The 57,671-nt window shown below is 60.7% G+C and carries 50 protein-coding genes (2 of these 50 only partly in view); 21 read left to right on the top strand and 29 right to left on the bottom strand.

The genetic code is table 11. From position 1 onward, the window contains the following. Both OS035_RS13540 and OS035_RS13535 read right to left on the bottom strand, forming a co-directional pair. Positions 1-1,378, bottom strand: the 5' portion of a protein-coding gene (locus OS035_RS13540) for a Y-family DNA polymerase (RefSeq protein WP_331813836.1). It extends 68 nt beyond the left edge of the window; 1,378 of the gene's 1,446 nt are visible here — the first part of the coding sequence; its start codon is at positions 1,376-1,378; its stop codon lies beyond the left edge, outside the window. Between the two features lie 10 nt (positions 1,379-1,388). Next, entirely contained in the window at positions 1,389-2,333 is a 945-nt protein-coding gene (locus tag OS035_RS13535) for an ImuA family protein (protein WP_245426770.1), read from the bottom strand. A gap of 161 nt (positions 2,334-2,494) precedes the next feature. On the opposite strand from OS035_RS13535, the gene OS035_RS13530 reads away from it, so the two are divergent. Next, positions 2,495-2,932, top strand: a complete 438-nt coding sequence (locus OS035_RS13530) for a metallopeptidase family protein (RefSeq protein ID WP_003589582.1) — start codon at positions 2,495-2,497, stop codon at positions 2,930-2,932. A 186-nt stretch (positions 2,933-3,118) separates the two neighbouring features. On the opposite strand, the gene OS035_RS13525 is transcribed toward OS035_RS13530, so the two are convergent. Together OS035_RS13525 and OS035_RS13520 are read right to left on the bottom strand one after the other, a co-directional pair. Continuing rightward, on the bottom strand, positions 3,119-3,325 hold the full coding sequence (locus OS035_RS13525) for a DUF1737 domain-containing protein (RefSeq protein WP_003589581.1): 207 nt from the start codon (positions 3,323-3,325) through the stop codon (positions 3,119-3,121). Continuing rightward, on the bottom strand, positions 3,325-4,230 hold the full coding sequence (locus OS035_RS13520; RefSeq protein WP_183778499.1) for an HpcH/HpaI aldolase/citrate lyase family protein: 906 nt from the start codon (positions 4,228-4,230) through the stop codon (positions 3,325-3,327). The genes OS035_RS13525 and OS035_RS13520 overlap by 1 nt, the downstream gene beginning before the upstream one ends. Positions 4,231-4,343: 113 nt before the next feature. Between OS035_RS13520 and OS035_RS13515 the strand changes: the two genes are divergently transcribed. The 3 genes from OS035_RS13515 (at position 4,344) to leuD (ending at position 5,849) form a co-directional block, all read left to right on the top strand. Then, positions 4,344-4,577 (top strand): hypothetical protein, encoded by a 234-nt coding sequence (locus tag OS035_RS13515; protein WP_003589579.1) that lies wholly within the window; start codon positions 4,344-4,346, stop codon positions 4,575-4,577. A gap of 110 nt (positions 4,578-4,687) precedes the next feature. Further along, entirely contained in the window at positions 4,688-5,107 is a 420-nt protein-coding gene (locus tag OS035_RS13510) for a VOC family protein (protein WP_003589578.1), read from the top strand. A 133-nt stretch (positions 5,108-5,240) separates the two neighbouring features. Continuing rightward, positions 5,241-5,849, top strand: coding sequence for a 3-isopropylmalate dehydratase small subunit (leuD, locus tag OS035_RS13505; protein ID WP_064841181.1), 609 nt, complete (start codon positions 5,241-5,243; stop codon positions 5,847-5,849). A gap of 60 nt (positions 5,850-5,909) precedes the next feature. Here leuD and OS035_RS13500 read toward each other — a convergent pair whose 3' ends face one another. Then, positions 5,910-6,842 (bottom strand): pyridoxal-phosphate dependent enzyme, encoded by a 933-nt coding sequence (locus OS035_RS13500; protein ID WP_097625062.1) that lies wholly within the window; start codon positions 6,840-6,842, stop codon positions 5,910-5,912. Positions 6,843-7,010: 168 nt separating this feature from the next. Here OS035_RS13500 and leuB point away from each other — a divergent pair, with 168 nt between their 5' ends. Both leuB and lpxE read left to right on the top strand, forming a co-directional pair. Continuing rightward, complete coding sequence (leuB, locus tag OS035_RS13495) at positions 7,011-8,123, top strand: 3-isopropylmalate dehydrogenase (protein WP_012559363.1); 1,113 nt, start codon at positions 7,011-7,013, stop codon at positions 8,121-8,123. A gap of 229 nt (positions 8,124-8,352) precedes the next feature. Further along, positions 8,353-9,105: a lipid A 1-phosphatase LpxE gene (lpxE, locus tag OS035_RS13490; RefSeq protein WP_183778501.1), complete on the top strand. Its 753-nt coding sequence runs from the start codon at positions 8,353-8,355 to the stop codon at positions 9,103-9,105. 36 nt (positions 9,106-9,141) lie between these two features. Here lpxE and OS035_RS13485 read toward each other — a convergent pair whose 3' ends face one another. The 5 genes from OS035_RS13485 to OS035_RS13465 all read right to left on the bottom strand — a co-directional run bounded on the left by OS035_RS13485 (position 9,142) and on the right by OS035_RS13465 (position 15,491). Further along, on the bottom strand, positions 9,142-11,028 hold the full coding sequence (locus tag OS035_RS13485) for an MFS transporter (protein ID WP_097625063.1): 1,887 nt from the start codon (positions 11,026-11,028) through the stop codon (positions 9,142-9,144). Between the two features lie 185 nt (positions 11,029-11,213). After that, positions 11,214-12,476: an ABC transporter permease gene (locus OS035_RS13480; RefSeq protein ID WP_331813801.1), complete on the bottom strand. Its 1,263-nt coding sequence runs from the start codon at positions 12,474-12,476 to the stop codon at positions 11,214-11,216. After that, the gene (locus tag OS035_RS13475) at positions 12,473-13,165 is read right to left on the bottom strand and encodes an ABC transporter ATP-binding protein (RefSeq protein ID WP_183778503.1); all 693 of its coding nucleotides are present in this window, start codon (positions 13,163-13,165) and stop codon (positions 12,473-12,475) included. Before OS035_RS13475 ends, OS035_RS13480 begins: the two co-directional genes overlap by 4 nt. Positions 13,166-13,171: 6 nt before the next feature. After that, positions 13,172-13,639 carry a hypothetical protein gene (locus OS035_RS13470; RefSeq protein WP_183778505.1) on the bottom strand — a complete coding sequence of 156 codons (468 nt, stop codon included), beginning with the start codon at positions 13,637-13,639 and terminating at the stop codon, positions 13,172-13,174. A 97-nt stretch (positions 13,640-13,736) separates the two neighbouring features. Continuing rightward, positions 13,737-15,491 carry an alkaline phosphatase gene (locus tag OS035_RS13465; RefSeq protein WP_331813799.1) on the bottom strand — a complete coding sequence of 585 codons (1,755 nt, stop codon included), beginning with the start codon at positions 15,489-15,491 and terminating at the stop codon, positions 13,737-13,739. Positions 15,492-15,585: 94 nt separating this feature from the next. On the opposite strand from OS035_RS13465, the gene OS035_RS13460 reads away from it, so the two are divergent. The 3 genes from OS035_RS13460 to OS035_RS13450 all read left to right on the top strand — a co-directional run bounded on the left by OS035_RS13460 (position 15,586) and on the right by OS035_RS13450 (position 17,928). Further along, the gene (locus OS035_RS13460; protein WP_097625068.1) at positions 15,586-15,792 is read left to right on the top strand and encodes a hypothetical protein; all 207 of its coding nucleotides are present in this window, start codon (positions 15,586-15,588) and stop codon (positions 15,790-15,792) included. A 111-nt stretch (positions 15,793-15,903) separates the two neighbouring features. Next, on the top strand, positions 15,904-16,938 hold the full coding sequence (locus tag OS035_RS13455; protein WP_003589565.1) for an aspartate-semialdehyde dehydrogenase: 1,035 nt from the start codon (positions 15,904-15,906) through the stop codon (positions 16,936-16,938). A gap of 168 nt (positions 16,939-17,106) precedes the next feature. Next, positions 17,107-17,928 carry a lytic murein transglycosylase gene (locus tag OS035_RS13450; protein WP_183778509.1) on the top strand — a complete coding sequence of 274 codons (822 nt, stop codon included), beginning with the start codon at positions 17,107-17,109 and terminating at the stop codon, positions 17,926-17,928. A gap of 51 nt (positions 17,929-17,979) precedes the next feature. On the opposite strand, the gene OS035_RS13445 is transcribed toward OS035_RS13450, so the two are convergent. The 3 genes from OS035_RS13445 to pdxY all read right to left on the bottom strand — a co-directional run bounded on the left by OS035_RS13445 (position 17,980) and on the right by pdxY (position 21,278). Continuing rightward, positions 17,980-19,593, bottom strand: coding sequence for a GGDEF domain-containing protein (locus tag OS035_RS13445; RefSeq protein WP_097625070.1), 1,614 nt, complete (start codon positions 19,591-19,593; stop codon positions 17,980-17,982). A gap of 96 nt (positions 19,594-19,689) precedes the next feature. After that, positions 19,690-20,331, bottom strand: a complete 642-nt coding sequence (locus OS035_RS13440; protein ID WP_097625071.1) for a carbonic anhydrase — start codon at positions 20,329-20,331, stop codon at positions 19,690-19,692. Positions 20,332-20,402: 71 nt separating this feature from the next. After that, entirely contained in the window at positions 20,403-21,278 is an 876-nt protein-coding gene (gene pdxY / locus OS035_RS13435) for a pyridoxal kinase PdxY (protein ID WP_131710932.1), read from the bottom strand. Between the two features lie 275 nt (positions 21,279-21,553). On the opposite strand from pdxY, the gene OS035_RS13430 reads away from it, so the two are divergent. Continuing rightward, the gene (locus tag OS035_RS13430; protein WP_131710933.1) at positions 21,554-26,329 is read left to right on the top strand and encodes an NAD-glutamate dehydrogenase; all 4,776 of its coding nucleotides are present in this window, start codon (positions 21,554-21,556) and stop codon (positions 26,327-26,329) included. A gap of 23 nt (positions 26,330-26,352) precedes the next feature. Further along, positions 26,353-27,741 (top strand): MFS transporter, encoded by a 1,389-nt coding sequence (locus OS035_RS13425; RefSeq protein ID WP_097625074.1) that lies wholly within the window; start codon positions 26,353-26,355, stop codon positions 27,739-27,741. An 8-nt stretch (positions 27,742-27,749) separates the two neighbouring features. Here OS035_RS13425 and purH read toward each other — a convergent pair whose 3' ends face one another. The 4 genes from purH to htpX all read right to left on the bottom strand — a co-directional run bounded on the left by purH (position 27,750) and on the right by htpX (position 33,716). Next, positions 27,750-29,366, bottom strand: coding sequence for a bifunctional phosphoribosylaminoimidazolecarboxamide formyltransferase/IMP cyclohydrolase (gene purH, locus OS035_RS13420; protein ID WP_097625075.1), 1,617 nt, complete (start codon positions 29,364-29,366; stop codon positions 27,750-27,752). 151 nt (positions 29,367-29,517) lie between these two features. Continuing rightward, positions 29,518-31,191 (bottom strand): heparinase II/III family protein, encoded by a 1,674-nt coding sequence (locus OS035_RS13415; protein ID WP_097625076.1) that lies wholly within the window; start codon positions 31,189-31,191, stop codon positions 29,518-29,520. A 183-nt stretch (positions 31,192-31,374) separates the two neighbouring features. Beyond that, entirely contained in the window at positions 31,375-32,763 is a 1,389-nt protein-coding gene (locus OS035_RS13410) for an RsmB/NOP family class I SAM-dependent RNA methyltransferase (RefSeq protein WP_183778513.1), read from the bottom strand. Further along, positions 32,754-33,716: a zinc metalloprotease HtpX gene (gene htpX / locus OS035_RS13405; RefSeq protein WP_097625078.1), complete on the bottom strand. Its 963-nt coding sequence runs from the start codon at positions 33,714-33,716 to the stop codon at positions 32,754-32,756. Before htpX ends, OS035_RS13410 begins: the two co-directional genes overlap by 10 nt. Positions 33,717-33,826: 110 nt before the next feature. On the opposite strand from htpX, the gene OS035_RS13400 reads away from it, so the two are divergent. Beyond that, complete coding sequence (locus OS035_RS13400; protein ID WP_097625079.1) at positions 33,827-34,048, top strand: DUF1674 domain-containing protein; 222 nt, start codon at positions 33,827-33,829, stop codon at positions 34,046-34,048. Positions 34,049-34,238: 190 nt separating this feature from the next. Here OS035_RS13400 and acs read toward each other — a convergent pair whose 3' ends face one another. Further along, positions 34,239-36,194: an acetate--CoA ligase gene (acs, locus tag OS035_RS13395; RefSeq protein ID WP_097625080.1), complete on the bottom strand. Its 1,956-nt coding sequence runs from the start codon at positions 36,192-36,194 to the stop codon at positions 34,239-34,241. 229 nt (positions 36,195-36,423) lie between these two features. Between acs and OS035_RS13390 the strand changes: the two genes are divergently transcribed. Beyond that, positions 36,424-37,131: a DUF1013 domain-containing protein gene (locus OS035_RS13390; RefSeq protein WP_003589549.1), complete on the top strand. Its 708-nt coding sequence runs from the start codon at positions 36,424-36,426 to the stop codon at positions 37,129-37,131. A 65-nt stretch (positions 37,132-37,196) separates the two neighbouring features. Here OS035_RS13390 and OS035_RS13385 read toward each other — a convergent pair whose 3' ends face one another. The 3 genes from OS035_RS13385 to OS035_RS13375 form a co-directional block, all read right to left on the bottom strand. Beyond that, complete coding sequence (locus OS035_RS13385) at positions 37,197-38,132, bottom strand: flagellin N-terminal helical domain-containing protein (RefSeq protein WP_097625081.1); 936 nt, start codon at positions 38,130-38,132, stop codon at positions 37,197-37,199. Between the two features lie 256 nt (positions 38,133-38,388). Then, entirely contained in the window at positions 38,389-40,299 is a 1,911-nt protein-coding gene (locus OS035_RS13380) for a propionyl-CoA synthetase (RefSeq protein ID WP_131710934.1), read from the bottom strand. Between the two features lie 82 nt (positions 40,300-40,381). Continuing rightward, positions 40,382-41,041, bottom strand: a complete 660-nt coding sequence (locus tag OS035_RS13375; RefSeq protein ID WP_097625083.1) for a YggS family pyridoxal phosphate-dependent enzyme — start codon at positions 41,039-41,041, stop codon at positions 40,382-40,384. Positions 41,042-41,241: 200 nt separating this feature from the next. Between OS035_RS13375 and leuS the strand changes: the two genes are divergently transcribed. From leuS to holA, 3 genes are read left to right on the top strand one after another with little or no spacing between them, the layout of a single operon-like run. Continuing rightward, positions 41,242-43,872, top strand: coding sequence for a leucine--tRNA ligase (gene leuS, locus OS035_RS13370; protein ID WP_097625084.1), 2,631 nt, complete (start codon positions 41,242-41,244; stop codon positions 43,870-43,872). After that, positions 43,862-44,383 carry an LPS assembly lipoprotein LptE gene (gene lptE / locus OS035_RS13365; protein ID WP_097625085.1) on the top strand — a complete coding sequence of 174 codons (522 nt, stop codon included), beginning with the start codon at positions 43,862-43,864 and terminating at the stop codon, positions 44,381-44,383. The genes leuS and lptE overlap by 11 nt, the downstream gene beginning before the upstream one ends. A gap of 10 nt (positions 44,384-44,393) precedes the next feature. Continuing rightward, positions 44,394-45,434: a DNA polymerase III subunit delta gene (gene holA, locus OS035_RS13360; RefSeq protein ID WP_097625086.1), complete on the top strand. Its 1,041-nt coding sequence runs from the start codon at positions 44,394-44,396 to the stop codon at positions 45,432-45,434. A 60-nt stretch (positions 45,435-45,494) separates the two neighbouring features. Here the strand turns inward: holA and OS035_RS13355 are convergent, their stop codons facing one another. The 8 genes from OS035_RS13355 to hemE form a co-directional block, all read right to left on the bottom strand. After that, positions 45,495-46,376 carry a ParB/RepB/Spo0J family partition protein gene (locus tag OS035_RS13355; protein WP_003589542.1) on the bottom strand — a complete coding sequence of 294 codons (882 nt, stop codon included), beginning with the start codon at positions 46,374-46,376 and terminating at the stop codon, positions 45,495-45,497. Between the two features lie 27 nt (positions 46,377-46,403). Further along, complete coding sequence (locus OS035_RS13350) at positions 46,404-47,198, bottom strand: ParA family protein (protein ID WP_097625088.1); 795 nt, start codon at positions 47,196-47,198, stop codon at positions 46,404-46,406. Positions 47,199-47,217: 19 nt separating this feature from the next. Further along, positions 47,218-47,835 (bottom strand): 16S rRNA (guanine(527)-N(7))-methyltransferase RsmG, encoded by a 618-nt coding sequence (gene rsmG, locus OS035_RS13345; protein ID WP_097625089.1) that lies wholly within the window; start codon positions 47,833-47,835, stop codon positions 47,218-47,220. A gap of 22 nt (positions 47,836-47,857) precedes the next feature. Then, positions 47,858-49,735 carry a tRNA uridine-5-carboxymethylaminomethyl(34) synthesis enzyme MnmG gene (gene mnmG / locus OS035_RS13340; RefSeq protein WP_097625090.1) on the bottom strand — a complete coding sequence of 626 codons (1,878 nt, stop codon included), beginning with the start codon at positions 49,733-49,735 and terminating at the stop codon, positions 47,858-47,860. 67 nt (positions 49,736-49,802) lie between these two features. Then, entirely contained in the window at positions 49,803-51,122 is a 1,320-nt protein-coding gene (gene mnmE / locus OS035_RS13335; protein ID WP_097625091.1) for a tRNA uridine-5-carboxymethylaminomethyl(34) synthesis GTPase MnmE, read from the bottom strand. A 101-nt stretch (positions 51,123-51,223) separates the two neighbouring features. Further along, complete coding sequence (gene rho / locus OS035_RS13330; RefSeq protein ID WP_003589536.1) at positions 51,224-52,489, bottom strand: transcription termination factor Rho; 1,266 nt, start codon at positions 52,487-52,489, stop codon at positions 51,224-51,226. Positions 52,490-52,688: 199 nt separating this feature from the next. Continuing rightward, positions 52,689-53,225, bottom strand: a complete 537-nt coding sequence (gene hemJ / locus OS035_RS13325; RefSeq protein WP_097625092.1) for a protoporphyrinogen oxidase HemJ — start codon at positions 53,223-53,225, stop codon at positions 52,689-52,691. 2 nt (positions 53,226-53,227) lie between these two features. Next, a complete protein-coding gene (gene hemE / locus OS035_RS13320; RefSeq protein ID WP_097625093.1) occupies positions 53,228-54,259 on the bottom strand; it encodes a uroporphyrinogen decarboxylase in 1,032 nt (343 codons plus the stop codon). Positions 54,260-54,659: 400 nt separating this feature from the next. Between hemE and OS035_RS13315 the strand changes: the two genes are divergently transcribed. The 5 genes in view from OS035_RS13315 to dnaQ are tightly spaced (at most 33 nt apart) and all read left to right on the top strand, a layout consistent with a single transcriptional unit that may run on beyond the window. After that, positions 54,660-55,481: a pyruvate, water dikinase regulatory protein gene (locus OS035_RS13315; RefSeq protein WP_003589532.1), complete on the top strand. Its 822-nt coding sequence runs from the start codon at positions 54,660-54,662 to the stop codon at positions 55,479-55,481. 33 nt (positions 55,482-55,514) lie between these two features. Next, positions 55,515-56,114 carry a Maf-like protein gene (locus tag OS035_RS13310; RefSeq protein WP_097625095.1) on the top strand — a complete coding sequence of 200 codons (600 nt, stop codon included), beginning with the start codon at positions 55,515-55,517 and terminating at the stop codon, positions 56,112-56,114. Further along, positions 56,107-56,964: a shikimate dehydrogenase gene (locus OS035_RS13305; protein WP_097625096.1), complete on the top strand. Its 858-nt coding sequence runs from the start codon at positions 56,107-56,109 to the stop codon at positions 56,962-56,964. The genes OS035_RS13310 and OS035_RS13305 overlap by 8 nt, the downstream gene beginning before the upstream one ends. After that, positions 56,964-57,575 carry a dephospho-CoA kinase gene (coaE, locus tag OS035_RS13300; RefSeq protein WP_097625097.1) on the top strand — a complete coding sequence of 204 codons (612 nt, stop codon included), beginning with the start codon at positions 56,964-56,966 and terminating at the stop codon, positions 57,573-57,575. Before OS035_RS13305 ends, coaE begins: the two co-directional genes overlap by 1 nt. Further along, positions 57,568-57,671, top strand: the 5' end (the start) of a protein-coding gene (dnaQ, locus tag OS035_RS13295; protein WP_097625098.1) for a DNA polymerase III subunit epsilon. 619 nt of this gene lie beyond the right edge of the window; the window shows 104 of its 723 coding nt (coding positions 1-104); it begins with the start codon at positions 57,568-57,570; its stop codon lies beyond the right edge, outside the window. The genes coaE and dnaQ overlap by 8 nt, the downstream gene beginning before the upstream one ends.

Genomic DNA, 57,671 nt, shown 5'->3' with positions numbered 1-57,671 from the left:
TCCAGAAGCGATGTCCGGTCTCGTCCTCGATGCGGAAATAGTCGCGCGCCTCGGCATCATCCCCATCGATCCACCATTCCATGGCGATCCGTTCCGGCCCTTCGCTTCTTGCAACCTGATGCTGCAAGCGCCGCCAGCGGAAAATCTGCGGCGGACCATCGGGCACTTCGGCAAGCATGATCTCGACCGGCTCCGGCGTGGCGAAGAGCCGCAGCGGGCGCTCTTGGCGGAAAGGAAGCTGGATATCCTGCGCCGCCATCCGCTTGGGAAGACGATCCATCACGGGAACGGTGATGACGGCGCGTTCCGGCACATGGCTCTCGCGGAGCTGGAAGCTTTGCAGGCAATCCGCACCCAGCCGGGCCGAGACCCGGTCGACGAAAACAGAAAGCGAGATCTCTCCCTGACGGTCGCCCTCGAAATCACCCTGCGCCTCATTGAAGGGATCATGCCGCAACACATTCAACCGCAGGATTTCGAAACCATAGCCAGCATCGAGATCGTCATAAACCGCCTGCAATCGCTCGGAAAAAAGCCCGGCAATGAATTTTGGTTCGCGAAGCGGCTGCGAAGCGCCGACGGCGATACGAAAAACCCTGCCGTCGACGCGGAACAGCACCAGTTCGAACACCCGCCCGCCAATCCCCCGCGTCTCCAGCGACGGCTGCAGCGATATGGCGACCTGCCGGGTGACGGCAAGGATCTGTTCTTCCGTGCCGATCGGCTCGATCAGGCGGCTTTCGGCCGAGAGGCTGGCGACCGGACGCCGCGGCGAGACCGGCTCCTCCTCGCGTCCCAGCGCCTGGTCGAGACGCAGAAGCAGTCCTGCGCCGAACCGGCGGGTCAGCGGCGCGCGCGGTGCATCGATGACGTCGCCGACATATTTCAGGCCAAGCTTCCTCAGCGCATCGACGGTTTGTCCTTCCAGCCGCAAGGCTGCAACCGGCAAGGACATCAGCACCTGCTCCGCCTCCTCGTCTTCGATCACGCCGCCTTGCCCGAAGCGCGACGCTGCCCAGGAAAGGCCTGGTGAGGATGAGATGGCGCCACGCGCATCGATCCCCATATGAAAAAGCCGCGACAGCACATCCTTGAGAAGCGCCTTTTCCCCGCCGAAGAGATGGGCGCAGCCGCTAATGTCGAGAAACAGACCGTCCTTGCCGTCGAACGCCACCAGCGGCGTATAACGGTCGCACCAGTCGGCAATGGCCTCCAGCAACCGGCGGTCGGCTGCCGGATCGTCTTCGGCGACCTCGAGCGTTGGGTACATGGCGCGCGCTTCGGCAACGCCCTGATCCTTTTTCAGCCCCAGCCGCTCTGCCAACTCGTCCAGCGCCGTCAGCCGCATGGCATTGTTGAGCTTGCCGGAACAGACGATAGGCGGTGCCTCAGGACGCCCTGTCGAACGCCAGGAGAGCCCCCATCGCCTGCGGGCGATGCGGTCCGTTGGCAGATGCGGAAAGCTGAGCGCCAGAATACGCTGACGGCTCGCCTGGAGGACGAACGAGGTTTGGCTCGGCGAGAGGGAGAAATTCGCGTTCATGGGGGTTCCACTCCAGAAAAAAGCAGAGCGGGGCCGGATTACGGCCCTTCTCCAGCGTGAGACGGAAAATCGGATTGCCGATGCTGCCGGAAAGCTTCGATTCCCCCGGCAACGGCCGCAGAGCGGATGGACCCGGTTCGACATGCAGACGGAAGGCCGCACTGCTTGCCTCCTCCGCCCCGGCCTGGCGGACAAGAAAGAGCGGACGGCGGGCAGCACGCGCCCGAAGACTGAGCCTGCGGCTTTCGGTCAGGCCGAAATGGGCGGGATTGCCGCGCACTTCGAAGATGACGGCCGAGAAGGCAGCGCTTTCCAACGCGGTTTCCACCAGCCAGAGCGCCTCGTCCAGCTTGCGCGGCGCCGCATGGAGAAACCGCTCCGGGCTCAGCCCGAAATCCCGCAGCCCGGGAGCATAGGGACGACCGGCCTCCAGCGTGCCGACGGCATCGCCGATCCAGAGCAGCGGCAGAAGCCTGCCGGCATCTGCTTCCTGCTTCTGCAGTCGCGCGGCGACAGCCATCGCCAGCCCGCTTGCCGCACCGGCATCACGCGACAGAGCGGAGCGGAATTCGGTGATCGCATCGAGGGGCAGGCCGCCTTCCAGCGCCTCGTCAAGACACTCCACCCCAAACGCCAGCGGCGGCAGACTGCATCTCCGAGCTGTCTTTCCCCCCTCTGCCAAGGCTTCCCGCTCCGCTGCCGCAAGCGCCGGCGCGGGCTTCCCCTCCAGTTTGGCGATGGTTTCGCGGAGCGCAAAAAGCCGCTCGCGCGCCAGGGCGTGCTGCGCCATGGCGTTCTCCAATCCGTATTGTTCCTGTTATGTTCTTATAGATTCCAGAGAGCTAATGAAGAGTCAACGGCCATTTTCTATGAATTTATTCCTGCCTTTGATTCCGCACTCGAAAATCGGCGATAAAGGTTCTATATGGGCCCGCAAAGGAAGGAATATTCATGGCCCGCATAGACCAGAGCGATGATTGGCGGGACCGCCATGCGCCGACGATCAGCACCTTCGAGTCGCTGGCCATGGAGGCCTATAGCCATCTGCCGGATGAATTTCGCCAGCTGACGACCAACCTTACGATCGAGATCGAAGATTTCCCCGATGACGATGTTTTCGAGGACATGGCGCTGGAAACCCCTTTCGATCTTCTCGGTCTTTTCGAAGGCAGGGGTATTTCCGAACGTTTCACGCTGGAAACCGGCGAGATGCCGAACCGCATCCGCCTCTACCGGCGCCCCATTCTCGATTACTGGGCCGAGAACGACGAGACGCTCGGCGATATCATCACCCACGTCCTGATCCACGAGATCGGCCACCATTTCGGGCTGAGCGACGACGATATGGAGCGGATCGAGGCAAGCGCCGAGGAAGCCGCCGAGCGCTAGCGCATCGGCCCGAAAATCGGAATCGATTTTCGGATAGCACGATGCGTAGATTCAACTGTTACAGCGTCCTTTGCGCGTCTGAAGACGCGCGGCGCTGTAATACATGTCGCCCGGAAAGTGTGCAGCGGTTCCGGGATAACGACGTGCACAAACAAAGAGCTGAAGCCGTGCTTCCGGCAGGACGCGTTATTGCTCGGAGAGCTTTATCTCGGGATGGTAATCCTTGCCTTCGACCGTCTTGACGACGGCCTGGCCGCACTGCATCGCGCCGGTTGCGGCATTGAAGGCATAGGTCGGCGAGCCCTCCAGCGACCAGCCCTTGTTGAGGGCGGCGGTGACCTTGTGGCAGAAGGAAGCATCGTCGGGACCGGTCAGGAAGCGGTAGAGTTTCATCAGGCGGGCTTTCTTGCAGAAATCAGGCGAGCTTTATGAACCAGAGCTTCGGCTTGGACAAGATGCAGCCGCTCGATCATCCGCCCGCCTGAATTGATGACATTCAGCCCCTGGGAAGCCGGATCGGCAAAGGCAGCGATGATCGCCTCCGCCTCCGCAATCGCTGCCGGATCCGGGCCGAAATGCCGATTGGCGGCCTCGATCTGGGTCGGATGGATCAGCATCTTGCCGGCAAAACCCATGGCCCGGCCCTGCAGGCATTCGGCATCGAACCCCTGCTCGTCCCTGAAGTCGTTGAAGACGCTGTCGATCGCATCGAGCCCGTAGGCGCTGACCGCCAGGACGACCTGCATCAGCCACGGCACGAGATAGGTTCGTCCCGGCTGCGGCAGGACGCCTGTTTCCTTGCGCAGATCATTGAGCCCGACGACGAGGCAATCGAGCCGCGAGCCCGGCGTGCGGCCGGATTCGGCGATCGCTCCAGCATTCAGCACGCCGCGCGGCGTCTCGATCATCGCCCAGATGCGCAGTTCCTCCGGCGCATCTGAATCGGCGAGCAGATCGCCCATATCGGTGATATCCCGAGGTCCGTCGACCTTGGGAAGCAGAACGGCGTCGGGCAAAAGCGCCTTGACAAGATCCAGGTCCGCCGGCCCGAATTCGGATGACAAAGAATTGATGCGGATGATCCTCTCCTTGCCCTCAAGCGGCGGGCCGGCAAAAAAGGCGCGCAGATTTTCCCGCGCTTGCCCCTTCTTCTCGGGCGAGACGGAATCCTCCAGATCGAAAATAACCGTATCGCAATCAAGCGAATGGCTTTTTTCGAGCGCTCGGAGATTAATGGAGGGCACGCTCAGCACCGAGCGGCGCAGATTTAACGAACGGCGAGGGATGGTTTGGCTCATCGATCATTAGTGCCAAGCTTCGCAAAGCCCGGCAAGACAACAAAAAGCCATGCTTGCCTTGCAGAGAGGAAAAAGAAGGACCACATTCCTTTCCGAAGAAAGGTCTAAAACCCATGCAGAACATTCGCTCCATCTTCTTCATGCTTGCCGGCGCCACCGTTTTCGTGGCCATGCTGCTTTTCACCTTCTCGGTGACGCTTGCCGTCGGCGGTATCCTGACCGTGCTGATGGTCGGACGTGCGCTATCGATGAAGATGAAGCCCGCTCCGGTGCGCGCCAAGGCAAACAATGGCCAACGCGAAATGCGCATCTGGAACGACGGCCGCGGCACGATCATCGATCTCTGAACGGCTCACGCTTAAAAAACCTGACTGACACTGTCGCATCATGCTTCCATCATACGTCTTAGAAGCAGCCGAGCATTCTGCCGGCGCTTCAAAACGAATGGAGGAAGAGCATGGATGCGACGGAAAACAATCCGGTCAAGATGCCGCCGGTCAAGAATGGCCTGCTGCCCTATCTGACGGTCGGCGGCGCTGTGAAAGCCGCGGAATTCTACAAAAAAGCTTTCGGCGCCGAAGAAGCCTATATCGTACCGGTCGACGAGAGTGGCCGGACGATGCATGTGCATCTCTACATCAACGGCAGCTCCCTCATGCTGTCGGATGCCTATCCCGAATACGGCCATCCCTTCAAAGGCCATGAAGGCTTCGCTATCCAGCTGGTTATCGACGATATCGATTTCTGGTGGGATCGCGCCGTCGCTGCCGGCGCCGAAGTCGTCATGCCGGTCGAACTGATGTTCTGGGGCGACCGCTACGGCCAGCTTCGCGACCCGTTCGGTGTCCTCTGGGGCCTGAACGCACCGACCAAGTAACGGCACATACGCAGAGGGCAGGCCGCGCGAAACGTCGCGTGGCTGCCTTTTCCAAAGATTCTCCTTCATTTCGGCGGAAAACTGGACTAGATGCAAATTCAGAAAGTAGATTTGCTGAAATGGAGCATGGGTCATGGATAAATTCGTGAAGCTCACGGGCGTTGCTGCGCCACTGCCGGTCGTCAACATCGACACCGACATGATCATTCCGAAGGATTATCTGAAGACCATCAAGCGCACTGGCCTCGGCACCGGCCTTTTCGCCGAAGCCCGTTATAATGAAGACGGCTCCGAAAATCCGGATTTCGTGCTGAACAAGCCGGCCTATCGCGACGCCAAAATCCTGGTCGCCGGCGACAATTTCGGCTGCGGTTCCTCGCGCGAGCACGCTCCCTGGGCATTGCTCGATTTCGGCATCCGCTGCGTGATCTCCACCAGCTTCGCCGATATTTTCTACAACAACTGTTTCAAGAACGGCATCCTGCCGATCAAGGTCAGCCAGGAAAATCTCGACAAGCTGATGGACGACGCCTCGCGCGGCTCCAACGCCATCCTGACCGTCGACCTTGAGAATCTCGAGATCACCGGTCCCGATGGCGGCTCGATCAAGTTCGATCTCGACGAGTTCAAGCGCCACTGCCTGCTGAACGGCCTCGACGACATCGGCCTGACGCTGGAAAAGGGTAAGGCGATCGACAGCTTCGAAAAGAAGAACGCCGCTTCGCACCCCTGGGCTGCTTAAGCCATCCAACTGGTGATCGATCAAGCCGGGCCTTCGCCCGGCTTTTTCTTTGATATCAGGTCAGAGAAACTTCTCTTTCCAGAGCCGCAGCTTTTCGAGCGATACGCCGATGCCGCCGCAGACTTCGATCAGCGGATTGTCAAAGCGGGCAAACAGCTCGGCATGCACATCGGCAACGGCAAGTGCTGCACCGCAGGCCGGCTCGACCAGAATGCGCTGCGCATCGGCAAATTTCAGACAGGCGGCAACCGCATCGGCGTCGCTGACGAGAACACTTTCGATCGGATGCTGTTTCGGCAAGTCGAAGACATGCTGCGCCACCTGCCGCGCGCCGAGCGACGTGGCAATCGAGGTGATGGCGGGCAGGGTGATACGTTCATTCGCCTTGAGGCTGGCGTTCAGCGAGGCCGCCCCTTCGGTTTCGACGGCAATGACAGGCACATCGGCAAGCCCATTGCGCTTCAACCCCTCGACAATACCGGCAAGCAGCCCGCCGCCGCCGACGCTGGTGACGACGCAATCGAATTTTGCACCCTTCGCCACCACCTCGTCGATCAGCGTCGCATGACCATCCCACAGAAGCGGATGGTCGAAGGGATGCACATAACTCGCCTTGCGGCTCTCCGCGAGTTCGACGGCATGGGCATTGGCTTCGTCGAAAACCGACCCGTGGACGAGGACATTGGCGCCCGTTGCGGCGATCGTCTGCCGGACATCGGCCGCCGTCGTTTCCGGCACGACGATGGTGACCGGCACGCCGAGCGCCCGGCCGGCATAGGCCGCGGCAATACCGGCATTGCCGCCGGACGCACAGAAGATCTCGCGCGCGCCATTTTCCACTGCGTGCTGGCAAAGCCGGCCGACGCCGCGCAGCTTGAAGCTGCCGGAAGGCTGCAGCGCATCGAGCTTCAGCCAGAGCCGCTTGCCGCTGGCGCTGTAGTCAGGCGCTGTCTGAACCAAGGGCGTATCGAGATGGAGCGGTGCTAAAGGCATGGGAAACATCCGGGGACATGGAAGGTAAGATGCCGTTCTAGCCTGTTTGCAAGCGCAGCAGCAATCATCACGACCGAAACCGAAGCGTACCGATTCACTGCTTCTCTCGCTTGAAATGCCCATTTCCGGGGTCTAAGAAACCGCAACTTGTTTTTCCAGGAGGGTTTCATGACTGTGCGCAATCTTTTCCTGCTGCCGGGTGACGGCATCGGTCCCGAGGCGATGGGCGAGGTCCGCAAGATCATCGCCTATATGAACGAGGCGATGGGTGCCGGTTTCGTCACCGACGAAGGCCTTGTCGGCGGCTCCGCCTATGATGCGCATGGCGCGGCGATCTCCGAAGCCGATATGGTAAAGGCACTTGCCGCCGATGCCGTTCTCTTCGGCGCCGTCGGCGGTCCGAAATGGGATAGCGTTCCTTACGAAGTGCGCCCGGAAGCCGGCCTGTTGCGGCTGCGCAAGGACCTTCAGCTGTTTGCCAACCTGCGTCCCGCCATCTGCTATCCGGCCCTTGCCTCGGCCTCATCTCTGAAGCCGGAACTGGTCGAAGGTCTCGACATCCTGATCATCCGCGAACTGACCGGCGGCGTCTATTTCGGCGAGCCGAAGGAGATCATCGATCTCGGCAACGGCCAGAAGCGCGGTATCGACACCCAAGTCTACGACACCTACGAGATCGAGCGCATTGCCGGCGTCGCCTTCGAAATGGCCCGCACCCGGCAGAACCGCGTCTGCTCCATGGAAAAGCGCAACGTCATGAAGTCGGGCGTGCTCTGGAACCAGGTGGTGACCGAGACGCACAAGGCGAAATATTCCGACGTCCAGCTCGAACATATGCTGGCCGATGCCGGCGGCATGCAGCTGGTGCGTCAGCCCAAGCAGTTCGACGTCATTGTCACCGACAATCTCTTCGGCGACATGCTCTCCGATGTCGCCGCCATGCTGACAGGCTCGCTCGGCATGCTGCCGTCGGCCTCGCTCGGCGCGCCTGACGGCAAGACCGGCAAGCGCAAGGCGCTCTACGAGCCGGTGCACGGCTCGGCCCCCGACATCGCTGGCAAGGGCATCGCCAACCCGATCGCCATGATCGCCTCCTTCGCCATGTGCCTGCGTTACTCCTTCAATCTGGTGAAGGAAGCCGACGACCTGGAAAAGGCGATCGCCAACGTGCTCGACAAGGGCATCCGCACCGGCGACATCATGGCCGATGGCGCAAGGCAGGTCGGCACCGTCGAGATGGGCGATGCGATCCTTGCCGAGTTCAAGACGCTGTCAGCCTGATATATTTCACGTGAAACATGGGCCCTCCGCATGACATGCGGAGGGCTGTTTATGCGGGAGCGCGAGCCGCAACCCGCTCGGTCGATTTCTCCGAAACGGACTATTCTCGGCCGCAATCTCGTGTATTTTTGCGCCGGATTTCAGCGAGCGCCTATCCCGGTAATAAGCGCGCCCTCGACGCGCTTTCGGGCGCGCGGCGCTCAAGGGCGAATTCGAACGGACGATGGCAATGCGGGCATTTTGGGCTTCCCTGGACAGGCGCTGGCGCCGGAGCGGCGTCGGCATGCCGCCATTGCGTTGGAAGGCCTGCCTCTTCATCACGCTCAATGCCGTGATCCTCTCCATGCTGCTCTTCGATGCACCGATCGGCGCCAGCGAAGTTCCCGCACCGGTGAAGCACCTCGGCGAGATGATGACCGGTTTCGGCGATTCCGCCTGGCTGATCTTTACCAGCATCCTGCTGTTCTTTCAGGGCAGGGCGGGCTACAAGCTGGTGAAGACGGCGCGCTCCAAGGCGCAGGCGCTCTATGTCAGCTGGATCGGCGCCTATCTCTTTGCCACCGTCGTCTTCTCCGGGCTTCTCGCCAATCTGCTGAAACGGGCGATCGGCAGGGCCCGTCCCGACCATTTTTACGACTACGGCATGTTTTCCTTCACGCCCTTTTCAGGCCATGCCGCTTTCGAAAGTTTCCCCTCCGGCCATTCCACCACGGTCGGGGCCTTCTTCGCCGCCTTTGCCCTGTTGTTTCCGCGCTACCGCGTTGTCTTCATCGCCGGCGCCATCTGGCTCGGCATGACGCGCGTCATGGTCGGCGCCCACTATCCGAGCGACGTCATTGCCGGCCTTGCCTTCGGCGGCTGGTTTTCGCTGCTGACGGCGATCGTCTTTGCCCGCTGCGGCTTGCTCTTCAAACTGGGGCCGGATGGCTGGCCGATTGCGAAACACTTCTTCCCCGACATGAAAAAGCCCGGCGCCTTGTAAGCGCCGGGCCATTTACCTCAAGCGCTGAAGCGCCGCTCAGTCCATAGCGTGGATATCTCTGTTCTTCGTTTCCGGCAGGAAGATCAGGCCGATCACCAGGGTGATCGACGCAAAGACGATCGGGTACCAGAGACCGTAATAGATATCGCCCGCGGCAGCGCTCATCGCGAAGGCCGTCGCCGGCAGCAGGCCGCCGAACCAGCCGTTGCCGATGTGATAGGGCAGCGACATGCCTGTATAGCGAATGCGGGTCGGGAAAAGCTCGACCAGCAGAGCGGCGATCGGGCCATAGACCATCGTTACATAGAGGACGAGCACGAACAGGATCGCAATCGTGCCGATCCAGTTGACGCGGGCGGGATCGGCGGTCATGGCGAAAGCGCCGCCATTGGCGACGTTATAGACCGCCATGTCGGTGACGCCATTGGCCTCATCCGCCGTCAGCAGCTTGGTCTCGACCAGCTTGGCCGCCGGCATGGTTTCCTTCTCGCCGGCACGCACGGTATCGGCATTCAGCGACAGTTCCGGATTGGCTGCGATGAAAGCATCGAGCTTGGCATCCGGCACCTTGGCGGCGCCGCGCTTCAGCGGATAGCCGGCATCGTGGAGCGCGATATTGACGCCCTTTTCGAAAGCCGCGGTCATGCCCTTGGCCTTGTCGCCGGCGGCAACGACGTCGAAGCTCGGGATCGTCTCGTTGCCGACCTTTACCGTTGCCGGCTGACCGGCGGGACCGGACACGACATCATAAGGCACCGAGTTCTTTGTCAGGAACGCCGTCGCCACGTCGCAGGAGCTGGTGAACTTCGACGTGCCGGTCGGATTGAACTGGAATTTGCAATCCGCCGGATCGGCCGTAACCGTTGCCCGGATCGAGGCCTGTGCTTCGGCAAGCGCCGGGTTGGCCGTCCAGGTCATCGCCTTGAACAGCGGATTATACGTTACCGCCGCGATGAGAAGGCCTGCCATGATGATCGGCTTGCGACCGATCTTATCGGAGAGACCGCCGAAGATGACGAAGAACGGCGTGGCGAGGAAGAGCGCGATGGCGACCATGATGTTGGCCGACTGCAGGTCTACCTTCAGCACGTTCTGCAGGAAGAACAATGCATAGAACTGGCCGCCGTACCAGACGACCGCCTGGCCCATGGTGGCGCCGAGAAGCGCGATGATCGCAATCTTGGCGTTTCTCCATGTCCCGAAGGCTTCGGTCAGCGGCGCCTTGGAGCCCTTGCCTTCCGCCTTCATGCGCTGGAACGCGGGTGATTCGTTCATCTTCAGGCGGATCCAGACGGAAATGCCGAGCAGGACGACCGAGACCAGGAACGGAATGCGCCAGCCCCAGGCAGCAAATTGAGCCGCACCCATCAGATATTGAACCAGAACGATGACGATCAGCGACAGGAACAGGCCGAGCGTCGCCGTCGTCTGGATCCATGAGGTGAAGTAGCCGCGGCGCCCGTTCGGCGCGTGTTCGGCGACATAGGTTGCCGCACCGCCATATTCACCGCCCAGCGCCAGACCCTGGAGCAGGCGCAGTGCGATCAGGATGATCGGGGCTGCGATGCCGATGGTGGCGGCACCCGGCAGGATGCCGACGAGGAAGGTCGACAGACCCATGATCATGATCGTCACCAGGAAGGTGTACTTCCGGCCGACCAGATCGCCGAGACGGCCGAATACCAGCGCGCCGAACGGGCGCACCAGGAAGCCGGCGGCAAAGGCAAGCAGCGTGAAGATGTTGCGCGTCGCCTCGGGATATTGGGTGAAATAGGTCGCGCCGATATAGGTGGCGAGCGAACCGTAGAGATAGAAATCATACCATTCGAAAACGGTGCCGAGCGAAGAAGCGAAGATCACCTTCTTCTCTTCGCCGGTCATCGGACCGGCCTTCGCGCCGTCGATGCTTGCGACATTTGCCATTGTCTGTCCTCCACAGAGTGATGAGCACGCGCGCGACCTACTCTCCTCAAAGCAGACCCCTGGCCGCGACACGCCTGACGAGAGTGTGCCAGAAACGGCAGATCAAAAAGAGAGATGCTTTGGGATTATGACTTTAGTCTAATGGCAACGCGCTTGGCAGGCAGCCGAGTCGTCAGCCGGCCTGGTTACGCTCTCAGCGCCTGCGCCGGCGATTGCCGGTAGGCGAGCACCGCCGGCAGCGCGGCCAAAATTGTCGCGAAGAGGAGCAGCACCGCCGCAAGCCCGGCGTCTTCACGGGCGAAACCGACCGGCATGGCGATCCCGCTCGTCTGAGAGAACATGCCAGACAAGGTCAGCGCCGCAGCGTAACCGAACGTGAAACCGAGCCCGATGCCGACGACCACCAGGAAGAAGAATTCCAGCCAGACGATGCCGAAAATCGCGCCGCGCGGGGCGCCGAAAGCCCGCAGCGCGCCGATCTGGCGCCGGCGTTGGCCGATATGGATGACCGTGACCAGCACCAGCGAGGCGGCGACGAGCGCTTGCGCGCCGGCGGCGACCGCAACAAGGATCTGTTTGGCGTCGCCGAGCGTGCCGTAGAGATTGGTCAGCACCTCGCCGGGGAAAACGGCGACGGTATTGCCGCTGCGATACTCCTGCCGCAGCTTATAGGCGTCGGCTATCGTCTTCGGCTTGACGAGGATGGCGGGAAGGCCGGGAGCATCCGCAGCCCACTTCTCGTCGATCACGGCATCCGGGTCGATTTCGCCGTGATGCTCATGTACATCGTGACCGGCGCCTTCATGCTCATGATCGTGTCCAGCCTCGCCTTCATGCTCTTCCGCCCCCAGACCATGGATATGCCAGACGGCCTGGATCGGAACCAGAATGGCCCGGTCCCAGGCCGTGCCGGTCGGCCGCAAGCGGCCGGCGACGTGATAGACGAGTTCGGTGTGGGTCTCGCCGCCTTCTTCCGCCACGCCATGCATCGGCTTGATCTCGGCCCCGAGCGGTAACTTAACCGCAGAGCCGATCACCGCTTCTCCCTCGCGGGCGAAAATCCTGCCCTCGGCAAAGCCGCCAGACAGGTTCTCCGCCAACGTCACCGTCGTGCCGACGATCGGATAGCCGGAGAAGGAATCACCGAAGCCGATCGGCGCCGCCCAGTCGACGCGGGGATCGGCGGCAAGCCTGGCCAGCACATCGCCCGGCATCAGCGGCAAAGGCGAGGGCTGCAGGAAAACGGAGGACAGCACGAGCTGCGTCTCGCTGCCGCCGGCGCCGATGACGAGATCGAACTTGTCGGCAGCGCGTGCGCTGCCGAGACGAAGCGCCCGCTCCTGCAGCACGACGCAAACGCCGAGCGCGGTCGCAAGCGCCACCAGCAGCACGACCACCAGCGACCCCGCCCAGAGGCGGCGAAGATCGGAAAAGATGAAACGGATCATATAGCCTCTCCCGCCGTTGCCGCGGAATCGTTGCTAACCCGGCCGGAACCGAAGGTGATACGCCGGTCGAGGCGGCCGGCAAGGCGCTGATCGTGTGAAACGACGATCAGCGTGCTGCCTTCGGCAATGGCGAGATCGAGGATGAGATCGCCGACAGCCTCGCCGCTTTCGGCATCGAGGCTTGCCGTCGGTTCGTCGGCAATGATGACGCCGGGCTTGCGCAGCAGCGCCCGGCCGATCGCCACGCGCTGCATCTCGCCGCGCGACATGGTTTCGATCTTCTGGCCGGGGCGGGAAAGACCGACCGTGCTCAAAAGCGCATGCGCCCGCTGGATGACATCAGCCGTGGCGACACCCGCAAGCCGCGCCGGTAAAAGCACGTTCTCCAGCGCCGACAGGCCGGGAAAGAGATGAAATTCCTGCATGACCAGGCCGATATTGGCGGCACGGAACCGGTCGCGCCGGCTTTCGGAAAAACCAGCAATATCCTCGCCGTTCCAACGGATACGGCCCTGGCGCGTCCGTTCCAGCCCGGCAACGATATTGACAAAAGTGCTCTTGCCGGATCCGGACGCGCCTGTAATGGCAACCCTGCTGCCGGCATCGATCGACAGGCTAGTGATTGCCAGCGCCGACGAGGACAGGCCTGGGAAGGTGACATCTAGGTTTTCGATATTGAGAGCGAGCATATCGGTTCAGACGGCGGAATATTCGGCCCGGCGGATCCGCAGCAGGCTGACGAAGCCGGTGTCCGGGTCCGTCCAGGAGCCATATTCCAGCATGCCGCGCACTTCGATCGTCTGGCGCGGCTGCACGAAGGTCTGTTTCTCTCCGAGATAGACGACGACGATATTATCCGGCCAGTCCGCATCCGAGGAGCAGAAGGGGCAGAGCGACATCGGCATCTCGGTGAGCACAAAGAACTGAGCCTCGGCCTTCAGCGGCGGCGCCATGAAACCTTTCATGCTGATTTCCTGCCCGGCAAGGCGCTTCACCTTGTCGGAAATTTCAAGGCCGAGCACGCCGAACTTGTCATAAAGCTCATCGAAACCGATCACGGAATCTGCAGCAAAACTCGGGCGAGCAACTGCGGCGAAAGCCAGCGTGCCGATGGCGCCGATCAGGCCGCGCCGGCTGAGATGCAGCGAAGGGAGCTTTTCCATGGCAATCTCCAAGAATTAAATCCCGGCCGCTGAACGGCCGGGACCATGATCGACGAAACAGGCAAGGCCGGCAAACGACTGCCGGATCGGCCTCACATCAATTCGTCTGCTTGGCGCCGAGAGCGAAGGTGTCGGCGAGCACGCGATAGACGTCGCTCTGTTCCATGTAGCCATGGAACTCTTCAGAACCCGGACCAGCCGACTGCAGGACGACGTCGTCGACCGCATGGACGCCGCTGTCGCCGGTCTTCGGAATATTGCCCTGCACGAAGACCGCGCCGGGAACATCCTTGTACTGCTCGTTGGCGACATATTCCTTCTTTTCGTTCTGGACAGCCGGAACGAACGGACCATCGAGCTTCGGACGGAAGGTCTCGTAGTGGTCAGGGCCGTTGTTGGCGCTCAGGAACAGGCGGCGGCTGACATCGATCTTGTCAGGGTAACCGTCGCCGTTTTCGTCCTTGTAGTTCGGGAAGCCGGCTTCCGCATAGGTGCCGACCTTTTCGCGCATTTCGGTGCCGGGCTTGTCGTCATCGACGGTGCCGATGATCGATACACCGTGGGTGTGGTCGCCGGTGACGACGATCAACGTGTCCGGATGGGCCTTCTGGAATTCGCGGGCAACGCCGATGGCCTGGTCGAATTCGATGGTTTCGAAGACGGCGCGATCCCAATCGAGCGGATGCGACATCTTGTCGATCGAGGAACCCTCGACCATCAGGAAGAAACCGTCCGGATTCTTGGAGAGGCGGTCGAGCGCAACCTTGGTCATGGCGACGAGACCCGGCTGGTTCGGAAACTTGTCGACGGTGCCCTTCTTCAGGAACTCGCGATCGAGCGTGACGTCCATATTGCCGGTGTGGAAGAGACCGAGGAGATTGCCTTCGCCCGATGCATTGACGGCGAGCTCGTTCTTGTCGGTCGCAAGCTTGTAGCCGGCATCCTGGAACAGCTTAATGTAGTCCTGGTTGTCCTTGCGCTTGGAACCGGCGACCTCTTTGCCGAGGAAATAGGCCGAGCCGCCGCCGAGCAGGACTTCCGGCTTGACGTCGAGCAGCATGCCGACGACATCGGCCTTGTCGTTGCGGTTGCGGGTATGGGAAACGACGGCAGCCGGCGTCGCGTCTTCGACTTCGGCGGTTGCGACGATGCCGATCGACTTCTTCGTCGTGCGGCGAACAGCTTCCGCGAAGGTTTCGACGCGCGGGTCATCGAGCGAGGCCGGGGTGCGGTCCGCGTAGACGCCGAGCGCGTTGACGGCGGTCTTGTGGCCCGTCATGTAGGCCGACATGGTATTGGCCGAGTCCGTGGAGACGGCATTCGTCGAGGAGGTGCCGATGAAAGCCATGCGATCGAGATCGTCCATGTTCAGGCGGCCGTTCGCCTTGCCCTCGGTCATGCCCTTCGACATGATGCGGGCAGCGGTGCGATGCGCGACGGAAAGACCGTCGCCGAGCAGGAAGATGATGTTCTTGGCCTTCGGCTGGGCCGCGGTTTCGTAAACATTCCAGGTGACGGACGTCGTTTCGTCGCCGGCAGCAACCTCGACCTTGTAGGCGCCGGGAGCCGAGATCTTCAGGCCGCGCAGCAGCAGAGCGGAACCGAGAGCCTTATCCTCTTTGCCCTTTTCCAGTTCGACGAACTGCGCCTCGCCGCCGAGGACGGTCTTGTAGTCCTGGCCGTTGACCGTGATCTTCACGTCTTCGGGCTTGACCTGCTTGTTGAGTTCGACCTTGAAATCGAACGGCGAACCGGCAAGAATCGTGGCGCGATCGAGCGGATAGACCGTCGTCGCCTGAGCGGCGCCCGCAAGCATGGTGGTGGCCGCAAAGGCGGCAAGAAGCGTACGCATGGAAAACCCCCGTTTTCGTTGCAGTCATTAAATAACCGAGCCGGGATACCTCCCGGGGATGACAGCGGCATGACAAAACGCCGCAGCGTCGTGGCTGCCGCTTTCGCCTGCAGGCTCCGAGCGCAAAAACCTTGACTCCTGTGGAAAACCTTCTAAGAGCAACAGCGGAAAAGGAATCTCCATGGTTCGCGACGAACACGCCATTGCTGACCGCAATGACCGGGCACGGGTTGCCGGGGTGGATATTGCCGTTCCGGTTTCTGCCAAAACCAAGGCCAAAACGACGACGAAAACCGTCTGACGTCTCTGGCCTGCCGCTCTCTCCCCGGCTCGGCTGGGGACAGGAAGACGCGATCCGTCGCGCCTTTCCCCTCACCGGACAAGAGGAGAGAAGAGAAAGAGAGCTTGAGAAATGGGTTTCAAAGTAGCAATTGCGGGAGCAACCGGAAATGTCGGCCGGGAGATGCTCAACATTCTCTCCGAACGCGGCTTCCCCGCCGATGAGGTCGTGGCGCTCGCCTCCGCGCGTTCGCAGGGCACCGAGGTTTCCTATGGTGACCGGACGCTGAAGGTTTCCAATCTGGAGAATTACGATTTCTCCGACACCGATATCTGCCTGATGTCGGCCGGCGGCGAAATCTCCAAGAAGTTTTCGCCGAAGATCGGTCAGCAGGGCTGCATCGTCATCGACAATTCCTCGGCCTGGCGTTACGACGCCGACGTGCCGCTGATCGTGCCGGAAGTGAACCCGGACGCCATCAGCCAGTTCACCAAGCGCAACATCATCGCCAACCCGAATTGCTCGACCGCCCAGCTGGTGGTTGCGCTGAAGCCGCTGCATGACTTCGCCAAGATCAAGCGTGTCGTCATCTCGACCTACCAATCGGTCTCTGGCGCCGGCAAGGACGGCATGGACGAGCTCTTCAATCAGACGCGCGCCGTCTTCGTCGCCGATCCGATCGAGAACAAGAAGTTCACCAAGCGTATCGCCTTCAACGTCATCCCGCACATCGACGTCTTCATGGAAGACGGCTACACCAAGGAAGAGTGGAAGGTGCTGGCCGAGACTAAGAAGATGCTCGACCCGAAGATCAAGGTGACCTGCACGGCAGTGCGCGTGCCTGTCTTCATCGGCCATTCGGAATCCGTCAACATCGAGTTCGAAAACGAGATCACCGCCGACCAGGCCCGCGATATCCTGCGCGATGCACCAGGCTGCCTCGTCATCGACAAGCGTGAGGACGGCGGCTACATCACGCCTTATGAATCCGCCGGCGAGGACGCGACCTACATCTCGCGCATCCGCGAGGACGCGACGGTCGAAAACGGCCTCAACATCTGGGTGGTCTCCGACAACCTACGCAAGGGCGCCGCATTGAACGCCATTCAGATCGCCGAGCTGCTGGTCAATCGCGGCCTCGTCAAGCCGCGCAAGCAGGCCGCCTGATACGATTTGTAAACCATAAGATGTTAAAGCCCTGCTCGGTGAGCGGGGCTTTTCCGGGGCAAATCAACTGTATAAGCGCTCGCTAAAAGGTGATCGTGACAAAATCGTGAGTGGCTGGCATTCTCTTGCCCGCCTAAAAACTATGCAGATCGAGAGCGGGGTTTCTCAATGCGCATGAAAAAGTTGTTTCTGGCGGCCGCTACGGCAATGGGCGTCCTCCATGCGGTACCGGCGTTCGCGCAAGGACCGCAATGCGGCAATACCAGCGCCGGCTTCGAGGCCTGGGTTGCCGATTTCAAGCAGACGGCAGCAGCCAATGGCGTCAGCCAGGCGGTTCTGAGCCGCGCCTTTGCCAACGTCAATTACAACAAACCGACGATCGCCGCCGACCGCGGCCAGAAGAGCTTCAAACTCTCCTTCGACGCCTTCATGCAGAAGCGCGGCGGTGCCGCCGTCATCTCCCGCGGCCGCAGCATGAAAGCCGCCAACCAGGCGCTTTTTGCCTCGATCGAGCGCCGTTTCGGCGTTCCGGCCGGCCCGCTAATCGCCATCTGGGGCATGGAGACCGGTTTTGGCAGCTATATGGGCAACCAGCACACGCTGTCGGCCGTTTCGACGCTCGCCTATGACTGCCGCCGTTCGGACTATTTCACCGACCAGCTCTATGCCGCGCTCCAGCTCGTCTCCGAGGGTTATCTGAGCCCGCAGGCCAAGGGTGCTGCCCACGGTGAAATCGGCCAGACGCAGTTTCTGCCGCGCAATGTCGTGCGCTTCGGCGCCGACGGCGATGGCGATGGCCGAGTTGACATGGTCGGTTCGCGTGCCGATGCACTGGCCTCGACGGCGAATTTCCTCAAGGGCCATGGCTGGCGCGCCGGCGCCGGCTATCAGCCCGGAGAGCCGAATTTCGTCGCCATCCAGGGCTGGAACGCCGCCAGCGTCTATCAGCAGGCAATCGCTTATATCGGCCAGCAGATCGACGGCAAATAGGTCTTCTTCGACAACGATACCCGAAAACGCCGCTGGGACATGCGGCGTTTTTTATATGCGGGAATCAAAGCCGCCGCCGGAGGCCGTCTTGCGGCGCTCCTCCTGCGCCGGGACGATTGGCCCCGAAACGACACAATTGCGGCCGGAGGCCTTGGCGGCGTAGAGCGAGAGATCGGCGCGTTTGACCAGATCCTCGAAGTTCCGGTTGGCGGCTTCATTTGCCCGGCCGGCACATCCGAAACTTGCCGTCACCCTGAGAACCTCGCCACTCTCCAAGGGGATTTCCGCCGCCTCGATCGCCAGCCGCACGCGCTCGGCAACGATTGCCGCATCGTCGGGCGTCGAATCCGGCAGGAGCGCCAGGAACTCCTCGCCGCCATGACGGACCAGCAGATCGAAGGAACGGAAATTCGCGCGCGCGACGCCCGCGACATGCCGGAGCACGGCATCGCCAGCGTCATGGCCGTTGATATCGTTGATCTTCTTGAAATGATCGAGGTCGAAGAGCACGACGGAAATCCAGCGTGATCCGTGCTCGGCCTGCGTGAGAAGCGCCGATGCGGCAAACTCGAAGCCGCGCCTGTTGTAAAGGCCGGTCAGGAGATCGGTCTGGGCCGCGTTGCGCAACTCGCCGACCAGCGTCTCCCGGTCCCGCGTCAGCCGATCGATCAGGCGCAGACCCCTTGCCGCCAGCATCATCACCAAGGTCGCGAGGATGAGCAAGCCGGCGCACAGCGCCAGGATCCGCGTCAGGTGTATATGCGAACGCGTCGAAAAGTTTTCGCCGGTCTCGTGAATATCTCTCGCCGCCTCGATCATTTTCTGTTGCAGGAAAGTCATGCGTTCGCTCTGCGCAGCCGCCCAGACGTCGCGCACCTCAGGCGTCGGCCGCGATCCGGCGAGAATGGCGTCGGTGATCGCATTCGCCTTCACCTGGTCGCGGCGACCGAGATAGGCAACAATGTCGCGTACGATCGGCGCCGCCGAATGGAAGACCATGTGATCCATGCCCTCGCCGATCATGACCTTGCCCTGCACGAACAGCTCCACCGGAAATCTGGCGGACACGCCCTGGTCAAGGTAACGGCTGCCAATGCCGGTGATCAGCCTCTCCCCATAATAGGTCAGCATGATGCCCATCAGCTGGTTGGATTTCTCCAGCAGCACCGGGTCGCTGATCAAGGGTGAAAGCGCATCGACGACGGCAAGCTGCTTGAGAGCTGCGTACCAGTAGATCGACCCGGGATCGCTGCCGACATAACGGCCCTGGTCGACGGCGCCGCGCGCGGCGACGATGCGGCTGTAGGCAAGGCTGAGAATCGACAATTCTTCCGCAAGCCCTTCATCGAGCGTATCGCGGGAAGGCAGGCTGGCATAGAAGGCAAGGCGCTCGTCATCGAGCGTTGCCCGGCTTTTCTGCATATCAGCGGCAGTTTTGCTGCTCGGATGCGCGAGATAAATGCGAGTGGCACCGATTTCGCTCAGGATCTCCGTGGCGGCGATCGACCCGCCACGGGCAAGAACGTCGGCGAACTGCCGGTCTTTCTCGAGATCCCTGTATTGGTTGACTGAAGCCCGTATGACGACGACGCCTTCAATGAGCATGAAGACGAAGGGCAGCATGATGGCGGCCAGGATAACCCTTTTGATGGTCTCGAACTTCATCGCCAATCGCCACGGTACTCAAAACGTCGGTCGTGCGCGACCAATTGACGCCAATCTTAGCAGCAATTCTTAATAAACTGATAAAGCGGCAGATCCCTAGATTTGGGGACGAATGAAGTCACGTGTCTCGGCGTCCATCACCCAGAGTTCGCCGGTCGAAATATCGAACCACGCGCCATGGAGATGCATTTTTCCCGCTTCCTCGAGTGCCTTGATGTCGGGAAAGCTTCTGAGATTTTCGATCGAATTGCGGATCGAGACACGCTCCAGCGCCGTCTGCCGCTCTGCGGCCGTCATCACGTCATTACTCTGGATCTGCTCGGCAGCGGGCTTGACCAGCGACATCCAGCGGCCGATAAAATCGCCCGGCGACAGCGGCTCGGCATTGGGATCGAGCGCGGCGCGGATGCCGCCGCAGCGGCCGTGGCCCATCACGACGATATCCGAGACCTTCAGCGCCTGCACCGCAAATTCGAGCGCGGCCGACGTCGAATGGAAATGGCCGTCCGGCTCGTAGGGCGGCACCATGTTGGCGACGTTGCGGATAACGAAGAGCTCACCCGGGCCGGCATCGAAGATCAGCTCCGGTGCGGCACGTGAATCCGAACAGGCAATGACCAGCGTGCTCGGACTCTGACCGTTTTCGGCAAGCAGTCGATACCTGTCGCGGGCATCGGCATAACGCCCGTTCATGAAGTTGCGGTAACCGTCCAGAAGGGAATTTGGAAAACGCTGCATGCTTCTGGATTAGCGCGCGCGGAAGACAAGATCAACTGCTGCACTGCAAAATGAGTACATTGACGGATGCGTCATTTTTTCCGCCGCTGCGCCGGGTGCACGAGCCGGCGCATCTGCACCATGGCCATCGGCGTCGAGAGGCTGGACGCATCGCTCGCCAGCATCAACTCGTTGCTGCCGCGCTTGACGGCGCGTGCCAGCACCTCGAAGACGCTTGCTGTGGCAAGCTGAAGCGCCTTTTCGTCCTCGAGACCGGAAAGCAGGCGCGACAGGAAGACGGCAGCCAGCAGGTCGCCGAGACCGTTCGGCGGGTTTTCGACGACGCGGTGCTCGGCAAGAAGCGCGTGACGGCCGGAAAGATAGAGATTGCCGGTACCCCCTGCCATCATCGGCACGGCCGAGGTGACGAGCATGCGCGACGGCCCGAGCGCCAGCGCCGCCTCCATGATCGCGCTGTTGTCGTCAAGTGCTGCCCCGGACAGCCATGCAAGTTCGTAGCGGTTCGGCGTCGCCAGCGACGCGAGTGGGATCAGATGGTCGCGAATGGCCTCGGCGGTCGCCTCCGGCACGTAGAGACCGCCGAGATCACCCATGACGGGGTCGCAGACATAGAGAAGCTCGGGATTATCTTGCCTGAGCGCGGCGATCAGCCGAGCCACGGAGCGCGCCTGGGCGGCATTGCCGAAATAGCCCGAAAGCACCGCCTTGACTTCGCCGATCCAGGGCGCCCGGATCAGATCGTCGATCGCCGCGTCGAAATCCGCTTCCGCAAATGTAAGCCGCGTCGAGCGGCCGTGGCCGGGATGCCAGGGCAACACGATGGTCGGCATCGCCCAGACCGGATGACCAAGCGTCTCCAGGGCAAAGACGGCCGCCCGGTTTCCGACCGAGCCGCGCACCACATGGCTGGAGATGACGATGACTGCGCCCGCTGCATTTTCCGACATGAGACAAGATCCGAATGATGACCGCGTTTGATGATCTTTTTGACGCCACGCTGTCAACCGTTCTTCACGTGAACATGGAAATGTGCCGCGGAACGAAAAACAAAAAGAGGATCCTTCCGTTCGTTTTGGCCATGAAATCGGAAAAATCTCTGACAATTTCCCATTTCCAGCGTCAAAAAAGCATCAATACGATCCCTCAAGGCCGCATTTTAGAGATTTTTTCGCGAAATCTTCTGCTAGCTTGCAGAAAACCAGTCCATTGCGGGAGGCGATTCATGGCTGCCAGAAACAATCCGAAACGGGAAAAGCAGATCGAAAGCGCGCGCAAGATCGCCAAGGCGACGGGCGAAGCGCATCTCGATCCGGAAATTCTCTTCGGACGGGCCAGCAATGACGATCTCGAACTCTATACGCCTGAGATGCTGGCGCTCTCCGCCGTGCATTCGGCAAAGGAACTCGCCGCCTGGAACGGCAAGGCGCCCCGCGTCGGCATCGACACCATCGCCGATGTGACGCCCGGTGGCATTGCCGTTTCGGTGCTTTCGGTCACTGATCGGAACATGCCTTTCCTGTTTGAATCGGTCATGGGTGAAGTGACGAGCACCTATCGCGATCTGTTCATGGCCGTGCACCCCATCCTGGTCATGGAGAAAGGTAAGGCGCCTGCGCTCTATTCCGCCGATCACCCGAGCGACCCGGCCAACCGCGTCAGCCATATCCAGCTCCATATTGCGCCGCTCAACTCCGACCAAGCCTCTGATCTCGTCAAACGCATCGAAACCGTGCTCGAGCAGGTCCGCCTGTCGGTGTCCGACTGGAAGCCGATGCTCTCCAAGATCGATGGGGTGATCGCCGAGCTTTCAGCCAATGGCGCCAGCCGGAAGAAGGCTGATCGCGATGAAGCCGTCGCCTTCCTGACATGGCTTCGCGACGAGAATTTCACGTTCCTCGGGATGCGCGAATATGTCTATTCCGGCAAGGGTTCCGACGCCAGGGTCGAACGCGACAAGGGTACCGGCCTCGGCATTCTCTCCAATCCCGATGTGCTCGTGCTGCGCACCGGCAAGGATGCCGTGACGACGACGCCTGAGATCCTTGCTTTCCTCGACGGTCCCGACTTCCTGATCGTCACGAAGGCGAATGTGAAATCCATCGTCCATCGCCGGGCCTATATGGATTATGTCGGCGTCAAACGCTTCGACGCCGACGGCAACGTCACCGGCGAGCTGCGCATCGTCGGGCTTTTCACCTCGACGGCCTATACGTCGCTCGCCTCGGAAATCCCGCTGCTGCGTTCCAAGATCGAGAAGGTGAAGGAACATTTCGGCTTCGACCCGATGAGCCATTCCGGCCGCATGCTCGACAACACGCTGGAATCCTATCCGCGCGACGACCTTTTCCAGATCGACACCACGCTGCTTGCCAGTTTTGCCGAACAGATCAACGACCTCGCCGACCGGCCGCGCGTGCGCGTCCTGCCGCGCATCGACCATTTCGACCGCTTCGTCTCGGTGATCGTCTACGTGCCGCGCGAGGAATATGACTCGATCGTCCGCGAAAGGATCGGCACCTATCTGAAGACCGTCTATGACGGTCGTGTCTCCGCCTATTACCCGGCTTTCCCGGAAGGCGGCGTGGCGCGCGTGCATTTCATCATCGGCCGCTCCGGCGGCAAAACACCGCGCATTCCGCAGTCAAAGCTCGAGCAGGTGATCCGCGAGATCACCGCCCGCTGGGATGACCGTTTCGAGGCGCTGGCCGGACCCAAGGCACCGAAGATATCAGTCGACCAGGCCTTTCAGGATTCCTTCACGCCTGAAGAAACCGTGGCCGATCTCGCCGATATCGTTGCCTGCGCCGCCGGCGAGCCACTTCGCATCGAATTCTACCATCGTCAGGAAGAGCAGAGCCGCACCCTCTCGCTGAAGATTTTCCACGCCGGCGGCCAGCTGGCGCTGTCGCGCCGCGTGCCGCTGCTTGAGAATCTCGGCTTCAATGTCGTCAGCGAACGCACCTTCGACATCGATGTACCGGCGACAGACGGAGAAACGAAACTCGTCGTGCTGCACGATATGGAACTCGAGGCCCGCAACGGCGGCGACATCGATCTGCAGCGTTACGGCTCCGCCCTCGAGGAAGCTTTTGTCGCCGCCTTCGCCGGCACGATCGACAATGACAGCTTCAACCGGCTGATCCTCTCGGCCGGGCTCTCGGCGCGCGAGACGAACGTGCTGCGCGCCTATGCGCGTTATCTCCGCCAGGCGGGCATCGCCTATTCGCAGGATTATATCGCCACCACGCTCGACAAATATCCCGGTGTCGCCGCCGCCATCTTCCGGCTCTTCCACGACACGCTCGATACCCGGCTTTCCGAAAAGGCCCGTGTCAAGAAGCTTGCCGACCTGCATCAGGCGATCGAAGTCGAGCTTGCCGACGTGCCGAGCCTTGACGACGACCGTATCCTGCGCCGCTACGTCAATATCGTCGATGCGACGCTTCGCACCAATTATTTCCAAAAGAATGCCGATGGATCGCCGAAGCCGATGCTGGCCTTCAAGCTTGATCCGCACTTGGTCGACGGGCTGCCGCAGCCCAAACCCTTCCGCGAGATGTTCGTCTACGGCGTCGAAGTCGAAGGCGTGCACCTGCGCTTCGGCAAGGTGGCACGCGGTGGCCTGCGCTGGTCGGACCGCGCCGAGGATTACCGCACCGAAGTGCTCGGTCTCGTCAAGGCCCAGCAGGTGAAGAACGCGGTCATTGTGCCGGTCGGCGCCAAGGGCGGTTTCTATCCGAAGAAGCTCCCCGTCGGCGGCAGCCGCGACGAGATCTTCAACGCCGGCCGCGAGGCTTACAAGACCTATATCCGCACGCTGCTGTCGATCACCGACAATATATCGGGCGCCGAGATCGTGCCGCCGAAGGATACGGTCAGGCTCGACGGCGACGACCCCTATTTCGTGGTCGCCGCCGACAAGGGCACCGCGACCTTCTCAGACACCGCCAATGCGCTGGCGCAGGAAGCCGGCTTCTGGCTGGACGATGCCTTCGCCTCCGGCGGCTCGGCCGGTTACGACCACAAGAAGATGGGCATCACCGCCCGCGGCGCCTGGGAAACCGTCAAACGCCATTTCCGTGAAATGGACATCGACATCCAGACGACGCCCTTCACGGTCGCCGGCGTCGGCGACATGTCGGGCGACGTTTTCGGCAACGGCATGCTGCTCTCTCCGAAGATCCGGCTGATAGCCGCCTTCGACCACCGCGATATCGTCATCGATCCTGATCCCGATATGGAAAAGACACTCGCCGAACGCCAGCGGCTCTTCGACCTGCCGCGGTCAAGCTGGCAGGATTTCAACAAAAGCGTGCTCTCCAAGGGTGCGATGATCATCTCCCGCGCGACGAAATCGGTCACGCTGACACCGGAAGCGGTGGCCGCCATCGGCATCGACAAGGCCGTGGCCACGCCCTTCGAAATCATCACGGCGATCCTGAAGAGCCCGGTAGACCTGCTCTGGTTCGGCGGCATCGGCACCTATGTGAAAGCCCCGTCCGAAACCGATGCCGAAGTCGGCGACCGCGCCAACGACCCGATCCGCGTCACCGCGGTTGAGGTGCGCGCCAAGGTGATCGGCGAGGGCGCAAACCTCGGTGTCACCCAGAAGGGCCGCATCGCCTACGGTCTCAAGGGCGGACGCTGCAACTCCGACGCCATCGACAATTCGGCCGGCGTCAACACCTCGGACGTTGAGGTCAACATTAAGATCGCACTGGCGGCCGCCATGCATGACGGGCGCCTGACTCGGGCAAAACGCGACCAGCTTCTGTCTTCGATGACCAGCGAAGTGGCGAGCCTGGTGCTGCGCAACAACTACCTTCAGTCGCTGGCAATTTCATTGACGGAACGCAAGGGCACGGCAAACGGCCTGGAGCTTGGCCGTTTCATGAGCGTGCTCGAGGCGGCCGGCCAGTTGAACCGGAAGGTCGAGACGCTGCCGGACGAACAGACGCTGGCCGAACGCTATACCGCCGGCAAGCCGCTGACGCGACCGGAAATCGGCGTGCTGGTATCCTATGCCAAGATCGTGCTCTTCGATGCGCTGGCCGCCAGCGATCTGCCGGATGACCCCTATTTTACCGCGACGCTTTTGAATTATTTCCCCGTCAAGATGCAGAAGTCGAACGCCGGCGATATCGCCGGTCATCGCCTGAAGCGCGAAATTGTCGCGACGGTGCTTGCCAACGAAGCGATCAACCGCGGCGGGCCGAGCTTCACCGTTGCCATGATGGATGCGACGGCGGCTTCGGCACCGGAAGTGGTGCGCGCGGCAATCGTTGCGCGCGATGGTTTCGACCTGACCCGGCTCTGGGCCGAAACGGATGCGCTCGACGGCCGGATATCCGGCGAAATGCAGAACCGTATCTACGAGGAAATCAGCCATAGCTTTACCGTATTGACGCGCCTGCTGTTGAAGACCGCGATGACCAAGTCGGATATGGCCGAAGTGATTAGCCGGCTGCAGGCCGCTCTGAAGAAACTGAAGCCCGCCTTTGCCGAACAATCGGCCGGCGATGCCGCGGCGCGCCAAGCCGAATATACCCAGGCGGGCGTGCCCGAAAAGCTCGCAGCCGAGATCGCCAACCTCCAGACCTTCGCGCTCGTGCCTGAGATCATGCAGATCGCCGAGCGCACCGGCGAGCCCCTGGTGCGCGCCGCTGAAAACTACTTCGCAGTATCCCAGACCTTCCGGATTGCCCGGCTGCTGGCGGCGGGTGGGCGGATCCTCACCTCCGACCATTACGAGAACCTGGCGCTTGCCCGCAGCATCGACCAGATCGCCAGCGCAAGACGCGACATCGTCATCTCGGCGCTGTCCGATCACGGCAAGGAAAAGCTCCCGGTTCAGGCCTGGCATGCCCAGGATCGCATCCGCATCAACCGGATCGTCGAAGAGCTATCGAGCCTCAGCGACGGCGGCGATCCCAATCTTGCGCGTATTACCGTTGCTGCAGGTATCCTGACCGATCTTGCGCGCGACCGGGCGAGGTGAGACAGTCCGCGGAAAAGGAGCGGATGTTGAATCGCATCGACTGGACAGGAACGCAGCCGCCGAAAGCCACGGAGAAGGGCATCTGGGGGTGGATGTTCTTCGATTGGGCAGCCCAGCCCTTCTTTACCGTGGTCACCACCTTCATCTTCGGTCCCTATTTCGTCTCCCGTCTGACCGATGACCCGGTTTCCGCGCAGACGACGTGGAGCAACATGGCGACGATCTCCTCGGTGATCATCGCCCTGCTCTCGCCCATCCTCGGCTCGATCGCCGACCAGTCCGGCGCACGCAAGCCCTGGATCGGCTTTTTCGCGGTCATCAAGATCGCGAGCCTTTTCTGCCTGTGGTTCGCAGCCCCCGGCTCGCCTGTTCTTTATCCGGTCATTTTCATGATCCTCGCCTCGATTTCGGCTGAGTTTTCGATCGTCTTTAACGATTCGATGATGCCGCGCCTGGTCGCCAAACACGAGGTCGGCAAGCTGTCCAACACAGCCTGGGGGCTCGGTTATCTTGGCGGCATCATCGTGCTCATTGCCGTCGTGACGCTTCTGGCGGCGAGCCCGGAGAGCGGCAAGACCATCCTCGGCCTCGAGCCGCTCTTCGGTCTCGATCCTCGGACCGGAGAGGATGCACGCATCACCGGGCCGATTTCGGCCGTCTGGTATCTGATCTTCATCCTGCCGATGTTCTTCTTCACGCCGGATGTCGGCAGAGGTCTTCCGTTCGGCCCCGCCGTCCGCGCCGGCCTGCGGGAAGTGAAAAACACGCTTGGCGAACTCAAGGAACGCCGCGGCATACTGAGATTTCTCATCGCCCGGATGATCTATCAGGACGGGGTCAACGGCCTGCTGATCCTCGGCGGTATCTTCGCCGCCGGCATGTTCGGCTGGGCAACGATCGAGATCGGCATCTACGGCATCATCCTCAATGTCGTCGCGATCTTCGGTTGCCTGATCGCCGGCCGCATCGACAAGGGTGTCGGTTCGAAGGTGACGGTCGTCATCAGCCTGACCATGCTGCTTCTCGCCACGATCGGCATCATTTCGACAGGACCGGGTTACACCCTGTTTGGCCTGCTGCCGCTGCCGACGGCGGATTCCGGCGGCCTCTTCGGCACTGCGGCGGAAAAAGCCTATATCCTCTACGGCCTGCTGATCGGGTTCGCCTTCGGGCCGGTGCAGGCCTCGTCGCGCTCCTATCTCGCCCGCAGCGTCAGCCCTGAAGAGGCCGGCCGCTACTTTGGCATCTACGCGCTTTCGGGGCGCGCCACGAGTTTCATGGCGACGCTGCTCTTCTCGCTGGTGACCTATATGAGCGGATCACCGCGGCTTGGAATGGCCACGCTGATCCTGTTTCTCGCCGGCGGACTAGTGCTCCTGATCCGCACGCCCTATCCGGCCGACCGCGCATAGACGCCCAATTAGTGCCGGAAGTGGCGCATACCGGTGAAGACCATGGCGATGCCATGTTCATTGGCGGCATCGATGACCTCCTGGTCGCGCATCGAACCGCCCGGCTGGATCACCGCGGTCGCGCCTGCGGCGATCATCGACAGGAGACCGTCGGCAAACGGCAGGAAGGCTTCGGAGGCGACTGCCGAGCCATGCGTCATCGGCACTGCCAGGCCAAGCGCCTTCGCGGCTTCTTCCGCCTTCAGCGCGGCGATGCGGGCGGAATCGACGCGGCTCATCTGGCCGGCGCCGATGCCGGCCGTCTGGCCGTCCTTGGCATAGACCACGGCGTTCGATTTCACGTGCTTGCCGATCTTGAAGGCGAACTTCATATCGTCAAGCTCCTGCGCGGTGGGCGCGCGCTTGGTGACGACCTTGAGCTCCAGATCCTCGACCATGCCGTTATCGCGGCTCTGGACCAGCAGGCCGCCGGAAACGGTCTTCGCTGTCAGGCCCGCAGCACGCGGGTCTGGCAGGCCGCCGGCCGACAGCAGCCGCAGGTTCGGCTTGCGAGCGATGATCGCCTTCGCTTCCTCGGTCACATCAGGCGCGATAATCACTTCGGTGAAGAGCTTGACGATCTCTTCGGCCGTTTCGGCATCCAGCGTCCGATTGAGCGCGATGATGCCGCCGAAGGCGGAAACGCTGTCGCAGGCAAGCGCCCGCCGATAGGCCTCGACCAGGCTCGACCCGGTGGCGACGCCGCAGGGATTGGCATGCTTGATGATGGCGCAGGCCGGCGCCTTCTCGGGCAGGAACTCGGCGACCAGCTCGTAGGCGGCATCCGTATCGTTGATATTGTTGTAGGAGAGCTGCTTGCCCTGGAGGAGGGCAGCCGTGGAAACACCCGGGCGCTTCTCGCCGGTCACATAGAAGGCAGCCTTCTGGTGTGGGTTTTCGCCGTAACGCATCTCTTCCTTCAGTGCACCGCCGATAACGCGGTGGCGCGGCGTGTCGATCGACAGCGCTTCTGCGAACCAGTTGGAAATCACGGCGTCATAGGCCGCGGTGCGGGCATAGGCCTTGGCGGCCATACGCTGGCGGAAGGCATAGGCCGTCTTGCCGGCATCGGCGGAAAGCTGCTCCTTGAACTCGGCATAATCGTTGGGGTCGGTCAGAATGGTCACATAGGCATGGTTCTTGGCCGATGCGCGGATCATCGCCGGGCCGCCGATATCGATATTCTCGACGGTGGTGGGATAATCGCCGCCGGCCGCGCGCACTTCCTCGAAGGGATAGAGGTTGATGACGGCGAGGTCGATGGCCTCGATGCCGTGGGTCTTCATCGCCTCCTGATGTTCGCTATCGTCCCGGATCGCCAGCAGGCCACCATGCACCGTCGGATGCAGCGTCTTGACCCTCCCGTCCATGATCTCGGGAAAGCCGGTGATCTCGGAGACATCGGTAACGGCAAGGCCGGCGGCGGCGATCGCCTTGTAGGTGCCGCCGGTCGACAGCAGCCGTACGCCTCGTTCCGACAGTGCCTGGGCGAGTTCGACGATCCCGGTCTTGTCGAAGACGGAGAGGAGGGCGGTCTTGATTTCGACCTTGTCGGGGGCGGGGATCTTCTTGGAAATGACGGCCATGAAACCTTCTCCGTTCGGGCTTCGGGAGACATCCGCTTGGTTTAGAGCAGGATTCGGATTTCAGGCCGGCTCGGGCCTAAGATCATCCTGCTCCAGGACGCTCGCATTCTGAGGCCGCGTTAGCACAGCTTCGCCGCCGCGCAAACAGGTGCTATCCCTTGCGGGACAAAAACCAGCGGATTTCCGTCTTCTCGGCAAGATCGAAGTCGATTTCGATCTGGTCCGAGCCGCAAATGCCGGAGCTGTCGGCAAAGAATATGTCCTCGGTGATCAGCACTTCATTGCCGGGCGCCGAAAACAGCCAGCTTTCGCCGTCCGGCGCCGTCAGCAGCACGGACTCCCCGTCGCTCTGCTGCAGGACGATGGAGGGATGGATATGAAAACGGGCGACGGCCTTCAGGGGCTCGTCATGCTCAGATCCTTCCCGGACGACGAGCCGGTCGCGCCCGGTCACGATCGAGCCTGCGCCATTGAGTGTCAGCTCACGCTCGTGCAACACCCCAAACACCCTGAGATAACCGTCATGGCTGAGTTTGATGCCGTCGCGTCCGTCCTCCGTTTCGGCGCGCTCGACGGTGACTGTTCTCACCGGTTCGGTAATCGCGTGATTGAGGAAGGGCGAGGGCGAAAAGCGGCTGGACGAAGTGTCGTTCAAAATAACAGTCGAATGCGCCGCCGTCGTGCGCGCCATCTGGACATAGCGGTGCCCGGCAAATTTCGGCGAGCCCGAATTGATGATGAAGCGGTGGCGGCCGGACGACATTTCGAAGGAGAGGCTTCCGGCATGCACGGTCCGCAACGCGCCTCCTGAAGGCGGCGTGCCGGCATCGGCAATGATGACTGTTTTTCCGCCGGAAAGCCGCTGATAGCGCGACTGCGGCAAAGCCTTGAACGGCTGGCCGGCGGTCTCGTCATATCTGAGCACCGAGATCAGCTCGTTTGCCAACGTTGATGTCGCCCCGTTGAACAGCGCCAGATCCCCGTCCTGATGGCGAAAGAACCGCAGCGCCGGATAGATGCGGTCTATGCCGGAGATCAGCTTCTGCGGCAGGTCATGGCCGAGATTGACATAGGTTTGTCTCAACGGCAGCAGATCGAGCAGCAATTCCAGGCCGACGCGCGGATTGCGCGAGATATGGCCGCCATCCGGCAAAATCTGGCTATCGAATTCGCGGTCGAGCGCCTGTGCTGCCTTTCTGAGCGTCGATGCGCGGGCAGGCATGGCGACGGAGGCCATGGCGAGCGCGATACGCAGCCGAAACAGCTCCAGGCCGCCAAGCGTATAGGGCGCCATGCGGTGCAGGAACCTCACCTGGAAGGCCAGCGACTTCATGAAGCGGCGATAAAAGCCACGGTCGGCATTCTGCAGCACCACCGGCGAATGCGAGAGCCAGGCTATGACGCGCTGCGCGGTGACGTCGATCTCCCATGCAATCCCCTCCATGCGGCCGGCATGGATGGAAAGCCAGCTGTCGACGATCGCGCGGGCAGCGGCCGAACTGCGCTCCGTCTTGTTCGCTCGGATATGCCGCAGCCAACCGAAGCTGTGAAGGCGGATCGCGAAGGGGCGCGAAGGCAGGGTAAAGGTGAAGGGTGACTTTCCACTCGTTTCCAGCATCCGCCCGGCCAGCAGAAATCGTCCGTTGAGGATCTCGTCGGCCACATGCGAATCGATGCTGCGGAGATCGGTCGGCGCGACGATCAGACGCTCGGGCACGTTGATCGAATGGCGGAAGAGCTTTAGGCGCAGCAATGCGACGCGGCGCAAGGCGCGCCGCCAAGCCTCCCGAACATACATGCTCGCAAAACGCCGACCGGACTGCATATTCTATTGTCTATTGACCCTCGTGGTTAAGAATAGGTGAAAAGCGGCCGATTTCATCGCCCGCAATGAATTAATTCGTAACAATGTTCGAATATACGCAAATTAACGTGTTTCGCCCGCGGTCAGGCGCGATGTAAAGCGTCTTGCGTGGGCAGACGTGGCACGACGCGCGTGAGCCCGCAATCAGGCCACGCGCCGCAGCATGGCGGCATAAAAGCCGTCGAGACCGGAGGCGATGCCATCGGGCATTTTTAGCATGGTCGGAAGCGTGCGGAATTCGCCGAGCGGCGTGATCGCCGCTTCAAGGCCGGGCCAGTCGCCGGCATCGATGCGAGCGCGCTCGATCTCATCCGTGTCGGCAAGAACGCGGGCAACGACCTCCTCGCCTTCGGCGGGATCCAGCGAACAATTCGAAAAAACCAGAGTGCCACCCGGCTTCAGCAATGTCAGCGCATGACGCAGCAGCCGCTCCTGCAGCGCCGCCAGCCTGCCGATATCCTCGGGTCCCTTTGTCCACAACACATCGGGGTGCCGGCGTGTTGTGCCAGTGGAAGAGCAGGGCGCATCGAGCAGGATTGCATCGAAACGCTCGGCCGGTTCGAATGTCGTCAGGTCCGCCGCGATCGTCTCTGCTTTAAGGCTGAGCCGGTCGAGATTCGACCGCAGCCGTCTCAGCCGGCTTTCCGACTGGTCAAGCGCAGTGACCGCACCGCCGGCAAGAATGAGCTGCGCCGTCTTGCCGCCGGGCGCGGCGCAGAGATCGGCGGCGCGCTTGCCCGAGAGATCGCCGAACAGTCTGGCCGGAATGCTTGCGGCCGCATCCTGCACCCACCACGCGCCCTCATCGAAGCCTTCAAGCGACGGGATGCCGCCATCGAAAGCCGCGAGCCGCACACCGCCGGTCGGCAGTGCAACGCCGTTCAGCCGCTTTGCCCAGCCTTCGGCATCCGACTTGACGGTCAGGTCGATTGCGGCCGGTTGGAGCTGGGATTCCGAAATCGCCAGCGCCGCGTCCCGGCCATAGGCTTTTTCCAGCCTGGCGATGAACCAGGCCGGCATCGGCGCGACCTTGCCGATTTCGGCGAGCACCTCATCTTTCTCGCGGCCGAGCCGGCGAAGAACGGCATTGACCAGCTTGGCAAAACGCCGGTTGCGCGGATCCTGATTGGCCTGCTCGACGGCAAGATCGACGGCCGAATGGTCGGGCACATCGAGATAGAGGATCTGTGCGGCGCCGATCGAAAGCACATGCTGCAGCGCCCGTGCCCCCTCCGGCAGCGGCGATTCCAGCAGCGAACCTATGGCGGCATCGATACGCGGCAGATGGCGCAGCGTCGTGTTCAGGATGGCGCGGACAAGCGCCCGGTCGCTTTCGCCAAGCGCCCGATAGGCCGGATTGCCGTGTTCATGATCGAGGGCACCGTCGAGCGGCAGTTTGCGATCGATGACGGCGCCGAGAATTTTTGCCGCCGCGGCCCGTGCCTGCAGGCCAGGTTTTACAGGCGCGGATCGCTCGGCGGAGGGCCTATGCTTGCGGAATGGTTTCTTCGTGCCGTCTGAATTCAAGACCATGGACCTTTTGGCGGTTGCGAACCACCGCGACCAAGACCCGTATCCGGAACAGAGCGCGATTTGCGCGACGGAGTAGCAGCCCGAACCGGCGGCGTCGAGACGTTCATGCCGCCCTGCGCCATGTCCTGCAGCGCAGCGATGCGGTTTTCCGTGTTCGGATGCGTGGAAAACAGATTGTCCATGCGCTCGCCGGAGAGCGGATTGATGATGAACATATGCGCGGTCGCCGGGTTGCGCTCGGCATCCTCATTCGGCACGTGAGCGGCGCCGCGCGCGATCTTGCCGAGGGCGGAAGCAAGCCAGAGCGGATTGCCGCAGATCTCGGCGCCGCGGCGGTCGGCCGAATATTCGCGCGTCCGGCTGATTGCCATCTGCACCAGCATGGCCGCAAGCGGCGCCACGATCATCGCGACGAGGACGCCGACGAATCCGAGGGGATTGTTGTTGTTTTCCCGGTTGCCGCCAAAGAAGAAGGCGAAGTTGCCGAGCATCGAGATCGCCCCGGCAAGCGTTGCCGTGATCGTCATCGTCAGCGTGTCGCGGTTCTGAATATGGGCGAGCTCATGCGCCATCACACCGGCGACCTCCTCTGGAGACAATGCTTGGAGCAGGCCGGTCGAGGCGGCGACGGCGGCGTTCTCGGGATTGCGGCCGGTGGCAAAGGCATTCGGCTGCGGGCTGTCATAGAGATAGACCTTCGGCATCGGCAGGCCGGCATTGCGGGCGAGATTGCGCACGATCGCAAAGAACTCCGGTGCGTTGCGCTCATCGACTTGCTGAGCGCGATAGGCCGAAAGCACCATGCGGTCGGAATTCCAATAGGAGAAGAAATTCATGCCGGCGGCAATGACGAAAGCAATCATCATGCCGGCGCGACCGCCGATCAGAAAGCCGACAAACATGAAAAGCGCCGTCATGAAGGCAAGCAACATGGCAGTGCGGACGAGGTTCATTGCGGATCTCCATCTCCGATTTCGCCGGCGCAAGCTTTCAATCGCGGCACCGGCACATTATGATTTGGTTATTAACCAGCCATTTTCAATATTTTCGGGCAGGAGATGCCATGCAGGACGCCGATAACGACAATAGCCAAACGCCGACTGCCGAGGCATCGCAGCCGCGCAAGATGCTGTCCCCGGCTGCCAAACGTGCGCTTGCCGAAGCCGAGGAGCGGCGAAAGAACCAGAAGCCGCTGGAGCTGCCACCGGAAACCGGCGGCCGCGGCGGCGCCGAGCCGGCCCGCTTCGGCGATTACGAGATCAATGGCCGGGCGATCGATTTTTAGGTTTTCTCGTCTCGGTCGGGAACTGACACGCGAGGTGCTGGACGGAATGGTCGATCGTTGCCAAAGAATCCGGCTAACGTCACCTCGCGGGCAATCTTCTCTTACAGCAATATGAGGAGCCGCCGGCCACGCCTCCAAATGTAGGAAGTGAGCCGCCCCAGAACCCGATAGGCTGGAGCGGCTCGCTATATCAGGCCGTCGCCTTGTTTTGCCGGTTGGCGATCAGATCGTCGACGACGGCCGGATCGGCGAGCGTCGAGGTATCGCCAAGCGCGCCGAAATCGTCTTCGGCGATCTTGCGCAGGATCCGGCGCATGATCTTGCCGGAACGGGTCTTCGGCAGGCCGGGCGCAAACTGGATCTTGTCGGGTGCGGCGATCGGGCCGATTTCGGCACGCACATGTTTCACCAGTTCCTGGCGGAGCGTGTCCGTTCCTTCGTGACCGGCCATCAGCGTCACATAGCAATAGATGCCCTGGCCCTTGATCGGGTGGGGGTAACCGACGACCGCGGCTTCCGAAACCAGATTGTGCGAGACGAGTGCGGATTCCACCTCCGCGGTGCCGAGCCGGTGGCCGGAGACGTTGAGCACGTCGTCGACACGGCCAGTGATCCAGTAATAGTCGTCCGCATCGCGCCGGCAGCCGTCGCCGGTGAAATACTTCCCCTTGTAGGTGGAGAAATACGTCTGGATGAAACGGTCGTGATCGCCATAGACCGTGCGCATCTGGCCCGGCCAGCTGTCGGTGATGCAGAGATTGCCGTCGGCGGCCCCTTCCAGCACCTTGCCTTCATTGTCGACCAGCTGCGGCTTGATGCCAAAGAACGGCACTGTCGCAGAACCGGGTTTCAGATCGATGGCGCCGGGCAGCGGCGTGATCATATGGCCGCCGGTTTCGGTCTGCCACCAGGTATCGATCACCGGGCAGCGCTTGTCGCCAACGACATTGTAATACCACTCCCAGGCTTCCGGATTGATCGGTTCACCCACAGTGCCGAGCAGGCGCAGCGATGAGCGCGAGGAGCGCGTGACGAAATCGTCGCCGGCCCCCATCAGCGAGCGGATCGCTGTCGGCGCGGTGTAGAAGATGTTGACCTTGTGTTTGTCGATGACTTCCCAGAAGCGGCCCTGATCGGGGAAATTCGGAACACCCTCGAACATCAGCGTCGTTGCGCAGTTGGCGAGCGGCCCGTAGACGATATAGGAGTGGCCGGTGACCCAGCCGACATCGGCGGTGCACCAATAGACGTCGCCGTCATGATAGTCGAAGACATATTCATGCGTCATCGCCGCATACACGAGATAACCGCCGGTCGTGTGCAGCACGCCCTTCGGTTTGCCGGTCGAGCCTGACGTATAAAGAATGAAGAGCGGGTCTTCCGCCTTCATCTTCACCGGCGGGCATTCCGGCTTCACCGTGGCGATTTCCTGGTGATGCCAGAGATCGCGGCCCGGCGCCCAGCCGGTCTTGCCGCCGGTGCGGCGCACCACCAGCACCTTGCTGACATGCACATGTTGGCGGGCGGCGATATGGATCGCCGTATCGGTATTGTCCTTCAGCGGCACCGGCTTGCCGCCGCGCAGACCTTCGTCGCAGGTGATGACGAAGGTGGATTCACAATCGACGATACGCCCGGCGAGCGCCTCGGGCGAAAAGCCGCCGAAGACCACCGAATGCACCGCGCCGATGCGGGCGCAGGCGAGCATCGCGTAAGCCGCTTCCGGGATCATCGGCATATAGATGGTAACGCGATCGCCCTTCTTGACGCCATGCTTCTTCAACACGTTCGCCATCCGGCAGACATGTTCGTAGAGCTCGTTATAGGTGACCTTCTTGTCGATATAGGGATTGTCGCCCTCCCAGATGATCGCTACCTGGTCGCCGTTGGTCTTGAGATGCCGGTCGATGCAATTATAGGAGACGTTGGTCTGCCCGTCTTCGAACCACTTGATCGAAACCTTGCCGGTAAAGGACGTGTTCTTGACCTTGGTATAGGGCTTGAACCAGTCGATCCGTTTGCCGTGTTTGCCCCAGAACTTGTCCGGGTTCTCGACGCTTTCCTCGTACCATTTCAGGTACTTTTCCTTATCGATCAGGGCGCGCGCCTTCACCGGCTTCGTGACCGGATAGATCTTCTCCGACATGCAACTCCTCCTCATGGGACATGCGACGGGCTGCCTGAGTTTAGGGCCCGGATTTCAAAACACGGCAATTCATAGCAGCTCGCATCGTGGCGGCAATTAGACAAAGGTCATTTCATTCCGGAAGAATTGCAATTCTGCGACAGTGCGGTTATATAGCGCCATATTTCCCGGACATTGTGGTGACAATCCACGGACCGCGACCGGCGCGGACGATAGAAGGACTATATCCATGGCTCAAACACTGCTCATGCCGAAGGCGACCGCCATCTGGCTTGTCGACAACACGGCACTGTCTTTCGATCAGATCGCGCAGTTCTGCAAACTGCATCCGCTCGAAGTCAAGGCGATCGCCGATGGCGAAGCCGCGCAGGGCATCAAGGGCCTCGACCCGATCTCGACCGGACAGCTCTCCCGCGACGAGATCGCCCGCGCCGAAGCCAATCCGAACCACAAGCTGAAGCTTTCCGAACCGAAGGTGCGGGTGCCGGAATCCAAGCGCCGCGGCCCGCGTTATACGCCGGTTTCCAAGCGTCAGGACCGTCCGAACGCCATTCTCTGGCTCGTTCGCAACCATCCGGAGCTGAAGGACGCGCAGATTTCCCGCCTCGTCGGCACGACGAAATCCACCATCGAGCAGATCCGCGAGCGCACCCACTGGAACTCCGCCAACCTGGCGCCGATGGATCCGGTAACGCTCGGCCTTTGCAGCCAGATCGATCTCGACATGGAAGTGGAAAAGGCTTCCAAGGGCCGTCCGTTGCCGACCGCCGCCGAGCTTGGCGCGACGCTCCAATCGGCCCAGGAAACCGAGCGCCTGACCCCGAGCTACGAGCGCGAGGAGGAAAAGGAAAAGGAAATCGATGCCGACGCCGTCTTCCGCAAGCTGAGTTCGTTGCGCTCGGCGCCGAAGGACGAGGACGACGACGATCAGTACTGAGAGATCGACGATCTGATAAAAAACCCCGCCGGTATGAGCTGACCGGCGGGGTTTTTTGTTGCGGATTAGCTGCGGAACAGGGTGAGGATGTTCTGCGCCGAGCTGTTGGCGATCGACAGCGACTGGACGGCGAGCTGCTGCTGCGTCTGCAACGCCGACAGCTTGCTCGATTCCTCTTCCATATCGGCATCGACCAGGCGGCCAATGCCGGAGTCGATCGAATCATGAAGACCGCTGACGAAATTTTCCTGCAGCTGGATACGGGTCGAGATTGAGCCGAGAGCCGAGCCGGCGGCCGTCATGGCACCCAAAACCAGTTCGACGCCGGTCAGGGCTGAATCGAGCTGGCCCTGGGTGAAACCGGTAATATCGAGATCATAGATCGACGCCATGACGATGAAGGTGCCGCCATAGGTTCCGTTGAAGGCCGTGCCGATGATCCCGCTTGATGTCTCGATCGCACCGGTGCTCGTCATGCCGAAGAGCACATTTCCAAGCGATCCCGAATCGAGCACATAGTCCGTCGTCTTGACCGAGACGGCATTGCTGCCATCACGCACGAAGGAGGAAACCACGCTCTTCGTGCCGTCGGCGCCGGCGACCCAGTTTTCACCGGAGAAAGACGCCGATTGGGCGATGCTGAGCAGCTGTTCCTGCAACTGATCGAGCTCCTGCTGGATCTTCGTCTTGTCGACGCCCTTTTCCGTGGCGGCAACGATCTTCGCCTTGATTTCACTGACGATGTCGAGCGCGCTGTCCATGGCCGAATAGGCGGTGTCGACCTTGGCCGCGCCAAGTCCGAGCGCGTCGGAGACGGCCGAAAGCGCCTTGTTGTCAGAACGCATGGTCGTAGCAATCGACCAGTAGGCAGCATTGTCGGCTGCCTTCTCGACACGATAACCCGAGGAAACGCGACCCTGGGTGTCCTTGAGGCTGTCGTTTACGCCGCGCAAAGTCTGCAGCGCTGCCATGGCAGCGTTGTTGGTAAGGATGCTTGTCATGATCCGTTCCACAATCTTTGGAGAAAGGGCATTCCGGACTACAGCGCCGCGCGTCTTTCAGACGCGCAAAGGACGCTGTAGCACTTCAACTGCTGCATAATTTTGCCCTTAGATCGATTCCGATTTAAGGAATTATGCAGTAGGCCGGTAACGGCGACCGCGTCATGCAAAGCCTGCTATACAAGCCATTGCCGTTAACAAACCCTTGCATCACATGGTTAACAATTCCTCAATTGGGCTTAAGGAATGTGTAATTTCACATCGGCAGAGAGCCCAAACCACGCCGGCGCAGCGCCTCGGCAATTTCCTCCAAAATCGTTGGATCATCAATAGTTGCGGGCATTTTCCAAGGTATGCCGTCGGCGATTTTCTGCATCGTGCCGCGAAGGATCTTGCCGGAGCGCGTCTTCGGCAATCGGTTAACGGTGATGGCCATCTTGAAGGCGGCGACAGGCCCGATCTGATCGCGAATCATCGCCACCACCTCTGATTCGATCGCCGTCACCTCGCGCAAAACATTCCGTTTCAGCACCAGGAATCCACATGGCACCTGACCCTTCAACCTGTCGATCACGCCGATGACCGCGCATTCGGCGACATCGGGATGACGCGCGCAGACTTCCTCCATCGCTCCGGTGGAAAGCCGATGACCGGCGCAATTGATGATGTCGTCGGTGCGCGACATGATGAAGAGATAACCGTCCTCGTCGATATAGCCGGCATCGGCCGTCTTGTAGGTGCCGGGAAACTCGTCGAGATAAGCCGACCGGAAACGGTCGTCCGCATTCCAGAGGGTCGGCAGGCAGCCCGGCGGCAAGGGAAGCCGTATGACGATATTGCCGAGCGTTCCCGCCTCGATCGGATGGCCGGCATCGTCGAGCACGGCGATATCATAGCCGGGCATTGGCAGCGCCGGCGAACCGTGCTTGACGGGAAGGGCGCCGAGGCCGAGCGGATTGGCGGCAATCGGCCAGCCGGTCTCCGTCTGCCACCAGTGATCGATGACCGGGATGGCGAGCATGCGCTCCGCCCATTTCAGCGTCTCCGGGTCCGCCCTCTCACCGGCGAGAAACAGCGCCCGCAGATCCGGCATGGGATACCGCCGCATCAGTTCCCCGTCGCCATCCTCCCGGCGGATCGCGCGGAACGCCGTCGGCGCGGTGAAGAGCACCCGCACGTTATATTCCGATACAACGCGCCAGAACGCGCCGGCATCCGGGGTGCCGACCGGTTTTCCCTCGAAGATCAGGGTGGTGACGCCCGAGATCAGTGGGGCATAGACGATGTAGGAGTGCCCGACGACCCAGCCGATATCCGAAGCCGTCCAGAAGACCTCACCCGGCTTCAAGCCGTAGATATTCCGCATCGACCAGTTGAGCGCGACCAAATGACCGCCATTGTCGCGCACGACGCCCTTCGGCTGGCCGGTGGTGCCGGAGGTGTAGAGGATATAGAGCGGGTCGGTTGCCTTGACTGGAACACAGGCGATCTCGGCTCCGCGATGCTGCGCCACCGCCGCCTCGAAATCCTGATCGCGGCCGCTGACGAGATCCGCCCGGAGTTCCGGCCGCTGCAGCACCAGACAGCGCTCCGGCTTCGAGCGCGCCAGCATGAGCGCCTGGTCGACAAGGGGCTTATAGGCGACGATGCGGCCGGGCTCGAGCCCGCAGCTCGCGGTGATCACCAGCTTCGCGCCGCAATCATCGATGCGGGCAGCGAGCTCGCTGGCGGCAAAACCACCGAAGACGACGGAGTGAACCGCACCGATGCGGGCGCAGGCGAGCATCGAAAACACCGCCTGCGGGACCATCGGCATATAGAGGATGACGCGATCGCCTCCGGCGATCCCGAGGTCAAGCAGCGTCGCGGCGATGGCCTTCACTTCGTCAAGGACTTCGTCGTAAGTGAAACGGCGCTTCTCGCCGGTCATCGCACTGTCGAAGATAACCGCCGTCTCGCCACCGCGCCCGGCAGTCACATGACGGTCGAGGCAATTGTGGCAGGTATTGGTTTCAGCTCCTGAGAACCAGCGGCCATAGACGCCTTCATCGGGCGAAAATACCCGCGCCGGCGGTTTGAACCAGTCGATATCGGCGGCGGCTTCGCGCCAGAAGGCTTCGGGATCCCGTTTCCAGGCAGTATAAGCCTGATGATAGCCGTTCTGCATCTGCTCCTCCCCAGGATATGCAAGCCTCGATCTCAATCTAGGCGGCAGTGGGGGGAACGGGAAGCCCGACCAAAGCAGAGTATCAGCGGGCGCCGAAAATTGCCGATCCCACGCGCACGCTGGTGGCGCCGAAGGCAATCGCTGTCTCGTAATCGCCCGACATGCCCATCGACAGTTTTTCGACGCCGCATTTGAATGCGAGTTTTGCCAGCAGGGCGAAGTGCGGTCCGGGATTTTCCTCCGCCGGCGGAATACACATCAGACCCTCGATGGAAAGGCCGAGTTCTTCGCGGCAAAGGGCGACGAAGGACGCGACCTCTTCGGGAGCAATGCCGGCCTTCTGCGGCTCGAGCCCGGTATTGACCTGGACATAGAGCCGCGGCCTCTTGTCTTGCCGCTTCATCTCCTCGGCAAGCGCGCGGGCGATCTTTTCCCGGTCCACCGTCTCGATGACATCGAAAAGCGCCACCGCATCCGCCGCCTTGTTCGACTGCAGCGGTCCGATCAGGTGCAGCACGATATCCGGCCGCTCGGCCTTCAGCGCCGGCCACTTGCCCTGGCTCTCCTGCACCCGGTTCTCCCCGAAGACGCGCTGCCCGGCGTCGATAGCCGGGCGGATCGCCTCCGCCTCGAAGGTCTTCGACACCGCGACGAGCTGAACGGAACCCGCAGGGCGGGCTGCCTGGCGTTCACCAGCCGCAATCCGCGACCGCACGTCGTTCAAGCGCTCTTGAAGTTCCATCGTTCTGCCTCGACATACCAGCATGAAAGGATCGGCAATGAACTAACCAGCCATTCTGTGCTTGCCAAGACCCGCTCTCGCGAAATCGCCCGGCCAGGACGAAGATCGGCCGCTTGTACCGCCTGCAAAACTTGACGCTACCGTGGTTTCATGGTGAAGGTCTCGACCAACCTCCCCTGATTTTCCGGAATTCGAATACCATGGCCACCGAACGTTATAATCCGCGCGATGCCGAGCCCCGCTGGCAGCAGAAATGGAACGAAGACAAGGTCTTCGAGACCGACAATTCAGATCCGCGCGAAAAATATTACGTCCTCGAAATGTTCCCCTATCCGTCGGGGCGCATCCATATGGGCCATGTCCGCAATTACGCCATGGGCGATGTCGTCGCCCGCTACAAGCGCGCCCGCGGTTACAACGTGCTGCATCCGATGGGCTGGGACGCTTTTGGCATGCCGGCGGAGAACGCCGCCATGGAGCGCGGCGTGCACCCGGCGTCCTGGACCTACCAGAATATCGGCTCGATGAAGGCGCAGTTGAAGGCCATGGGGCTTTCGCTGGACTGGAGCCGCGAATTCGCCACCTGCGACGTCGAGTATTACCAGCACCAGCAGCATCTCTTCCTGGATTTCCTGGAGAAGGGCCTGGTCTACCGCAAGCAGTCGAAGGTCAACTGGGATCCGGTCGACAATACCGTGCTCGCCAACGAGCAGGTGATCGACGGCCGCGGCTGGCGGTCCGGCGCGCTGGTCGAACAGCGCGAACTCACGCAATGGTTCTTCAAAATCACCGATTTCAGCCAGGATCTGCTCGACGCGCTGGATACGCTCGACCAGTGGCCGGAAAAAGTGCGCCTGATGCAGAAGAACTGGATCGGCCGCTCGGAAGGCCTGACGATCCGCTGGGAGATCGTGGCGGAAACGGCACCCGCCGGGGAGACCGAGATCACCGTCTATACGACCCGGCCGGACACGCTGTTCGGCGCCTCCTTCCTGGCGATTGCCGCCGATCATCCACTGGCAAAGGATGCCGCCGCAAGGAATGCCGATATCGAGGCCTTCTGCGAGGAGTGCCGCCGCGCCGGCACCTCGCTCGCCGCCCTCGAGACCGCCGAGAAGAAGGGCATGGATACCGGCATCCGCGTCCGCCATCCGCTCGATCCATCCTGGGAGCTGCCCGTCTACGTCGCCAATTTCGTGCTGATGGATTACGGCACCGGCGCGATCTTCGGCTGCCCCTCGGGCGACCAGCGCGACCTTGATTTTGCCAGGAAATATGGCCTTTCGGTTGTGGCCGTCGTCATGCCGAGGGATGGCGATGCGGCGAGCTTTTCCGTCGGCGACACGGCCTACGACGGCGATGGCGTGATGATCAATTCGCGCTTCCTTGATGGCAAGACGACGGAAGAAGCCTTCAATATCGTGGCCGACCGGCTGTCGGCCGCTTCGCTCGGCAATGCGCCGCAGGGTGAGCGCAAGGTCAATTTCCGTCTGCGCGACTGGGGCATTTCCCGGCAGCGTTATTGGGGCTGCCCGATCCCTGTCATCCATTGCGATGATTGCGGCGTCGTGCCGGTGCCGAAGAAGGACCTGCCGGTCAAGCTGCCCGACGACGTCACCTTCGACCAGCCGGGCAATCCGCTCGACCGTCATCCGAACTGGCGGCACGTCTCCTGCCCAACCTGCGGCAAGGATGCCCGCCGCGAGACGGATACGATGGATACGTTCGTCGATTCGAGCTGGTACTTCACCCGCTTCACCGCCCCATGGGAGGGAAAGCCAACCGATCCTGAGGCGGCTAACCGTTGGCTGCCGGTCGACCAATATATCGGCGGCATCGAGCATGCGATCCTGCACTTGCTCTATTCCCGCTTCTTCACCCGCGCCATGCGCGAAACCGGCCATGTCGGCGTCACGGAGCCCTTCAAGGGCCTGTTCACGCAAGGCATGGTGGTGCATGAAACCTATAGCCGCGGTGCCGGCGGCAGCCGCGAGTGGGTAGCGCCGGCCGACATCCGCATTGAGGAGATCGACGGCAAACGCCGCGCCCTTCTGCTGACGACCGGTGAGGAAATTGCCATCGGCTCGATCGAGAAGATGTCGAAATCGAAGAAGAACGTTGTCGATCCCGACGATATCATCGCCTCCTATGGCGCTGATACCGCCCGTTTCTTCGTTCTGTCCGACTCTCCGCCGGAGCGCGATGTCATCTGGTCCGAAGCCGGCGTCGAAGGCGCCCATCGTTTCACCCAGCGCCTGTGGCGGCTGATTTCCGAAGCCGCGGCTGCGCTTTCCGCCGTCGCGCCTGCGCCGGCAACCGAGGGGGAAGCACTGTCGATCTCGCAGGCCGCCCACAGGACCCTGAAGGCTGTCGAGAACGATTATGACAAGCTCTGGTTCAACAAGGCCGTTGCCCGTATCTATGAACTGGTGAACGCGCTGGCGGCGCCGATGACGAGGGTTGCGGCGGGCGAGGGCGATACCACCTATCGGGCGGCAGTGCGAAATGCCGCAGAGATCCTGATCCAACTCGTCGCCCCGATGACGCCGCATCTGGCTGAGGAATGCTGGATGGCACTCGGCAATGAAGGGCTGCTTGCCCGGACCGGCTGGCCGCAATACGACGAAACGCTCGTCATCGAAAATGATGTCGTCCTGCCGGTCCAGATCAACGGCAAGAAACGCGCTGAATTGACAATTTCTCGCGACGCAGATCAGAATGCCGTCACCAACGCCGTGCTGGATCTGGATGCGGTGAAGAACGCGTTGAACGGACAGGCACCGAAGAAGATCATCGTGGTTCCCCAAAGGATTGTGAACATTGTCGTCTGATATCGCTTGCAAGCTGGCTCGCAACGCCGGCATCGCCATGATCCTTGCCTCCGCGGCTTTTCTCTCTGCCTGCCAGGTCCGGCCGCTTTATTCGGAAAATTCCGGTCTCATCGAAAAGCTTGCCGCGGTCGGCTTTTCCCCGGCAGGCAGCCGGATCGAGCAGCAGGTCCGCAATCATCTGATCTTCATGGCGTCGCGTGGTGCCGGCGAACCTGAAAAACCGGATTATCAGGTCGACTTGCACGTCACTTCATCCGTGGCCGATACGCTGCTTACAGATTCAGCCGATACGTCGCGTGCCGGTCGCGTCACCGTCAGCGTTACCTACACGCTGCGCGCGGCAACCGACAACCATGTCATCAAGGCCGGCAGCCGCTCGACCACGGCACTGGTGGATTTCCCTGACCAGGAGTTCGCCAAGCAGCGGGCAATCCGCGATGCCCAGAACCGCGCGGCGGACCAGGTGGCGGAATTCGTCGGGGCCGATATCGCCGCTGCGCTCAGCCGCTGAGGGCGGGGATGTGGCGGAGATCAAATCCCACGAATTCGAAACCTTCCTGCAGAAATCGGCGCGGAACTATCGGATCTTCGTCATTTATGGGCCCGACCGCGGTCTGGTGTCCGAACGGGCCGCTCAGCTGGCCGGTAAGACCGGTGTGGCCCTTGATGATCCCTTCTCGCTGACCAAACTCGATATCGGCGACCTGCAGAAGGATCCCGGACGGTTGGTCGACGAGGCCCAATCTATCGGATTGTTCGGTGGTGAGAAGTTGATCTGGATCCGCGGCGCCGCCAATGAGAAATATCTTGTCGACCCCTTGGCGCTGCTGGCCGAAAAGCCACTCGAAGCCACCCGTCTGATCGTCGAAGCCGGCGATTTGAAGAAGGGTTCGCTGCTGCGCAAGACGGCTGAGAGCGCGCGATCGATCATGACGATCCCGTCTTATGCCGATGACAGTCGCGCCCTGAACACTCTGATCGATGCCGAATTGAATGCGGAAAAGCTCGGCATCACGCCGGCCGCCCGCCAGGCGCTGATTGCCTTGATCGGCGGCGACCGCATCGCTTCACGCAACGAGGTGCGCAAGCTCGCGCTCTATTGCCGTGGTTTCCCGACGGTCGAAGAACATCACGTTACCGAAATAATCGGCGACGCCAGTGCGATCTCCGTTGACGATGCCGTCGACGCCATTTTAAGTGGCGATCTCAACGGTTTTCTGCACGCAATGCAGAAGATCAGCAGCTCTAAAACCGCGATCTTTCTTGTGTTGCAAGCATGCCTCAAGCAGTTTCAGCTTCTCGATACAATGCGGGCCGAAATGGAAGAAAAACGCCTGCAGGCGCCTCAGATCATGCAGACGATGGGCCGCCATTTGCATTTCCGCCGCAAGCCGATTATCGAACAGGCGCTGCGCCAGTGGACCGCGGAAGCCATCGCGCGTGAATCCAATCGTCTGCAGGCCGCCATTCTGCAAAGCCGCCGGCGACAGGTGCTGGAAGATAGCGTTGCGATGCAGACGCTTTTGTCCACGACCCTTCAATCCGGCCGCAAATCCGCCTGACCAAACCTCGTCAATACATGTCGTTATCCCGGAACTGGTGCGCAGTTCCGGCAACTTGCATCAACGCCTTTCGAGCAAACGGCAGATTTCTTCGAGCTGCTCCAGTGACTTGTACGAAATTTTGATCTGGCCACCGCTCGTCTTGTGATTGATCGCAACATCGAGACCGAGTGCATCGGACAGCGTCCGCTCCAAGGCCAGCGTGTCTGAATCCTTCTGATCTCGCCGCGAGGCGGCCAGCTGCGGCTCGGATTGAGCTTTGATATTGTTTTGCGCCAGCTTTTCTGCATCGCGCACCGACATGCCTTTGGCAACGATGGTGCGAGCAAGACCCGCTGGATCCGGCGTCGAAACCAGTGCGCGCGCATGCCCGGCCGACAAGCTGCCAGCGGCCAACAGATCACGAACCGGATCGGGCAGTTTCAGCAGCCGCAGCGAGTTTGCAACATGGCTGCGGCTCTTGCCGATGATTTCGCCGAGGTCGTTTTGCGTATAACCATATTCCGCGATCAGCTGCTCGTAACCCAGGGCCTCTTCGAGTGGATTGAGATCGGCGCGCTGTACGTTCTCGACAATGGCGATCTCCAGCGCCGTCTTGTCATCCACGTCCCGGACAATAACAGGGATCTCGATCAGCCCAGCCAGTTGGGCGGCGCGCCAGCGTCGCTCGCCGGCGATGATCTCGTATCGGTCGCGGTCCATCGTCCGCACGACGATCGGCTGCACGATACCGTGCTGTCGAATGGAGCTGGCGAGATCGTGCAGTTCGGTATCATCGAAGAAACGACGGGGATTGCGCGGATTGCGGCTGACGAACTCGATCGGGATCATTCTATCAGCACTGATCGTCCGCTCGGCTTCCACCGGAACAGGCTGATCCATTTCACCAATCAGCGCCGCAAGGCCGCGGCCCAATCGCCTTTTCGATACATCGTCATTCATGATCCAAACTCACCCCTGCAATAATAACTATGCTGCCAGCCTCTGGCGCTCGCGTTGAATGACCTCCGACGCAAGCTGCAGATAGGCCTGGCTGCCGGCGCATTTCAAATCATAGAGAATGGCCGGTTTGCCGTAGGAGGGCGCCTCGGAGACCCGAACGTTGCGCGGAATTAACGTGTGGTAAACCTTTTCGCCAAGATGTGTGCGCACATCGTTGACCACTTGCTGGGCAAGATTGTTGCGCGCATCGAACATCGTCAAGACGATTCCCTGAATATCCAGGCGCGGGTTAACCGTCCGGCGAACTTGGCTGACGGTCTCGAGCAATTGGCTCAACCCCTCCAGGGCGAAGAATTCACACTGCAGCGGTACCAGCACCGAATGGGCCGCCGCCATCGCATTCATTGTCAGCAAGTTGAAGGAGGGTGGGCAGTCCAGGAGAATATACGAAAATGCCATGGCTTCGGGCGACGACAGCGCCTTGCGCAATTTGAACACCCGATCGCTCTGCTGCGAAATCTCCATCTCGACACCGAGCAGATCCATCGTCGAAGGAACGATGAAGAGATTGGGCACGGCGGTCTCGAGTGTCACTTCGGTGATTCCGTGCTCGCCGATCATCAGGTCGTAGGAGGATAGCTTGCGATCTCGACGGTCGATGCCGAGGCCAGTGCTGGCATTTCCCTGCGGATCGAGATCGACGATCAGGACACGCTCGCCAATAGCAGCGAGCGCCGTTGCCAGATTGATAGCGGTAGTCGTTTTGCCAACGCCACCCTTTTGATTTGCGATGGTGATAATCCGATGTCGTTCGCCAGCCATTGCCGCAATATCCGATCTGTTAAACCAAGCGCCGGAGATTCGATATTTCCAGAATGACAGATTCCTGCTCGACGGCGCTACTATGTTCTAACAGATCGAATTCCCACCGACCACGTGCTTTGTCGATTTCCCTCAGGTAATCCCGGCCTTTATGAAAAAAGCCGCGGCAATCTTTTTGGCCCAGCATCCAGTGAGCGGAATATCCGAGCAGTCCGTCAAGGTCGGCGAGCGCCCGGGCCGAAATCGCCCCGCATCTACCGATCTCTGCATGGGCATCTTCGATCCGGGTGCTGTGCACGCTCCCGCGAGCATTTGTTTCCCGCAACGCCGTCCGGAGAAAGGCGGCCTTCTTATGATTGCTCTCGACCAGATGTACCCATCCGTCCTGCAGCTCGGCCAGAAAGATCGCCGTAATGACACCGGGAAAACCGCCGCCGCTTCCGAGGTCGGCCCAGATAACCGGCTTGGGATGGATTTGAAACACTTGGCTGCTGTCGGCGATGTGCCGGTTCCAGAGATCGTCGAGTGTCGACGGCGCCACCAGGTTGATGGTTTTTGCCCACTTCTGAAAGAGCGCCGCGAAGTGTTGAAGCCGTTCCTGTGTTTCACGTGAAACACGTAAGCCGTTTAATTCCATTCTCACTCTCAATATATTGTATCTAGGCGCTATATCGCTCGGAAGTGTTGCGTCGACGCAGGTGCACGAGCAATAGTGCGATGGCCGCAGGCGTCATTCCTTCCACGACTGCGGCCTGGGCAATATTGAAAGGCCGCGCAGCGCCGAGCTTTGCCTTAAGCTCGTTCGAAAGCCCGGAAAGCGCCGCATAGTCGAAATCAGCCGGGATATACCGTTCCTCGTCGCGCTGCTGATCGGCAATCGCCGCGGCCTGCCGATCGAGATAAACTGAATAGCCCGCTTCGATTTCCAATGCCTCCGTGACTTTCTCGGAAATCGTTCCAAGCTCATCAGGCCACACTTTTCGCAGGACATCGAAATCATAGTTCGGATAGGAGAGCAAGTCATAGGCCGTTCGGCGCTGGCCGTCGAGATTGATGTTCAAACCGACGCGGCGCGCCTCGTTCGGCGTCACGGTCAATGACTGCAGCAGCACCCGTCCCGCTTCGATCTCTGTCTGATATCGTGTGAATCGCCGTTTTCGTTCACCGCTCACACATCCAAGCTGTATCGCCAACGGCGTCAGGCGCATATCGGCATTGTCAGCCCTGAGCGTCAGCCGATATTCCGCACGCGACGTAAACATTCGATACGGTTCCGTAACGCCGCGGGACGTCAAGTCATCAATCATCACCCCAATATAGGAATTCGTGCGGCTGAAATGAAACGGATCCGAATCGCTGCTTCGCAACGCAGCATTCAGCCCCGCGGCCAAACCCTGGGCGGCCGCCTCCTCGTAACCCGTGGTGCCATTGATTTGACCCGCGAGAAACAGACCTCTCAGCCGTTTGACCTCAAGCGAGCGCGTCAGCTCCCTCGGATCGACATGATCATATTCGATCGCGTAACCTGGCTGAATAATTCTCGCCCTCTCGAGACCGGGAATCGTCTTGATGAATTCAGCTTGGACCTCTGCTGGCAGAGATGTTGAGATCCCATTCGGATAGACAGTATCATCGTCCAAACCTTCAGGCTCAAGAAAGACCTGATGTCCGTCCCGCTCTCCGAACTTGACCAGCTTGTCTTCGATCGACGGACAATAGCGCGGACCCACGCCTTCGATCTGGCCGGAATACATGGCCGACCGCATGATGTTGTCAACGATGATGCGATGTGTCGCCTCGGTCGTCCGGGTGACCCCACATTTGATCTGCGGAGTGGTAATCGCATCGGTCATCAGCGAGAAGGGGGTAAGCTCCTCGTCGGCCCCCTGGCGACCAACGGCCTGCCAGTCGATGGTCTTTCCATCCAGTCGCGCCGGTGTCCCGGTCTTCAGCCGTCCCAGCCGCAATCCAAGCCTGGCCAGGGTAGCCGACAGCCCGATCGACGGTGCTTCGCCCACGCGGCCAGCCGGCGTCTTTTCTGAACCGATATGAATGAGGCCGCGAAGAAAGGTCCCGGTCGTCAGAACAACGGCCGCCGCTCCAAGCATGCGACCATCCTGCATGATCACCCCGGCCACGCGGCCATCGACGACCTTCAGATCAAAGGCGTCACCTTCGACGATATCCAAACCGGCAGTGGCTTCGATCGCCGCCAACATCGCCAGACGATAAAGTTTTCGATCGGCCTGGGTCCGCGGTCCGCGTACGGCCGCGCCTTTTTTCTTGTTCAGCATCCTGAACTGGATACCGGCGACATCGGCGACGCGCCCCATGAGCCCGTCCATCGCGTCGATCTCGCGAACCAAATGGCCCTTGCCGAGCCCGCCGATTGCCGGATTGCAGGACATCACCCCGATCGTATCGCGTCTATGTGTCACCAAAGCGGTTTTGGCGCCAAGGCGCGCGGCCGCACTGGAAGCTTCCGACCCCGCATGGCCACCACCGATCACAATGACATCATAGACATTATCGGTCATACGATACTCCAAATCTACCCGTCGTTTCAGGTGAAGCCGCGGCATAAACCCCGGTGTTTCACGTGAATCACTTGCCGATACAAAACTCTGAGAAGATCACGCCGAGCAGCTGCTCGACATCCACTCTCCCGGTGATTCTGCCCAAATAGTCCGCAGCAATGCGAAGCTGCTCGGTCCGCAGCTCCAGATTGACATCTGTCGCCGAAATGGCGTTCTCAAGTGCCGCCAAACATTTCGCTAGCGAATCCTTATGCCGCTGGCGGCTTGGGATTGCCATGGACAGGCCGGTAAACCGCGTGCCGACGCTGTTGCCGATCACCTGCCGCAATTCCGACAAGCCGTCACCTGTTGTCGTCGATATCTGCAGGTCGTAATGACCCGAGATCACATCCACAAGATCCTTCTTCGTGCCGACAGTAACATGTGGCGCAGCCTGGTCCAAGTCGTCAGGGAGCAGGGGGTTCGTCATGTCGACCAGCAGCAAGACGAGATCGGCATCTCGCAGCGCGACACGGGCGCGCCGCACGCCCTCCTTCTCGACCCGGTCATCCGCCTCGCGAAGACCCGCCGTGTCATAGAGCTTGATCAGGTAACCATCAATATCCAGATCGACCTGAAGGACATCGCGGGTGGTTCCGGCGATGTCCGTGACAATCGCCACCTCGCGTCGCGCGAGAGCGTTCAGCAGGCTGGATTTCCCCGCATTCGGTGCCCCGGCGATGACCACCTTGAAGCCGTCCCGGATAATCTCTCCCGCCGACGCTACCGACAGGTGCTGCCCGATATCATCGCGCAGCCGTTCCATGTCAGCCCAGACCATGTCGGATACCGAGCCTGGAACATCATCCTCATCGGGAAAATCAAGTTCCGCCTCGATCAGCGCGCGTGCACGCGTTAATCGTTCCGCCCACGAATCGTAAATCAAGGAAAGACCGCCAGCACTCTGTTCGACCGCAAGGCGCCGCTGCATCTCGGTTTCTGCGCCGATAAGATCGGCCAGGCCCTCAACCTCGACGAGATCAAGCTTGCCGTTTTCAAAAGCGCGGCGGGAGAACTCGCCCTCAACCGCCATTCGAACGCCCGGGATTTCATTAAGGGTCTCAAACAATGCCGCCAGCACAGCTTTGCTGCCGTGCAGCTGCAGTTCGGCGACATCTTCGCCGGTAAACGAGCGTGGCCCAGGGAAAAACAGTACGAGGCCGCTGTCGATCTGGCGGTTGTTACGAGTCCGAATCGTTCGACGCGCTGCATATCGGGCTGCCGGAACCGATCCGACGAGCGTAGCCAATATGTCCTTGGTCAACGGGCCGCTGATTCGAACGACCGACACACCTGAGGGTGTGGCACCGCTCGATAGCGCATAGATCGTGTCATACAGCATGGCCATATCGCCTGTTTCGGTTCGACCCCGAATCGATCCTGCCAAACAGAAAAGCTGGCGACATCGTCGGATGCCTCCAGCTTCTATAGGATGAATCCGGCTAAGGATTATGTATTCATCGAATCGAAGAAGTCGGAATTGTTCTTCGTCTGCTTCAGTTTGTCGATCAGGAATTCGATCGCATCGGTCGTGCCCATCGGCGCCAGAATGCGACGGAGGACAAAGATCTTCTGCAGATCCTGCCGCGGAACAAGCAGATCTTCCTTACGCGTGCCGGACTTCAGGATATCCATCGCCGGGAAGATACGCTTGTCGGCAACCTTGCGATCGAGGACGATTTCCGAGTTGCCGGTACCCTTGAACTCTTCGAAGATGACTTCATCCATACGGCTGCCGGTATCGATCAGCGCCGTGGCGATGATCGTCAGAGAACCGCCTTCCTCGATGTTGCGGGCCGCACCGAAGAAACGCTTCGGCCGCTGCAAGGCATTGGCATCGACACCACCGGTTAGAACCTTGCCTGAGGAGGGAACGACCGTGTTGTAGGCACGGCCGAGACGGGTGATCGAATCGAGCAGGATGACGACGTCGCGGCCGTGCTCGACAAGGCGCTTCGCCTTTTCGATGACCATCTCCGCCACCTGGACGTGACGCACCGCCGGTTCGTCGAAGGTCGAGGAGATGACCTCGCCGCGAACGGAGCGCTGCATGTCGGTCACTTCCTCGGGTCGTTCATCAATCAGAAGAACGATGAGATAGCATTCCGGATGGTTTGCCGTGATCGAATGGGCGATATTCTGCAGCAGCACGGTCTTACCGGTGCGGGGCGGCGCGACGATCAGTCCGCGCTGGCCCTTGCCGAGCGGCGCCACCAGGTCGATGACGCGCGGCGACAGATCCTTGGAAGTGGGAATCTCGAGTTCCATCTTGAAGCGCTCGTTCGGATAGAGCGGCGTCAGATTGTCGAAATGTACCTTGTGACGGATCTTTTCCGGATCGTCGAAATTGATGGTGTTGACTTTCAGCAGCGCAAAATAGCGCTCGCCTTCTTTTGGTCCGCGGATCGGTCCTTCGACCGTATCGCCTGTTTTGAGCGAGAACCGGCGAATCTGCGAGGGGGAGATATAGATGTCGTCCGGACCCGGCAGGTAGTTTGCATTGGCCGAACGCAGAAAACCGAAACCATCCTGCAGAACCTCGACGACCCCTTCGCCGATAATTTCGACATCCTGGCTGGCAAGCATTTTGAGGATCGCAAACATCAGCTCCTGCTTGCGCATCGTGCTGGCATTCTCGACCTCGAGCGATTCGGCGAAAGCCAAAAGATCCGTCGGGGATTTGCTTTTAAGTTCCTGAAGCTTCATTTCAGCCATGAAGTGACCAATACTCTTTTCAATTTTGAAGGGGAAAGGCGATGTTGGGTCGTATTCGGTACTGCGAAAGGGCTCGCAGACGACTGAACTCTACACACATGCCACGTAGATGAGTTGCGCGGAAAATAGCGACTCGCAATCGCCGCCGCAAGAGGGCTGCTTAAAATGAAGCAAATTTAACCTCAGGGCGATTTTCCCCTCAGAACGGCTTCACCACGACGAGAATCACGATCACGATCATCAGCAAGGTCGGCGCCTCGTTCATGAAGCGCCAATAGCGCGCGGAGCGGCGATTTTCATCTCGCTCGAAGGCTCGGACCGCCCGGCTGAAAAACATATGAACACCGGTCAGCAGCACGACGAGGCCGATCTTAGCATGCAGCCAGCCGCCCTGGAATCCATAGACCGACCAGGCGAGATAGAGGCCGAAAAGCCATGTCAGCATCATCGCCGGCGTCATGATGATCCGAAGCAGCCGGCGCTCCATCACCTTGAAGGTTTCCGATTGCACCGAGCCCGGTTCGGCATCGGTGTGGTAGATGAACAGCCGCGGCATATAGAACAACCCGGCCATCCAGGAAATCACCGCGATGATGTGGAGCGCCTTGATCCAGAGGTAGAGATTATCAGGGTTCCAGGCGAAAAGCCCGACCGCCATCAGCGCGAAGAAAACCAGCGCAAAATGGGCGCGCCGGCGGGCATAAGCGCCGGGTCTGCGATCGGTCTGCCTTTCCATCGTCACTTCGCACTCCGCACACGATCGACCAGCAGGCGCACATGCTCGGGGTCGGCCTGCGGCGTGATGCCGTGGCCGAGATTGAAGATCAGCGGTCCTTGGCCGAGATGCTGCAGAATATCGTCAATACCTTCTTCCAGGGCCCGGCCGCCGGCAACGACGCGCATCGGATCGAGATTGCCCTGCACCGGTCCGTCCCTCTGAAGTTCGGCGGCAAAGGCCAAAGGCACCGACCAGTCGAGGCCGATCGCATCGGCGCCCGTCTTCTGACGATAGTTCTTCAGCTGGTAACCGGCGCCCTTTGCGAAGGCGATGATGCGCGCATGCGGCCGCTGCGATTTGACCGAAGCGATCATTCGCGCAACCGGCCGGATCGCGAACGCCTCGAACTCCCTCTCGCCGAGAACCCCAGCCCAGGAATCGAAGATCTGCACGGCATCGGCACCGGCATCGATCTGAGCGACGAGATAATCAGCCGATACGTCGGCAAGCAGCATCAGCAGCTGTTCGAAGGCGCGGGGATGGTTGTAGGCGAAGAGACGGGCAGGGGCTTGATCCGGCGTGCCGTGACCGGCGATCATATAGGTCGCAACCGTCCAGGGCGCCCCGCAGAAGCCGAGCAGCGTCGTCTCATCAGGCAACTCCTGGCGCAGCCGCCGCACCGTTTCCAGAACCGGTCTGAGATAATCGACGACCTCTTCCCCGTTCAATCGCCCGATCCCGGTTTCGTCGATTGGATCCATCTCCGGGCCATGGCCCTCGGTGAACCGGACGTTCCGCTTCATTGCATCGGGAATGACCAGGATATCGGAAAACAGAATGGCGGCGTCAAAGCCATAACGCCGGATCGGCTGCAATGTCACTTCGACGGCATGATCGGGCGTATAGCAGAGATCGAGGAAGCTTCCGGCCTTTGCCCGTGTCTGCCGATATTCCGGGAGATAACGTCCCGCCTGTCTCATCAGCCAGAGAGGAGGAGGGGAGAGGCTTTCGCCATCGAGAACCCTCATGATCTTTCGGCGCGTGTCGCTCAAGCGCTTCTTCCCTATAAAAAATCAAAGATATTTTTAAAGGTTTCTATTTCTTAGAGTCGGTGTCTATCAAGGATTAATATCCATCCACTGCCGATGCCATTTGTCGCGTGCTGGCAAAAAATATCGGAAGGATTTCGCTATTTCATCGAAAGTTTGGGGAGAAACCGAATCTGAAAATGATTCCAAATCCTTCCGGAGAGACGATTTTTCTCGTCGCTGTGGATAAGCTGTGGACCCCATCTCGACAAATCAACCTCTTCCACATCGTCCACAGGGCCTGCGGAAAGCGATCCGCAAAATTCGAAATGTGGATAAGGGGGCATGTTTTCCCTTGCCGGGAGATGCCTCGCCGCCTTAGCTCTGTTTCATCCAGTCTTTTCAACAGGCAGTGGAAAATAGCGTGGAGAACAGAACGAACTTCTTTCATCTGCATCTGATTTCTGACTCAACCGGAGAGACTCTGATCTCCGCCGGCCGCGCCGCATCGGCGCAGTTCAGATCCGCGCAGCCGATCGAACATGTCTATCCGCTGATCCGCAACCGCAAACAGCTGCTGCCGGTTCTGCAGGCGATCGATGATGCCCCTGGCATCGTACTCTATACGATTGTCGACCGGGAGCTTGCGAGCCTGATCGATGAGCGCTGCGTCGAGATGGGTGTTGCCTCGGTGAATGTGCTGGAGCCGGTCATGAATGCGTTCCAGATCTATCTTGGCGCCCCATCGCGCCGTCGGGTCGGCGCTCAGCATGTGATGAATGCCGGATACTTCGCACGCATCGAAGCGTTGAATTTCACCATGGATCATGACGATGGCCAGATGCCGGATGATTATAATGACGCCGATGTCGTCATCATCGGCATCAGCCGCACGTCGAAAACGCCGACCAGCATCTATCTCGCCAACCGTGGCATCAAGACGGCGAATATTCCGATCGTTTATGGCGTGCCGCTGCCGGAGAGCCTGTTCACGACGACCAAGCCGCTGATCGTCTGCCTGATCGCCACCACCGACCGCATCTCCCAGGTGCGGGAAAATCGCATCCTCGGCGCGACGCATGGTTTCGATCGTGAACACTATACCGATCGCGCGGCAATATCCGAGGAGCTGAAATATGCCCGCTCGCTCTGCGCTCGCCATAACTGGCCGCTGATCGACGTCACTCGCCGATCCATCGAGGAAACCGCCGCGGCAATCGTTGCCCTGCGCCCAAAGCTGCGCTAAGCGCTGACCGGCAGCCGGTACGTCGAGGAGCCTATGATAACAAAACTCATCCTTGCATCGTCGAGCCCGTTTCGGCGGATGCTGATGGAAAATGCCGGCCTATTCTTTGAGGCGCATGCCGCGCGGATCGATGAAAGGGCGGTCGAAGCCCCGTTGGAAAAAGCCGGCGCTCAGCCGGATGCCGTTGCTCTCGTCCTCGCCAAGGCCAAGGCCCAAGAGGTCAGCAGCCGTTTCCCCGATGGCCTGGTCATCGGTTCAGATCAGACGATGTCGCTCGGCGATCGCGTCTTCCATAAGCCGACGGATATGGCCGAAGCGGCAAATCACCTCCAGACTCTTTCTGGAGCAACCCACCGCCTGAACAGTGCTGTGGCAATCGTCCGCAACGGGGCTGTGGTGTGGGAACATCTCGCCCATGCCGATCTAACCATGCGGCCGCTGACCGCGGATTTCATTGGGCGGCACCTGGCCCGTGTCGGCAACAAGGCGCTCTCCAGCGTCGGCGCCTATCAATTGGAAGGGGAGGGCATTCAGCTGTTCGAGAAAATCGAAGGTGATTATTTCACCATTCTCGGCCTGCCGATGTTACCGCTTCTGGAAAAATTACGCGACCTCGGAGCGATCGATGGGTGATTCACGTGAAACATTCGGGCCGAAAGCGTTTGTCACGGGCTTTCCGGTCAAGCATTCGCGCTCGCCGTTGATCCACGGATATTGGCTGAAGACGCTCGGCCTGCCAGGCAGCTATCGCGCCCATGAAGTGGCGCCCGAGGGCTTTGCCGATTTTATTGCTTCGCTGAAGGATGGCAGTTCCGGCTTTGCCGGCGGCAATGTCACCATTCCCCACAAGGAACTGGCTTTCCGTCTCGCCGACAAGCCGGACGAACTGTCGCGCGAACTCGGCGCCTCGAACACGCTCTGGCGGGAGAATGGCCTCCTGCATGCGACGAACACCGACGGCGTCGGCTTCACTGCCAATCTCGACGAACGCCATCCGGGGTGGGACCGCCACGACACGGCGGTCGTCTTTGGCGCCGGCGGCGCCAGCCGGGCGATCATCCAGGCGGTTCGCGACCGCGGTTTCAAGACGATCCATGTGGTCAACCGTACCGTCGAACGCGCCCGTGAACTGGCCGACCGTTTTGGTCCGAAAGTTCAGGCCCATCCGGCGGGTGCCCTGGCCGAGGTGATGAAAGGCGCCGGCCTCTTCATCAATACCACCTCGCTCGGCATGGACGGCGAGGCCGCACCCCAGCTCGATTTCACGCCTCTCGCAACTGAGGCCGTCGTCACCGATATCGTCTATATCCCCCTGAAGACTCCGATCCTGGCACAGGCGGAAGAGCAGGGCTTTCCGATCGTCGATGGTCTCGGCATGCTGCTGCATCAGGCTGTGCCGGGATTCGAAAAATGGTTCGGCAAGCGTCCTGTCGTCGACGCGGCACTGCGCGCGCTGATCATCGCGGATATGGAAGCACACTGATGCTGAAGATTGGACTGACCGGCTCCATCGGTATGGGAAAATCGACGGCGGGCAAGCTCTTTGCCGAGGCCGGCATCCCGCTGAATGATTCGGATGCCGTGGTCCACGATCTCTATGCCGGCGAGGCCGCACCCCTGGTGGATGCCGCCTTTCCCGGCACGATGAAGGATGGCGCCGTCGACCGCCACGAACTTGGCCGTCAGCTGGCGCTTGATCCCGGCGGCTTCAAACGCCTGGAAGCGATCGTCCATCCGCTGGTGCGCAAACGCGAGATGGAATTTTTAAAACGGCAGCGCCGCGCCGGCGCCGGGATGGTCGTGCTCGATATTCCGTTGCTCTTCGAAACCAACGCCTGGGAAAGAGTGGATGTCGTCGTCGTCGTCAGCGCCGGTCCACAGATTCAACGCGAGAGGGTGCTTGCGCGCGAAGGCATGACCGAGGAAAAATTCGAGATGATTCTCTCACGCCAGACGCCGGACGGGGAAAAACGGCGGCGGGCGGATTATCTGATCGACAGCAGCCGCAGTATCGCGGAGACGAAGGAACGGGTGCTCGAGATTATCGCCGACCTGAAAACGCGGATTGCCAAGGGAGATTTCCGGAATGCGTGAGATCATCTTCGATACGGAAACCACGGGCCTCGACAACCGTGCCGACCGCATCATCGAAATCGGCGGCATCGAGCTCTTCAACCATTTCCCGACCGG

It is taken from the genome of Rhizobium sp. 268 (assembly GCF_036571585.1).
In the GTDB taxonomy this organism is placed as follows: domain Bacteria; phylum Pseudomonadota; class Alphaproteobacteria; order Rhizobiales; family Rhizobiaceae; genus Rhizobium; species Rhizobium redzepovicii.
This window is presented reverse-complemented; position numbering and strand designations above follow the sequence as displayed.

Excerpts from the sequence above, each read along its gene's own strand:
- OS035_RS13440 (WP_097625071.1), bottom strand. The coding sequence starts at position 20,331 with ATGCAGCGTTTTCCAAATTCCCTTCTGGACGGTTACCGCAACTTCATG.
- OS035_RS13525 (WP_003589581.1), bottom strand. The coding sequence starts at position 3,325 with ATGAAACTCTACCGCTTCCTGACCGGTCCCGACGATGCTTCCTTCTGC.
- OS035_RS13480 (WP_331813801.1), bottom strand. The coding sequence starts at position 12,476 with ATGATCCGTTTCATCTTTTCCGATCTTCGCCGCCTCTGGGCGGGGTCG.
- OS035_RS13410 (WP_183778513.1), bottom strand. The coding sequence starts at position 32,763 with ATGGTCTTGAATTCAGACGGCACGAAGAAACCATTCCGCAAGCATAGG.
- OS035_RS13465 (WP_331813799.1), bottom strand. The coding sequence starts at position 15,491 with ATGCGTACGCTTCTTGCCGCCTTTGCGGCCACCACCATGCTTGCGGGC.
- OS035_RS13310 (WP_097625095.1), top strand. The coding sequence starts at position 55,515 with ATGATAACAAAACTCATCCTTGCATCGTCGAGCCCGTTTCGGCGGATG.
- OS035_RS13375 (WP_097625083.1), bottom strand. The coding sequence starts at position 41,041 with ATGGAACTTCAAGAGCGCTTGAACGACGTGCGGTCGCGGATTGCGGCT.
- OS035_RS13425 (WP_097625074.1), top strand. The coding sequence starts at position 26,353 with ATGTTGAATCGCATCGACTGGACAGGAACGCAGCCGCCGAAAGCCACG.
- mnmG (WP_097625090.1), bottom strand. The coding sequence starts at position 49,735 with ATGACCGATAATGTCTATGATGTCATTGTGATCGGTGGTGGCCATGCG.
- OS035_RS13470 (WP_183778505.1), bottom strand. The coding sequence starts at position 13,639 with ATGGAAAAGCTCCCTTCGCTGCATCTCAGCCGGCGCGGCCTGATCGGC.
- OS035_RS13530 (WP_003589582.1), top strand. The coding sequence starts at position 2,495 with ATGGCCCGCATAGACCAGAGCGATGATTGGCGGGACCGCCATGCGCCG.
- rho (WP_003589536.1), bottom strand. The coding sequence starts at position 52,489 with ATGGCTGAAATGAAGCTTCAGGAACTTAAAAGCAAATCCCCGACGGAT.
- OS035_RS13520 (WP_183778499.1), bottom strand. The coding sequence starts at position 4,230 with ATGAGCCAAACCATCCCTCGCCGTTCGTTAAATCTGCGCCGCTCGGTG.
- coaE (WP_097625097.1), top strand. The coding sequence starts at position 56,964 with ATGCTGAAGATTGGACTGACCGGCTCCATCGGTATGGGAAAATCGACG.
- OS035_RS13400 (WP_097625079.1), top strand. The coding sequence starts at position 33,827 with ATGCAGGACGCCGATAACGACAATAGCCAAACGCCGACTGCCGAGGCA.
- rsmG (WP_097625089.1), bottom strand. The coding sequence starts at position 47,835 with ATGGAATTAAACGGCTTACGTGTTTCACGTGAAACACAGGAACGGCTT.
- leuS (WP_097625084.1), top strand. The coding sequence starts at position 41,242 with ATGGCCACCGAACGTTATAATCCGCGCGATGCCGAGCCCCGCTGGCAG.
- OS035_RS13475 (WP_183778503.1), bottom strand. The coding sequence starts at position 13,165 with ATGCTCGCTCTCAATATCGAAAACCTAGATGTCACCTTCCCAGGCCTG.
- OS035_RS13380 (WP_131710934.1), bottom strand. The coding sequence starts at position 40,299 with ATGCAGAACGGCTATCATCAGGCTTATACTGCCTGGAAACGGGATCCC.
- OS035_RS13350 (WP_097625088.1), bottom strand. The coding sequence starts at position 47,198 with ATGGCTGGCGAACGACATCGGATTATCACCATCGCAAATCAAAAGGGT.
- OS035_RS13445 (WP_097625070.1), bottom strand. The coding sequence starts at position 19,593 with ATGAAGTTCGAGACCATCAAAAGGGTTATCCTGGCCGCCATCATGCTG.
- OS035_RS13455 (WP_003589565.1), top strand. The coding sequence starts at position 15,904 with ATGGGTTTCAAAGTAGCAATTGCGGGAGCAACCGGAAATGTCGGCCGG.
- OS035_RS13485 (WP_097625063.1), bottom strand. The coding sequence starts at position 11,028 with ATGGCAAATGTCGCAAGCATCGACGGCGCGAAGGCCGGTCCGATGACC.
- OS035_RS13510 (WP_003589578.1), top strand. The coding sequence starts at position 4,688 with ATGGATGCGACGGAAAACAATCCGGTCAAGATGCCGCCGGTCAAGAAT.
- purH (WP_097625075.1), bottom strand. The coding sequence starts at position 29,366 with ATGGCCGTCATTTCCAAGAAGATCCCCGCCCCCGACAAGGTCGAAATC.
- leuD (WP_064841181.1), top strand. The coding sequence starts at position 5,241 with ATGGATAAATTCGTGAAGCTCACGGGCGTTGCTGCGCCACTGCCGGTC.
- OS035_RS13415 (WP_097625076.1), bottom strand. The coding sequence starts at position 31,191 with ATGCAGTCCGGTCGGCGTTTTGCGAGCATGTATGTTCGGGAGGCTTGG.
- leuB (WP_012559363.1), top strand. The coding sequence starts at position 7,011 with ATGACTGTGCGCAATCTTTTCCTGCTGCCGGGTGACGGCATCGGTCCC.
- htpX (WP_097625078.1), bottom strand. The coding sequence starts at position 33,716 with ATGAACCTCGTCCGCACTGCCATGTTGCTTGCCTTCATGACGGCGCTT.
- OS035_RS13355 (WP_003589542.1), bottom strand. The coding sequence starts at position 46,376 with ATGAATGACGATGTATCGAAAAGGCGATTGGGCCGCGGCCTTGCGGCG.
- mnmE (WP_097625091.1), bottom strand. The coding sequence starts at position 51,122 with ATGGCCATGCTGTATGACACGATCTATGCGCTATCGAGCGGTGCCACA.
- hemJ (WP_097625092.1), bottom strand. The coding sequence starts at position 53,225 with ATGGAAAGGCAGACCGATCGCAGACCCGGCGCTTATGCCCGCCGGCGC.
- lpxE (WP_183778501.1), top strand. The coding sequence starts at position 8,353 with ATGCGGGCATTTTGGGCTTCCCTGGACAGGCGCTGGCGCCGGAGCGGC.
- OS035_RS13430 (WP_131710933.1), top strand. The coding sequence starts at position 21,554 with ATGGCTGCCAGAAACAATCCGAAACGGGAAAAGCAGATCGAAAGCGCG.
- OS035_RS13390 (WP_003589549.1), top strand. The coding sequence starts at position 36,424 with ATGGCTCAAACACTGCTCATGCCGAAGGCGACCGCCATCTGGCTTGTC.
- pdxY (WP_131710932.1), bottom strand. The coding sequence starts at position 21,278 with ATGTCGGAAAATGCAGCGGGCGCAGTCATCGTCATCTCCAGCCATGTG.
- OS035_RS13500 (WP_097625062.1), bottom strand. The coding sequence starts at position 6,842 with ATGCCTTTAGCACCGCTCCATCTCGATACGCCCTTGGTTCAGACAGCG.
- acs (WP_097625080.1), bottom strand. The coding sequence starts at position 36,194 with ATGTCGGAGAAGATCTATCCGGTCACGAAGCCGGTGAAGGCGCGCGCC.
- OS035_RS13535 (WP_245426770.1), bottom strand. The coding sequence starts at position 2,333 with ATGGCGCAGCACGCCCTGGCGCGCGAGCGGCTTTTTGCGCTCCGCGAA.
- OS035_RS13515 (WP_003589579.1), top strand. The coding sequence starts at position 4,344 with ATGCAGAACATTCGCTCCATCTTCTTCATGCTTGCCGGCGCCACCGTT.
- OS035_RS13450 (WP_183778509.1), top strand. The coding sequence starts at position 17,107 with ATGCGCATGAAAAAGTTGTTTCTGGCGGCCGCTACGGCAATGGGCGTC.
- OS035_RS13305 (WP_097625096.1), top strand. The coding sequence starts at position 56,107 with ATGGGTGATTCACGTGAAACATTCGGGCCGAAAGCGTTTGTCACGGGC.
- OS035_RS13385 (WP_097625081.1), bottom strand. The coding sequence starts at position 38,132 with ATGACAAGCATCCTTACCAACAACGCTGCCATGGCAGCGCTGCAGACT.